Below are 55041 nucleotides of genomic sequence, written 5' to 3'. Positions count from 1 at the left end.
TACCGGCGTGATCCTGTCCACGGGCCGGGCGACCTCGATCACCAACAGCTCGGGCGACGCGAATACGTCGGCCTCGACCTCGGGGAACATGCATACGGGCGGTGACGCCGACCTGAACCAGATCGCCGGCGTGCAGACCTATGATGCCGCGATTTTTGAGGCGACGTTCATCCCTGACGGCTCGACCCTGACCATGCAGGTGACGTTCTCATCCGAGGAGTACCTTGAATATTGCGGTTCGGGCTTCAACGATGCGGTTGGGGTCTGGGTGAACGGTCAGCAGGCCACGCTGACAGTGGGCGACGGCGACATCACCATCAACAATATCAACGACGAGTCGAACTCGAACCTCTACATCAACAACGCCGCCAACGACGAGGTCGCCAACACCGAGATGGACGGTTTCACCGTCACCCTGTCGCTGCGCGCGCCGGTAAATGCGGGGCAGGTGAACACGATCCGCATCGGGATCGCCGATGGCGGGGACCATTCCTATGACAGTAACCTGTTGATTGCAGGAGATTCCGTGCAATGCGCGCTGGTGGCGGGCGACGATCACGTTTCGGTTCAGGCGGACGGGTCGCGGACGGTGGACCTGCTGGGCAACGACAGCTCCTCGGTCGGGCCTGAGCTAAGGATCACCGCGATCAATGGCCATCCGGTGGTGGCGGGCGACAGCATCACCCTGTCCACAGGCGAGGTGATCGTGCTGAACCCGGACGGTACGATCACGCTCTGGGCTGACGGGGACGAGGGCGAGAATACTTTCACTTATGAGGTGACGGACGGCGCCGGGAACACCGATGTCGGCTATGTCACGGTTGAGACGACGCCGTGCTTTACCGCCGGAACCCGGGTGCTGACCCCGCGCGGCCCTGTTGCGGTGGAACGGCTACGCCCCGGCGATCTGGTGGTCACGCGCGACAACGGTCTGCAAGCGCTGCGCTGGATCGGCACCTCGACCCGGCGGGCGTTCGGGCCGGACGCGCCGGTACGCTTCGCCGCCGGCGTGCTGGGGCCGCATGACAGCGTCGAGTTTTCGCCTAACCACCGGGTTTTGGTCCGCTCGCCCCGTGCTGTTCTGCTGTTCGGCGAGGGTGAGGTGCTGGTGAAAGCCCGTGATCTGGTGAATGGTGCGTCGATCACCGTGCGCGCCGACGGGCAGCCCGTGACCTATGTCCACCTGCTGTTCGACCGGCACGAGATCGTCTCGGCCAACGGGTTGGACAGCGAAAGCTACCATCCGGGACAGGCGACGCTGGACAGCTTTGACGCTGATACCCGTGATGAAATCCTGCGCCTGATGCCGGGGTTGGAGGATATCACCGACACCAGCTATGGCCCCTCCGCCCGCCTGTCGCTGCGCCCGTTCGAGGCGCGGGTGCTGCTGGCGCGGGCATGAAAAAACGCGCCCCGAAAGGCGCGTTTTCAATCGGTTAGACGGGGATCAATCCCGCAGCAGCTCGTTGATCGAGGTCTTGGAGCGGGTCTTGGCGTCCACGCGCTTCACGATCACGGCGCAGTACAGGTGCACGCCGTTTTTCGACGGCATCGAGCCGGACACGACCACCGAACCCGCGGGCACTTCGCCATACATGACTTCGCCGGACTCGCGGTCGACGATCTTGGTCGACTGGCCGATGTAAACGCCCATGCCCAGGACCGAGCCTTCGCGGACGATCACGCCTTCGACAACTTCCGAACGCGCGCCGATAAAGCAGTTGTCCTCGATGATGGTCGGGCCAGCCTGCATCGGCTCCAGCACGCCGCCGATGCCGACGCCACCGGACAGGTGCACGTTCTTACCGATCTGCGCGCAGCTGCCGACGGTCGCCCAGGTGTCCACCATGGTGCCGGTGTCCACGTGCGCGCCGAGGTTAACGAAGGACGGCATCAGCACCACGCCCGGCGCGATATAGGCGGACTTGCGCACGACGCAGTTGGGAACGGCGCGGAAACCGGCGGCTTTCCAGTCGCCTTCCTGCCAACCGGCGAACTTGCTGTCCACCTTGTCCCACCAGCCGCCGCCTTGCGGGCCGCCGGACTGGATTTCCATGTCCTTGATGCGGAAGCCCAGCAGCACCGCCTTCTTGGCCCACTGGTTCACGTGCCAGTTGCCGTCCGCCTGCTTTTCAGCAACGCGCAGCTTGCCCGAGTCCAGCGCGTTCAGCGTGTCCTCGATGGCGTCGCGGGTTTCGCCGGTGGTGGCGGGGGTGATGGTGTCGCGTGCTTCCCACGCGGCTTCGATCGCAGCTTCGAGCTGGGCGTTCGACATGGCTCTCTCCCTAGGTCAGGCATTCAGGTTCGACATTGCCTATAAGGCGCTGCGCGGCTGCGTGCAACGTGCCAGTGGGTATGCGCGGGTGTACTGGCTGCCGCAATCCTCTGGCAATGACACGCAAGGCGCGCTAGCTGTTAGGTGACAGGCGCAGCAGGGAAAAAACCAATGAAAGACGACCGCAACAGCCCATTCCGCGACGCCCACATCGATCGACGCACGGCGCGCCAGGTTCCGGACACGCCGCAGACACGTTCGGATTCGTACAAGCTGGCCTTTGATGATTTCGATTTCATGTGCCGGGACGAATTGCGTCCGGTGCGCCTGCAGCTGGAACTGCTGAAACCGCAGCTGATGCTGGATGAACACGGCATCAACAGCACCGTCGTGCTGTTCGGCGGCGCGCGTGTGCCCTCGCCCGAGGGTAAGGAAAGCGCAAAGACCAAGACGCTGGCTGAACTGTCGAAATATTACGAGGAGGCCCGCAAGCTGGCCTTCATGATCACCGAAGAGTCGTTGAAATCAGGCGGGGGCGAGAACGTCATCTGCACTGGCGGCGGGCCCGGTGTGATGGAGGCAGGCAATCGAGGCGCGGCCGAGGCAGGTGGGTTGACCGTGGGTTTGAACATCGTGCTGCCGCACGAGCAGGCTCCGAACCCGTACGTGACGCCCGAGCTGTGCTTCAACTTCCACTATTTCGCGATCCGCAAGATGCATTTCCTGATGCGAGCGAATGCGATCTGCGTGTTTCCGGGTGGCTTTGGCACCCTGGACGAGATGTTCGAGGCGCTGACCCTGATCCAGACCGGACGGATGAAACGCGTGCCGTTCTTGCTGTTCGGCTGCGAGTTCTGGTGCAACATCATCAACTGGGAGGCGCTGGCCGAGGCCGGCACGATCAGCCGAGAAGATCTGGCGCTGTTCCGCTATGTCGAAACCGCCGAAGAGGCGTTCGACGCGATGCACAACTGGGACGGCGCGGGCACCAAGCGGGCGCATATCCCGGGGCGGTAAGTCTTAGTGCAGCAGCTCGGCGGGGATGGCGCAGATTTCCTGCTGGCGCAGGGTCGCGATGACTTCGCCATGGTCGGTGTTCATGACGCGGTAGCCATAGCCCATCAGGCGGAATTTCCATTCCCGCACGGACACGGATTTCGCGCGCTCCTGACGGATCAGCTCCAGCACAGTGCTGGTGATGGCGGGGGTGATGGCTTCGATTTTCTGCATTGTCCTGTCTCCAGTGGAACTTGCTTCTGGAAACAGTCTGTTGCCGGATTGGGGCGCGAAATGCCCCAGATTGGGGCATTTGTGTGAAATCAGAAACAAATCCTGTGGTTTGTCAGGATTGTTGCGCGACGCCTGCTTCGGCCTCGATCTGGGCGCGGGACTTGCGTGCGCGCTCGGTCGCGGATTTCAGCTGACCACAGGCGGCCATGATGTCCTCTCCGCGCGGGGTGCGGATCGGGCTGGCGTAACCGGCCTTGTAGATGATGTCCGCGAACTTCTCGATCCGGTCCCAATCGCTGCGCTGATAGGGGCTGCCGGGCCATTCGTTGAACGGGATCAGGTTGATCTTGGCCGGGATGCCCTGGATCAGCTTGACCAGGCGGCGGGCGTCCGCGTCGGTGTCGTTCACGTCCTTCAGCATCACGTATTCAAAGGTGATGCGCTCGCTGTTCGACAGTTTCGGATAGGCGCGCAGGGCGTCCAGCAGTTCCTTGATGTTCCAGCGTTTGTTGATCGGCACCAGTTTGTCGCGCACCTCGTCTGTAGTGGCGTGGAAGCTGACGGCCAGCATGCAGCCGATCTCTTCGGCGCATTTGGCGATCTCGGGCACGACGCCGCTGGTGGACAAGGTAATGCGGCGACGCGACAGGGAAATCCCCTCGCCATCCATCGCGATCTTCATCGCGTCGCGCACGTTGTCGAAGTTATAGAGCGGCTCGCCCATGCCCATCAGCACGACGTTGGACAGCAGGCGCGGGCCGGCGTCGCCGGTGCCGACACCGGGTTGGGGCCATTCGTCCAGATCGTCGCGCGCCATCATGATCTGGCCCACGATCTCGGCCGAGGTCAGGTTGCGCACCAGTTTCTGCGTGCCGGTATGGCAGAACGAACAGGTCAGTGTGCAGCCCACCTGCGAGCTGACGCACAGAGTACCGCGATCGGTTTCCGGGATGTAAACAACCTCGACCTCGTGCCCGCCGGCGATGCGGACAAGGTACTTGCGGGTGCCGTCCATCGAGACTTGTTTGCTGACGACCTCGGGGATCTCGATCACGAAATTCTCGGCCAGCTGCTGGCGATAAGCCTTGGCCAGGTTGGTCATGGCGTCAAAGTCGCGCACGCCCCACTGGTAGACCCATTGCCAGACCTGGTTTACCCGCATCTTGACCTGCTTTTCGGGCGTCCCCATCGCCAGCAGCGCGTCGCGCAATTGATCCCGGGTCAGGCCGACGATGTTGGTCGGCCCCTCGGGCAGCTTCCGGGGAATAGTCATGACGTCCTGGGTGATCGGAGCGGAGGCCGACATCGCATGGTCCTTTTCGCGGGATGAAACGGGTCCATACAGGATTCTTGGGCAATTGCCAAAAGATATGTTGCCGATACGAAAAACGGCCCCCAAAGGGGCCGTCACATCTGCGCGAGCGGTCGCGTCAGTTGCAGCGTTTCTCGGCCTCGTCCAGTGCCGCGGTGAAACCCAGCAGGCTGAACTTGTCCTTGGTTTGCGTGCCGCGTGCGGACCGGGCGGTCAGGACGGCCTCGCTGCCGCGCTTCATGGCGGCGATGATCTTGGCGTCGTCCGAGGCCGATGCCGGCCACGCCCATTCGCCCTCGCTGAACAGGTCGAACGATGCGCCGCCCACCTCCAGCGTCACCGGAACGCCCTTGGCGAACGGATAGCCGCCGGTAAAGGTCAGTTGGCCTTTCACGCCAGCTGCGGGGCGGAAAAACGCCATCAGCAGGATGTCGCCACGGCGAACAGCCACGACGCGGCCGTCCTTGGTGTTGACCGTTTCCTTCGGAGCGGACACGGCCCAGCATTCCTTGGGGTCCTTGTCTTCGAAGACGCTCCAGTCGGTTTTCGCGGCGACCTGATTGTCGCTGGCACTCTGCGCCCAGACACCCGTCGCTGCCAGCGCCATCAGGGCTCCGGCCATGCCGCGCACAAAAGGTGATCCCATATTCCCAGCCTCCAAGCTGTAGCTTGCCTCAAATCCTGATCGACGTGCCGCTTCTGTTATGGACTTTCTTGACCGGCGCGTCATTTTCGTCTCGACAATGCAACAATAGCCCAATTTGCGCCACGGACGAAAGAGCCATTGGCGGAATTTCGCACAGCGCTGACACAGAGTTGAAGAGGCACCGATCATGACAAACCCCGTCCCACTGGCTGAAATCTGGCGTGGACCGTTCCTGGAAAGCGTCCATATGGGGCACGCGGTGATCGTGGATGGCAGCGGTCAGATCGTGCAGGCCTGGGGCGATCCCGCCGCGATCGTGCTGCCGCGCAGTTCCTCGAAAATGCTGCAAGCCCTGCCGCTGATCGAGTCCGGCGCCGCCGACGCTTTCGGCCTGAAGACCGAGCATCTGGCCTTGGCCTGCGCCTCGCATAACGGTGCCGCGATCCATACCGACCGGGTTCAGGCCTGGCTGTCACATCTGGGTATGGGCGATGACGATTTCCGCTGTGGCCCGCAGATGCCCGATGATCCGGTCGCGCATAAATCGCTGCTGTGCTCGGACAGCTCGCCCTGTCAGTACCATAACAACTGCTCGGGCAAGCATTCGGGCTTCCTGACGCTGAACAAACATATCGGCGGCGACCCGGAATATGTCCGCCCCGAGCATCCCGTGCAAAAAGCCGTGCTCGAAGCGTTCGAGGATCTGACCGGTGAAACCAGCCCTGGCTTCGGCATTGACGGCTGCTCGGCCCCCAACTTCGCGACCTCGCTCTACGGCATGGCCCGCGCAATGGCCTTCTTCGCCACGGCAAGCGAGGGGCAGGGCACCCGTGCCAGCGCCGCCGCCCGCCTGCGCGACGCCATGACCGCCTACCCCGAACTGGTCGCTGGCGAAGGCCGCGCCTGCACCGAGCTGATGCGCGCCATGGACGGCCGCGTCGCCTTGAAAACCGGGGCCGAGGCGTTCTTCATCGCCATCGTCCCGGAAAAGGGCTGGGGCATCGCGCTCAAGGTCGCAGACGGCACCACGCGTGGCTCGGAATGCGCAATCGCGGCAATCCTGGTCAAATACGGCCTGCTGGACCTCGACCATCCCGCGACCCGCAAACGCATGAACACCCCGATCCGCAACCGCCGCGGCGTGGAAACTGGCATCCTGCGCCCCGCTGCCGGTCTCCTCTGACCTGCTGCTTCTTTCTGATTCAAATACTCAAACGGCGCGCGGATACCACCCGCGCGCCGCTTCAGTTTCTCGCAGGCATTCCCGCTTACAGGTGATCCGCAAACGCGTTCAGTACGCGCTCATAAACCTCGCGCTTGAAGGGGACGATGTTGTCCACCAGATCCGACGGCGCCAGCCAGCGCCATTCCGAAAACTCGGGGTGCGAGGTCTGGATATTCACGTCCGCGTCCGCGCCGGTAAAACGCAGCAGGTACCATTTCTGCTCCTGCCCACGATAGCGGCCTTTCCAGATGCGCGGCACCAGATCGTGCGGCAGATCGTAGGGCAGCCAGCCGTCGGTTTCGGCGACCAGTTCAACCAGATGCGCGGGCACGCCGGTTTCTTCCTCAAGCTCGCGCAGGGCAGCGTCGCGGGGTTCCTCGCCCTTGTCGATCCCGCCTTGCGGCATCTGCCAAGCCGGGCCGGGGTTATCCAGCCGTTGGCCCACAAAGACATGCCCGTCGGCGTTCATCAGCATCACGCCGACATTGCGGCGATAGGGAAGTTTGGCGATTTCCTCGGGTGTCATCGGTCTGGTCCCTGTTGAGTTCGCCGGGACATTAGGATGCGGACCCGGCAAGGTCCACATCCCAATCTGCGCTTATTTGCGGCCCATCATGTAGAATTCGTCATTCGGCCGCATCGAGGTGAAATTCGCCATCCGGTTCGACAGCCCGAAGAAGGCAGTGACGCCGGCGATGTCCCAGATATCCTCGTCGCTGAAGCCGTGCTCGCGCAGGGTTTCGAAATCGGCGTCGTTGATCGATTTGGCGTTGTTCGAGACCTTCATCGCGAAATCCAGCATCGCCTTTTGGCGCGGGGTGATGTCGGATTTGCGGTAGTTGGCGGTGACTTGATCCGCGATGGTCGAGTGTTTGGCACGGATACGCAGGATCGCGCCATGCGCCACCACGCAATACTGGCAGCTGTTGTCAGCCGAGGTGACGACCACGATCATTTCGCGGTCGGCTTTGGTCAGGCCGCTGTCTTTTTCCATCAGCGCGTCGTGATAGGCGATGAAAGCGCGCAGTTCGTCCGGGCGGTGGGCCAGCGTCAGGAACACGTTGGGAATGAACCCGGCCTTTTCCTGAACACCCAGCATCATCTGCTTCAGATCATCGGGCAAATCGTTGACATCGGGCACCGGGAAACGGCTGATCGGGTGGTCGGACATGGGTTCCTCCTACGCTGTCGCGATAAATGTCTGACATTTAATATGGCGAGCCTTCATGACGGCAGCAAGCGGAAATGCCTGACATTTTTTGCCGCAGTATTCCGGGCAAATGAAAAGGGCCGCAGCGGATAATCCGGCTGCGACCCTTATGTTTCAGATCAGCAAACAGGCTTACTGACGACCAGCCACCGACAGGCCCTTCAGCAGGTCCAGCGCATAGGCCAGCTGGAAGTCTTCCTCGCGCAGTTTGGCGGCCTCTTCGGCCTTGGCGCGGTCTTCCTCGATCTGCTTGATCTCGTCTTCGGTCAGGCTGTCGTTGGACAGGGTGCCACGCAGATCCGCCTCGGAACGGGTGCGGCGAGCGTTGGTCTTGGTGTCCTCTTCCTCGGCCATCGGGCGGCGGGGTTGTTCCACCACGATATCCGGCGACACGCCCAGATTCTGGATCGAGCGCCCGGAGGGTGTGTAGTACCGCGCCGTGGTCAGGCGCATCGCGCCGTCGCCCCGCAGCGGCATCACCGTCTGGACCGAGCCCTTGCCGAAGCTCTTGGTGCCGACGACGATGGCGCGGTGGTGATCCTTCAGCGCGCCCGAGACGATTTCCGACGCCGAGGCCGAGCCGCCGTTGATCAGCACGACGATGGGCTTGCCCTCGATCAGGTCGCCGGGGGTGGCGTTGTAGCGGTCGCCGTCCTCGGGGTTGCGGCCGCGGGTCGAGACGATCTCGCCCGATTCCAGGAACGCGTCCGAGATGCGGATCGCTTGCGTCAGCAGGCCGCCGGGGTTGTTGCGCAGGTCCAGCACGACGCCGTTGATCTTGTCCAGGCCGCCCGCTTCCTCGATGGCCTTTTTCAGGCCTTCTTCGACGTTGGGATAGGTCTGGTCGTTGAAGGTGGTGATCCGCGCGACGACCGAGTCGCCCTCGCGGCGCACGCGTGCGGCGGTCAGCTTGATGGTGTCGCGGATGATCGAGACGTCGAACGGCTCGGTCTTGCCTTCGCGCACGACGGTCAGGATGATTTCGCTGCCGACCGGGCCGCGCATCATCTCGACCGCTTCGTCCAGCGACAGGCCCAGCAGGCTTTCGCCGTTCACATGGGTGATGAAATCGCCCGATTCGATGCCAGCGGCCTGCGCCGGCGTGCCGTCCATCGGCGAGACGACCTTGATAAAGCCCTCTTCCTGAGTGACCTCGATCCCCAGCCCGCCGAACTCACCGCGCGTCTGCATCCGCATATCGGCGGCGTCCTGCGGCGGCAGGTAGCTGGAGTGTGGGTCAAGCGAGGTCAGCATCCCGTTGATGGCCGCCTCGATCAGCTTCTTTTCGTCCACTTCTTCGACATACTGGGCGCGAATGCGCTCGAAGATATCGCCGAACAGGTCCAGCTGTTCATAGACATTGGTCTTCTGCGCGCTTTCCTGCGCCAGCAGCGGACCGGCGACCTGCGTGGTCACCAGGACACCTGCCAGCGTACCGCTCACCGCAGCCATGACGAACTTCTTCATGGATCACTCATCCTTCTGCATTTTGAACCACAGCGCCGGATCGACGGCCTGATTGTCCTGTCTGACCTCTATATAGAGCGTTTCCGACGCCTGAGTTCCAGCCCCATCGCCCGCTTGTGACAGAATTGTGCCCGGTCCGGCATCTTGCCCCCCCATCAGGCCGACCGGACTGCCCGCCGGCAGAACCTGACCTGCCTGCCCGTAAACCGCGTCCAAACCTGCCAGCACGAACAATAGACCGGCCTGCGGTTCCAGAATCATCACGTTGCCGTAATCCAGAAGCGGGCCAAGATAACGAACAGTTGCGGCCGTGGGCGAGGTCACAAGCGCGCGCGGCCGCGTGGCCAGAACGACGCCGGGACGGGCGATGCCCGCGGCATCCGTCTCGCCCGAGCGCAACAGAACCCGACCCTGTACCGGCATCGGCAGGGTGCCCATCCGGTCGCTGATGTCGGGCAGGCTGCCGGCGACCTCATCCTCGGTGATGTCGTAAAGGCCGCTGGCGAACCCTTCCAGCGTCTCGGTCGAGGAGATCAGGATCGCCGTTTTCACCGGGTCTTCGGTAAAGCGTTTGGGCAGGTCGGTGCGGTCGGCCAGGGCCTGGCTCAGCTCGGCCCGCGCCTTTTGCACCCCGTCCAGACCCGAGCGCAGGGTATTCGCGGCGCTTTCCTGCAGGGTGCGCAGGGTCTGCACCTCTTCCAGCTTGGTGCGCAGGGTTTGCGCCTTGGCGTTCAGCGCGGGGGTCACATCCGCGACCAACATCCCGGCGCGGGCGGTGCCGGTCGGGCCTTGCGGGTGGATCATTGCCACGGGCGCGGGCGCGGCGGCGATGCTTTGCAACACGCCCAGCAATTGCGCCACCTCGGCCTCGCGCGCTTGCAGATCCTGCGTCAGTCGCGCCTCGCGCAGCGAGACACGGCGCAGCCCGTCGCGCATCGCCTCCAGCCCGTCTTCGTAGGCTTTCAGGGTCTGGGTCAGGGCCTTCACCCGGTCTCGCGCGCTATCCGCCTTGGACAGGGAAATCGCCGCCTCCTCTAGCGCCTTGGCCGCCGCCCGGGCCGCCGTGGCCGGGTCGTCGGTTTCTGCCCAGACCGTCAGGGGCCACAAGCACAGCGCCAGAAGTGCGGCCAGTCGGATCATTCCAGCAGGCTCTTGCCGGTCATTTCTTCGGGTTGCGGCAGGTTCATCAGCTGCAGCAGAGTCGGCGCCAGATCGGCCAGTCGCCCGCCCGAGCGCAGCTTGGCCCCGGCAGGTCCGCCGAACAGGATCACCGGAACCGGGTTGGTCGTATGCGCGGTGTGCGGGCCGCCAGTCACGGGATCGACCATCGTTTCGCAGTTGCCGTGGTCAGCGGTGACGATCATCGCGCCGCCCACCTTTTCCAGTGCAGCCACAACGCGGGTCAGGCCCTGATCTACGGCTTCACACGCCTTCATCGCGGCCTTCAGATCGCCGGTATGGCCGACCATGTCGGGGTTGGCGTAGTTGGTCACGATCAGGTCATAGCCATGCTCGATTGCCTTGACGAAGGCATCAGTCACTTCGCCGGCGCTCATCTCGGGCTGCAGGTCATAGGTGGCAACCTTGGGCGAGGCAGCCATGTAGCGATCTTCGCCAGCCTCGGGGTCTTCCTTGCCGCCGTTGAGGAAGAAGGTCACGTGCGGGTATTTCTCGGTCTCGGCCAGGTGAAACTGCGTCTTGCCCTGCTTCGAGACCCATTCCCCCAGCGTGTTGCGGATGTCGCGCGGCGGGAAAACGGTTTTCATATAGGCGTTGTGGCCCTCGGAATACTCGACCATCCCCAGCAGCGCGGCCCATTCGGGACGCACGCCCACGTCGAAGGCATCGAACCCCGGCTCGGCCACGGCGCGCAGGATCTCGCGGGCGCGGTCGGCGCGGAAGTTCAGGCAGAAGAACCCGTCGCCATCCTTGGCACCCTTGTAGTCGCCGATCACGGTGGCGGCGATGAATTCGTCGGTTTCCTCGCGCTGATAGGAGGAATCGACGGCCTTGTGCGCGCTGACGGATTTGTTGCCCTTGCCGTGGATCATCGCCTCGTAGGCTTCGCTGACGCGTTCCCAACGGTTGTCGCGGTCCATCGCGTAATAGCGGCCGGTGACGGTGCCGATGGTGGCACCAGCGGGCAGCGCGTCTTCAAGGTCGCGGAAATAGGTGAAGGCCGATTTCGGGGCCACATCACGGCCATCGGTAACGGCGTGCAGCACGACGGGAACCCCTGCCTCGGCAATCGCGCGGATCGCGGCGATGATGTGGACCAAGTGCCCGTGCACCCCGCCGTCCGAGACCAGACCCATCAGGTGCGCCGTCCCGCCGTTTTGTTTCAGCGTGTCGATAAAGGCCAGCAGAGCGGGGTTCTTCTGGAAAGAGCCTTCCTCGATCGCCAAGTCGATCTGGCCCAGGTCCATCGCCACCACGCGGCCCGCGCCGATATTGGTGTGCCCCACCTCGGAGTTTCCCATCTGCCCGGTCGGCAGACCCACATCGCGGCCATGCGTGATCAGCGTGTTGTTGGGGCAGCTGGCCATCAGTTTGTCAAAGGTCGGCGTCTTAGCCAGAAGGGGCGCGTTGGCCTTGGTGTCGGCGCTCAGGCCCCAGCCATCCAGAATGCACAGAACAACGGGTTTGGGCGTGGTCATGTCTTACGGCTCCGGTCAATTTGGCTTGCTTCTAGCGGGTTCGCGCGGCGGGGTGAACCACTCAAACCGCCACAGTCGCAAAATCAGACCCGGTGATAGGGGCTGCCGGCCAAGATCGAGGCAGCGCGGTACAGCTGTTCCGTCAGCATCGCGCGGGCAAGCATGTGGGGCCAGACCATCTTGCCGAAGGACAGGCTGAAATCGGCCTGCGCGCGCAGGGCGGGGTCGATCCCGTCCGCGCCGCCGATGACAAAGGCCAGATCGCTTCGGCCGGCGTCGCGCCAGGTGGCCAGTTTGTCGGCAAACTCGGGCGAGGTCATCACGGTGCCGCGTTCGTCCATCGCACAGATGACGGCACCTTTGGGCAGGGCGCGTTCAAGCAGGGCGGCTTCGGCACTCATGCCGCCCCCCTTCTTATCCTCGACCTCATGGATTTGCGCGGGCCCCAGCCCCAAGGCGCGGCCCGTCCGATCGAACCGCGTCAGGTAGTCGTCGATCAGCGCACGCTCGGGCCCCGAGCGCAGCCGACCCACGCAGCAGATATGGATGCGCATCAGACCCCGGAGGCAATGGCGCCCGCGGGCAGCCACATCTTCTCGATCTGGTAGAACTCACGCACTTCGGGGCGGAACACGTGGACGATCACGTCGCCCGTGTCGATCAGCACCCAGTCGCCGGTTTCCTTGCCTTCGATGCGGCAATGGCGACCGTAGTCCTGCTTCAGGCGGTCCACCAGCTTTTCGGCGATCGCAGCCACCTGGCGCGACGAGCGGCCAGAGCAGACGACCATGTAGTCGCCAATCGAGGATTTGCCGCGCAGGTCGATCTGCACGATTTCCTCGGCTTTGTCGTCTTCGAGTGAGTTGATGATTGCCTCCAGCAGGATTTCGCTGGTTGCGTTCTTGGGGGTTGCGGCCATCACAGCCCCCGTTTCCGCGACATGAGCCGCGCTGAAGTTGAGTGACAGGACATTGTCCTCCTGGGGTTTCTTGCACCGACAGAGTCCCGGTGCCGGACATTTTCAGGCTAGCACCGCATATGGAAAATCTCAACGGATGGTTCAAGAGGCCGTTTTGTCCGTGTCCTCGTCGCTTCGGGTGCGTAATTCCGAGCCGGGCAGCACTTTGACCTCGCGCTGCGGGAAGGGGATCGAGATGCCGTTTTCCTTGAACGCGTCCCACAGCGCCAGGAACACGTCGCCCCGGATATTGGTCAGGCCGGCGGTCGGATCCTGAATCCAAAAGCGCAGGATATAGTCCACGCTGGAGTCGCCGAACCCCACGATATGGCAGACCGGTGGCTTGAAGCTGAGGACGCGCGACACGCTGTTGGCGGCGGCGATGGCGATGGCGCGGACCTTGTGGGGGTCATCCTCATACGCAGTGCCGAAAAAGATGTCGAGCCGCACGAAGTCGTTCGAGTGGGACCAGTTCACCACCTGTCCGGTGATCAGATCCTCGTTCGGGATCAGGTATTCCTTGCCGTCACGGGTGACGACGCTGACATAGCGCGCGCCCAGCGACTGGATCCAGCCGAAGGTTTCCCCCAGGCTGATGACGTCGCCCGGCTTGATCGACTTGTCCAGCAGGATGATGATGCCCGAGACTAGGTTGGACACGACCTTTTGCAGGCCGAAGCCCAGGCCCACACCGATGGCACCGGACAGCACCGCAAGGCCGGTCAGGTCCACCCCGACCGCGCGCAGGCCGATGAAGAACGCGGCGCCGTACAGCACCACCTGCAGGAACTTGATCGCCAGCACCTGCATCGAGGGGCTGATATCGGTATTCTTTTTGATCGTGGTCGAGGCCGAGCCGGACAGGAACCGCGCGCCCGCCATCAAGACGGCCAGCATTGCGACCGCTTGCAGCGTCAGCCACAGGGAAATCCTCGTTTCCCCGATATTGAAGGCAAAGCTGTCCAGCAAAGAGATGGCGTCGTCCGTCAGGCTCAGGATCGACAGCGTCACCCAGACCCAACCGGAATAGCGAACCAGCATGCGCAGCAGGTTGTTGTTGATCAGACGGGTCGCGATCGCGATGACCAGCCAGGCCACGGCCAGCTGCCCGATGATCCCCAGCAAGTAGGAGCGCGACGGCCACGTCCAGTCCCGCATGAACCAGATCACGGGCCAGATCAGCAGCACGAACATGATCAGGCGCATTCGACGGTGGATCAGCACCAGGAACCGCATCCGCCACATCGGCCAGCCATCGCGCGTACGCATCCACGCCTGGAACCTTGGCGCCAGCACCTTTGCGGCCAAGTGGGCAAGGATCAGTACACCCAGAGCGATCAGAACCTGATAGGCATTCCAGGGCCGCAGAAGGCCAAGAACGAATTTCTCGGCCTGCAGCAGCAGGTCCAGGATCAGATCCCAAGTCGTCTCGGTCGGCGTTTCGGCAGTTTTCTCCATATCGTCAGAGTGGCACGGTCCAGACTCTGTGGGCAAGGGTAGACTGGGTGATCGTGCCTCTTGATAGAATCCATGCGAAAGAGTATCTGCCCTTGCATGACACGGTTTTTCGACATGGATGATCGCGCGCGGCTGCCTTGGCGGTTTTTCGGCGCATCGCACACTGTACTGGCCCGCCTATAAGGCGCGCCCATCCCTGTCACACCCTGAATTTACCCACATATCCACGGGAGAGGACCATGACCGCCCCGAAGACACTCTATGACAAAATCTGGGATGCCCACGTCGCCCACGAGGCCGACGACGGCACCTGCCTTCTGTATATCGACCGCCACCTGGTGCACGAAGTGACCAGCCCGCAGGCGTTCGAAGGCCTGCGCATGGCCGGCCGCAAAGTGCATTCGCCCGAGAAAACCATCGCCGTTCCGGACCACAACGTGCCCACCACCGCGGGCCGTCAGGACCCCAGCCAGATGACCGAGGAATCGCGCATTCAGGTCGAGGCGCTGGACAAGAACGCCAAGGAATTCGGCGTGCACTACTACCCGGTGTCCGACGTCCGTCAGGGCATCGTGCACATCGTCGGCCCGGAACAGGGCTGGACCCTGCCCGGCATGACCGTCGTGTGCGGCGACAGCCACACCGCGACCCACGGCGCATTTGGCGCTCTGGCGCATGGCATCGGCACCTCTGAGGTCGAGCACGTTCTGGCCACCCAGACGCTGATCCAGAAGAAATCGAAGAACATGAAGGTCGAGATCACCGGCAAGCTGAAGCCGGGCGTGACCGCCAAGGACATCACCCTGGCCGTGATCGGTGCAACCGGCACTGCGGGCGGCACCGGCTATGTCATCGAATATTGCGGCGAAGCGATCCGCGATCTGTCGATGGAAGGCCGCATGACCGTTTGCAACATGGCCATCGAAGGCGGCGCCCGCGCCGGCCTGATCGCGCCCGACCAGAAGACCTTTGACTACGTCAAGGGCCGTCCGCACGCGCCCAAGGGCGAACAGTACGACGCCGCTGTCGCCTACTGGAAAACCCTGTTCACCGACGAAGGCGCGCATTTCGACAAGGTCGTCACCCTGAAAGGCGAAGAGATCGAACCCGTCGTCACCTGGGGCACCTCGCCCGAGGACGTGCTGCCGATTTCCGCCGTCGTCCCCGCGCCTGAATCGTTCAAGGGCGGCAAGGTCGAAGCGGCCAAGCGCTCGATCGAGTACATGGGCCTGAAAGCCGGTCAGAAACTGACCGACATCCAGATCGACACCGTGTTCATCGGCTCGTGCACCAACGGCCGGATCGAGGATCTGCGCGCCGCCGCCGAGATCCTGAAGGGCAAGAAGATCAAGGACGGGATGCGGGCGATGGTCGTGCCCGGCTCGGGTCTGGTCCGCGCTCAGGCCGAGGAAGAGGGCATCGCCCAGATCTTCATTGACGCCGGGTTCGAATGGCGTCTGGCAGGGTGCTCGATGTGCCTGGCGATGAACCCCGACCAGTTGTCCGAGGGCGAGCGTTGCGCATCGACCTCGAACCGCAACTTCGAGGGGCGTCAGGGCTATAAGGGCCGTACCCACCTGGTCAGCCCGGCCATGGCCGCCGCCGCAGCCCTGACCGGTCACCTGACCGACGTTCGCGAACTGATGTAAGGAGCCAGCAAAATGGAAAAGTTTGAAAAACTGCAAGGCGTCGCCGCGCCCATGCCGCTGGTGAACATCGACACCGATATGATCATCCCCAAGATCTTTCTGAAGACGATCAAACGTTCGGGTCTGGGTGTGAACCTGTTCGACGAGATGCGCTATGACCGCAACGGTAACGAGCTGCCTGATTTCGTGCTGAACAAGCCGCAGTACCGCAACGCCCAGATCCTGGTCGCTGGCGACAACTTCGGTTGTGGTTCGTCGCGCGAACACGCGCCCTGGGCCATCGCGGATTTCGGCATCAAGTGCGTGATCTCGACCTCGTTCGCCGACATTTTCTTCAACAACTGCTTCAAGAACGGCATCCTGCCGATCGTCCTGCCGCAAGAGCAGGTCGACGTCCTGATGGCCGACGCTGAAAAGGGCGAGAACGCCCGCGTCACCGTCGATCTGGAAGCGCAGGAAATCACCACCTCGGACGGTCAGGTGATCCCCTTCGAAGTGGATGCGTTCAAGAAGCATTGCCTGCTGAACGGTCTGGATGACATCGGCCTGACCATGGAAAAGGCCGACTCGATCGCCTCTTTCGAAAAGAAGATGGCCGCCGAGCGTCCCTGGGTCTGATCCAGCAAACAGAAACACAGAAGGCCGCCCCAACGGGCGGCCTTTTTGCTTTACTACCTCAAAGGGTGACTAAATTTTTCACTTTTCGAGTGTCGGTGGTGTCTGTTGCCCTAGTGGTGACGTTAAGAGTGTCACACAACATATTGCGATTTCGCCAATTTCTGGTCGCTCGGGTCGTCAGGCTTGATGCATTCTCGCACCACATTTGCCACGAATTTGCCCCAATCTTTCGTTTTTACTCGCCTATCGCTTGAGTGGACAAATGAAAGAAGGCAACATTTAGGCAATAATGAGGCATACCGCCACAAACGGCGGGATCAAGTTGGATACAGGGCGCGGCATCGTATCGCGCTCGGCCAGTTTGAAGGGATCGGGCAGTGATCGAACGTGTTGCAGGCGCGGCGTTTCGCGCGTTTTTGGTGGCTTTGCTGGTGGCGTTGCCATCCATGTTCCTGCCGGGAACGCTGTCGGATTCGACCGCGCTTGTGCTGATCCTGACCTTGGTTGCCGCGATCCTGACCTTTCTGGAATACAACAGCGATTTCCCCAGCGTGGTCGAGTTCCGCTATGCCCCGCCGTTCAACCGCCTGCGCTTCGCGGCCGTGTTCCTGCTGGTCGTGGTCCTGACGCTGATCGCTCGCGGCAAGGTTCATCCGACCGAGCTTAGCCAAGGCCTGACCTCGATCGGTCGCCTGCTGGGCAATACCATTGATTTCCCGTACTCCCCGGTTCGCCTGGTCGTTCTGATGATGCCCATCAACGCCCCGAAAGAGCTGATCGCCGATGTCCGCATCGCCGCTGGTCTGGCCTATTTCGCGTCGCTGGTGATGATGTTCCTGTTCCTGTTCGCCGTGCGCTTTCTGGGATGGCCTGCCCGTACCGGCGCGTTCAACGTCTGGATCAACCTGCCGATGTTCGATCCGACGATGGGCGATGTGCTGCCGCGGCTCTATCGGGACGCGCGCATTAACATTGCGTTAGGGTTTGTGCTGCCATTCTTGATCCCGGTCATCGTGAAGCTGATGTCGACCCTGGTCGATCCGATCACGCTGGCGCATTCGCAGACGCTGATTTGGACAATGACAGCATGGGCTTTGGTGCCGGCTTCGATGATCATGCGGGGGATCGCAATCGGTCGTGTCGCGGACATGATCGAAGAAAAACGCCGTCGCGCCTATGCCGAGGCCGAAGGCCAGGCATTGCAAACTATCTGATCGCCGTCCTCGCGCTGCTGGCGTTGCCAGCCTTCGCCGAGCCGCTGCGGGTCGCAACCTTCAACACAGAGCTGACAAGGGAAGGCCCCGGCCTGCTGCTGCGCGATGCGTTGCGCGGGGACGCACAGGTGCTTGCGGTTGCGCAGGTCATCGCAAAGTCCGCGCCGGATGTGATCCTTTTGCAAGGCGTTGACTACGACGTCGAGCAGTTGGCGGTCAAAGCCCTGCGCGACCGCATTTCGACAGCCGGTCATTTCCTGCCGCACATCGTTGCGTTCCCTCCGAACTCGGGCGTTCCGACGGGTCTGGATCTGGATGGCGACGGGTACACCGATGGCGCCGCAGACGCGCAGGGGTTCGGCCGATTTGCGGGGCAGGGGGGCATGGTGCTTCTGTCCCGTTTCCCGGTGATCGAGGCGCAGGATTACTCGGGGCTGTTGTGGGCCGATCAGGCATGGGCGGATCGACATGCGATCAGCCAGGCATGGGGGGCGGCTGCGTCGATCCTCAGGCTTGCCTCGGTCGGGGCGTGGCGGGTGCGAGTCGACGCGCCGTCCGGGCCGGTGAATCTGTTGGCCTTTCACGCCTGCCCGCCGGTTTTCGACGGCCCCGAGGATCGCAATGGTCTGCGCAACCGCGATCAGTTGCTGTTTTGGGCGCATTTGCTGGACAGCATCCCCGAGCCGGTCGTCGTGCTGGGGGACGCCAATAATGATCCGCAGGCCGGTGAGGGCCGCAAGGAGGGGATCAACGCGCTGCTGACCCATCCGCGCCTTGCCGATCCGTTGGCGGGGCACCCGACCGTGGATTGGAGCGCATTGGGGCTGGGGTTGATGCGTGTGGATTATGTGCTGCCAGACCGCTCTTTGGGCGAACAGAACGCCGGTTTGGCACCTCCTGCGCCCGAGGCCAGCCGACACCGGCTGGTCTGGGTCGATATTGAACCCTAGCGCGGCAGATGAGCCGTCGCACGGCTCAGCGCCTCTTGCAGCGGGGTGTGCTGGAAGTCGGGCAACAGCGCATCGAACCGCTCGGACGACAGTTGATGCGGCAGGTTCCACAGATAGCGCATCTCGAACAGATGCTTGGCCATCGGCATGAACGGCCGCGCCAGATGCAGCGGCAACCACGACATTTGCCGCGCCATGACGGGCCGCTCCATGACTGGTGCAAGCGCCTGCGCCATTTGCGTCCCGGTCAGGGTGTAGCCGGGAAAGGCGACGTCCTCGAAACGCGCCAGCGAGTCACGCTTTTGTGCCAGCGCCACAGCTGCACGGGCCAGATCCGGCAGGTAGGCCCAGGCATGTACGGCGTCCGTGCGTCCGGGATAGGTCAGGCGGCCTTTGGGCAGGGTCTTGGCCATCATCATGTCGAACCAATTGCCCGAGGGTTCAGTGTCCAGAAAGTCGCCAGCCCGCAGCACGATCGTTTTCACGCCCTCGTCACGCAAGGCATCTTCGGCCTTGCGGCGGATCATGCCCAGAGGGTTTGTCGCCAGATGCGGAGACTTCGCCCCCCAGGGCATGGGCGAGTCGGGGCCAAAGACGTAGACGTTGCCCGGAAAGATCACGGTGGCATCGTTCGCAAGCGCGACGCGCCGGATTTGCGCCTGCTGGCCCGGCACTTGAGCGGCCCAGTCCTGGTATTTGGGGTTCCATCCGGCAACGATGACGTCCGCGCCTTGGGCGGCATCCTCTAGCCGGTCGGTGCGGCGATCGAACCGACGCCTGGTCCAGCCTGCCGCCTGAAATGCGTCCGCCACGTTGCGGCCAAACCGGCCGGAGGCTCCGAGGATCAATGCTTTTTCAGCCATTTTGCACTCCTGTCTTGAGGGTCTGCAGGAAGGATAGGTGTCGTGAAAATGAATGAATATTGCGAAAATTCGGACATATGGTATTCAATATTGAATGGACAAGCCAATCTTGAACGACTGGGCCTTGGTGCAGGCATTTATCGCGGTGGCCGAGAGCGGATCGCTGTCCGCCGCTGCGCGGGTGCTTGGGCAAAGCCAGCCGACGCTGGGCCGTCAGATCCGCCAGTTAGAGGAGCAACTGGGCGCCGAGCTGTTCGTGCGTCACGCGCGGGGGCTGGCGCTGTCCGAAGCGGGGCAGTCGGTGCTGCCCCACGCCCGGCAAATGCGCGCCGCCATGCAAGAGATCACGCTGACGATGGCGGGACGGGACCAGCAGCTGTCGGGCACGGTCCGGATCACGGCCAGCCAGATCGTCTCGCAATACATCCTGCCGCCGATCATTGCAGAACTGCGCGAGGAGCATCCACAAATCCAGATCGAACTTGTCGCCAATGACAGCACTGAAAACCTGCTGTTCCGCGAGGCCGACATCGCCGTACGCATGTATCGGCCGCAGCAGTTGGATATCGTGACCCGCCACTTGGGGGACATCTCCATCGGAGTTTGTGCCGCCCGCAGCTATCTGGAGCGACACGGGCGGCCACGCTCAATCGCCGAGCTGGGACAACATGCGATGGTGGGTTACGACCGTTCGGAGCTGATCCTGCGGGGTATGCAGGAACTGGGGATCAAGGCTGCGCGTGACTGGTTCGCGACCCGTTGCGACGACCAGCCGGTGTATTGGGAGCTGATCCGCGCGGGCTGTGGAATCGGGTTTGGCCAGAAGATGCTGATCGAACGCGACCCAACCGTCGAAGCCTTGGATCTGGGCGTGCCGATCCCCGGTTTGCCGGTCTGGCTGGCTGCCCCTTCGGCGACACGCCGGACGCCGCGGGTTTCTGCGGTCTGGACGGCGCTTGAGAAGGGCCTTTCCCCCTTCGTTTCTTGACCCTACGGCCCGCAACAGATAGGCCGTGCGCAACGATTTCTCACGAAGGACCGCAATCATGACCAACCCCTCGCTTCTTATCCTGCCCGGTGACGGGATCGGCCCCGAAGTCATGGCCGAAGTGCGCAAGATCATCGCTTGGTATGGCGACAAGCGCGACGTGCATTTCGACGTCTCCGAGGGCTTGGTCGGTGGCTGCAGCTACGACGTGCACGGCACCCCCCTGACGGACGAGACGATGGAGCTGGCGCAGTCGGTTGACGCGGTTCTGCTGGGCGCCGTGGGTGGCCCGCAATACGACAACCTGGATTTCAGCGTGAAGCCCGAGCGCGGCCTGCTGCGCCTGCGCAAGGAAATGGACCTGTACGCCAACCTGCGCCCCGCGCAGTGCTTTGACGCGCTGGCCGATTTCTCGTCGCTGAAAAAAGACGTGGTCGCCGGTCTGGACATCATGATCGTGCGCGAGCTGACCTCGGGCATCTACTTCGGCGAGCCGCGCGGCATCTTCAAGGAAGGCAACGAGCGCGTCGGCATCAACACCCAGCGCTACACCGAGTCGGAAATCGAGCGCGTCGCGCGTTCGGCGTTCGAGCTGGCCCGCCGCCGCAACAACAAGGTCTGCTCGATGGAGAAGGCCAACGTGATGGAATCGGGCATCCTGTGGCGCGAAGTCGTCCAGCGCGTGCACGACACCGAATACCCCGACGTGCAGCTGTCGCACATGTATGCCGACGCTGGCGCGATGCAGCTGTGCCGCTGGCCCAAGCAGTTTGACGTGATCGTCACCGACAACCTGTTCGGCGACCTGCTGTCGGATGCCGCTGCAATGCTGACCGGTTCGCTGGGCATGCTGCCGTCGGCGTCCTTGGGCGCACCGATGGCCAATGGCCGTCCGAAAGCCATGTACGAGCCGGTGCACGGTTCGGCCCCCGACATCGCGGGTCAGGGCAAGGCCAACCCGATCGCCTGCATCCTGTCGTTCGCAATGGCGCTGCGCTACTCGTTCGACATGGGCGACGAGGCAACCCGCCTGGAAGCCGCCATTGAAAAAGTGCTGGCCGATGGTGCCCGCACCGGCGACCTGCTGGGCCCGGAAGGCGGAAGCCCGATCAGCACCGCGCAGATGGGTGACGCGATCGTGGCCGCGCTGGACGCCAGCCTGTAATCAAGCGGCGGGATCGGGCTGTGTGGCCCGGTCCCGTTTCACCGGGTCGGCGGCCCGGTCATACTCGCCGATCCGCTGCACATGATGCAGCACCCGTTGCAGCCATCGCATCGCATCCGTGTGCTGGAACACATCCCGCACCCCGTACAGACCCGCATGTTCGCCCAGCAGCATCCCGCGCCGGTGCTTTGCCGCGCGTTTTGCCAACAGCGTTTCAATCCGTAGCAACCGGTTGATGTCCAGCGATGCAAGGCCATCCAGTGCGGCGCGCTCCAGCGACTTTGCCAGCAGCAGCGAGGGGCGGCGCAATGCCTTGTCCTCGGATAGCACCGGCATGTTCGACGTCTGCTGTGCCCGCGCTGCCAGTCGCATCAGGTGATCCGTCTGGTGCAGCAAGGCCGAATACGCGACCGGGTCATGATCCCGTGCGGCCCCGATCTTGGCTAGGTATTCGCTCAGCTCGTCCAGCGCGGGGGGCAAGGTCTGGCCCAGCGTGGACAGGGCGCGATAGTCCGGCGTGGAAGACATCGCAGCGGCTATTGAGCGGAACAGCTGGCCAGCCAGCTGCCGGGTCGCGGCATGCGCGGCCATCAACGCGGTGTCACTGTCGCGCAGCAGCGTGGGATCAAGGCGTATCCGGGCCTCATCCTTGTCATCGGGCACCCAGCGGCGCACCAAATCGACCAATTGTTGTGTGAAGGGCAGAAACAGCACCGTGCCAACGACGTTGAAGCCCGTGTGGAACACCAGGAGCGCGGTCAGCGAATCCGCCGTCTCGGCGATCCATTCCAGCGCGCCATGCCCGAGCCACAGAATAGGCAGCGCCAGCGCCGCCGTGACAAGGTTGAAGGTAAGGTTCGCGACTGCCGCCTGCCGCATCACCCGCGACCCGCCAAGCGAGGCCAGAATGGCGGTGAACGTGGTCCCTACATTCATGCCCACGACCATCATCGCCGCCTGCATCACCGAAATGGCACCAGACCCCAGCAGGACCAGCGCCAGCGCCACCGCCGCGCTGGAGGACTGGATTACAACAGTGACCACCAGCCCCACCATGACCAGCAGCAAGCTGCCCCACACACCATCGCCAGGGATCATGTCGGGCGTCAGCAGGCCGGTGGTGTCGCCGACGCCTTTCTGCATCATCTCCAGCCCGATCAGCAGCAGGCTGAGGCCCGCCAGCAGCCGCCCGATCCGCTCGACTGTGCCGTGGCCCAGCAGCATCGCCAGCGCCGATGGCAGCAGCGTCGCCATCGCCACCGTTCCAAGGGCCAGTTTGAAGCCCAGCAGCGTCACCAGCCAGCCCGTGGCGGTCGTGCCGATATTGGCGCCCAGCAGAATCCCGATGGCTTGGTGCAGCGTTAGCAGGCCCGCTCCGACGAACCCCACGGTCATCACCGTCGTCGCGCTGGAGGACTGGATGACCGCCGTAACCCCGGCCCCGGTCAGTACACCACGCAGCGGCGACGTCGTCACCCGCGCCAGCAGTTGCCGTAATTGTCCCCCGGCCAGCGCGCGCAAGGCGGCTGTCATCGTCTCCATGCCCAACAGGAACATGCCAATGCCACCCAAGGCGGCCAGAAGGTCCGTAGAGTTTGCCATTTTTCCCTTGAGAATCATGGCCCTTTCAATCCGAGGAAACAAGCACCCTGAATCCCCGTGATTTCGGATTTATCCCCTTGCAAATCCGATCGCTGCCGTATAATCGACGGCCTCACAGTCGGAGTGTAGCTCAGCCTGGTAGAGCACTGTCTTCGGGAGGCAGGGGCCGGAGGTTCGAATCCTCTCACTCCGACCATGAAACAAGGCGCCTTCGGGCGCCTTTGTTTTTTCCGGATTCTCTTGATTGCAAAAGTCGGAGCGGCAGTCAGCAGCAGTTGACGGGCAGGCATCTGGTCTGCTCCGACGATGTCCCGTTTTGACAACAATATAAATGTAACAGGGAAGTTCCCACCCGCCCGGGTGGGGCACCACTTTCGCTAAACTTTGCTGTCTGGTGAAAGTGGTGAGCCGTGCAGGATTCGAACCTGCGACCCACTGATTAAAAGTCAGTTGCTCTACCAACTGAGCTAACGGCCCACTGTGGAGGCAGCTTCTAGAAATAGACGGTGACAGGGTCAACCCCGAAAAGCGGGGTTTTTGAAAGTTTTTCAAAAGACTTGGTTTCGCGGCTCTGGGCGGCCGCCGATTTCGGCGAGGCAAAGGCTGGAAAAGCGCAAGGATCGGGCGTATATCCGCGCGATGGAAAACACTGCGCACTCCCCTCTGCCATTTATGAAGATGCACGGCCTCGGTAACGATTTCGTCGTTGTCGACGCGCGCGCGCATCCGGTGCCGTTGCCGCCCGCGTTGGTCGTGGCAATTGCCGACCGGCACAAGGGCGTGGGTTATGACCAGCTGGCCGTGATCGAGCAGGGCGCGGGTGATGCGCATCTTGTGTTCTACAACGCGGATGGATCGACTTCGGCGGCCTGCGGGAACGCCACACGCTGCATCGCGCGCTACCTGATGGAGGAGACGGGCAAAGACCGTCTGCACCTAACCACGGATCGCGGCGACCTGTATGCAGTTGAGGCGGGGAACGGGCTGACCTCGGTCAATATGGGGCAGCCGCAGCTGGAATGGCACGAAATTCCGCTGTCGCATCAAATGGATACGCTTGAACTGCCGATCGAGGGTGCGCCCACGGCCACCGGCATGGGCAACCCGCATTGCACCTTTTTCGTGGAGGATGCCGAGGCGGTGGACCTGGAAAAACGCGGCGCCGAGATCGAGCATCACCCGCTGTACCCGCAGCGCACCAATGTGCAATTCGCCAGCCTGATCGGCCCGGATCACCTGCGGATGCGGGTGTGGGAGCGGGGCGTGGGGGTGACGCTGGCCTCGGGGTCGTCGTCCTGCGCGACCGCCGTTGCTGCTGCGCGTCGGGGGCTGACCGGGCGCAAGGTGCGGATCGATTTGGACGGCGGAACTTTGTGGGTGGAGTGGCGCGAGGACGGGGTCTGGATGACCGGCGGGACCGAGCACGTTTTTACCGCCACCCTGACCCCGGAATTTTTGGCACGCGTATGTCCTTGAAACCACCCGTTTTTTCCACTCTTGGCTGCCGTTTGAACGCCTATGAGACCGAGGCCATGAAGGAATTGGCCGAGGCCGCAGGGGTTAACGGTGCCGTGATTGTGAACACCTGCGCCGTCACATCCGAGGCCGTGCGCAAGGCCCGGCAGGAAATCCGCAAGCTGCGGCGCGACCATCCGGACGCCAAGATCATCGTCACCGGATGCGCCGCCCAGACCGAGCCTGAGACCTTTGCCAGTATGGACGAGGTCGACGTCGTGCTGGGCAATACTGAAAAGATGCAGCCCGAAACCTGGGCCGCGATGGGCCCCGACTTCATCGGAAAAACCGAGCGTATTCAGGTGGATGACATCATGTCGGTCACCGAGACCGCTGGCCATCTGATCGACGGATTCGGCCGCCACCGTGCCTATGTGCAGGTCCAGAACGGATGCGATCACCGCTGCACGTTCTGCATCATTCCTTATGGCCGGGGCAACTCGCGCTCGGTGCCTGCCGGGGTGGTGGTGGAGCAAATCAAACGGCTGGTCGAAAAAAATTTCAACGAGGTCGTGCTGACCGGCGTCGATCTGACCAGCTGGGGTGCCGACCTGCCGGGTGAGCCGAAGCTGGGCGACCTGGTGATGCGCATCCTGAAACTGGTGCCGGATCTGCCTCGCCTACGGATTTCCTCTATTGATTCCATAGAGGTAGACGAAAACCTGATGCAGGCGATTGCCACCGAGTCGCGCCTGATGCCGCACCTGCACCTGTCCTTGCAGCATGGCGACGACCTGATCCTGAAGCGGATGAAGCGCCGCCACCTGCGCGACGACGCGATTCGATTCTGCGAAGAGGCGCTGAAACTGCGCCCCGACATGACCTTTGGCGCGGATATCATCGCGGGTTTCCCGACCGAGACGGACGCGCATTTCGAAAACTCGCTGAAGCTGGTGGACGAGTGCAACCTGACCTGGCTGCACGTCTTCCCCTACAGCCCCCGCCCCGGCACGCCTGCCGCGCGGATGCCGCAGGTGAACGGGCGCAAGATCAAGGAGCGCGCCGCCCTGCTGCGCGCCGCCGGGGATCGCCGGGTTGATCTGCATCTGGGGGCGCAGATCGGCAAGACCCACAAGGTCTTGATCGAGGGGCCGCGCATGGGTCGGACCGAGCAGTTCACCGAGGTGCATTTCACCAGCGATCAGCCCGAGGGTGAGATCATCGAGGTGGTGATTTCCGGACGTGACGGGGACCATTTGCTGGCCTAACCTGCCCCAAACAGCAGGATACCGACATGCACCCGAACCCCGCCTATCGATACGTACACCAGGACAGGAATCTGGTCTACGCAGCCGAGCGTGGCTTTGGCACCTTGGCCGTTGCGGGCGAGGGCGGGATGCCCCTGCTGTCGCATATCCCGTTCCTGATCGAGGGCGACCGGGCGGTGTTTCATCTGGTCAGAAGTAACCCCATCGCTCGGTTGGCTGGAAATCCTTTACCCGGGAAATTGTCAGTTTTAGGCCCCGAATCGTACGTCTCTCCGGACTGGTATGGGGTCGAGGATCAGGTGCCAACGTGGAACTACGTGGCTGTGCATCTGTCCGGCCCGGTGCAGCTGTTGCCTCAGGAAGAACTGCACGGCGTGCTGGACCGGCTGTCCGACCGGTTCGAAGCGGCGCTGCTGCCGAAACCGATCTGGAAGATGTCCAAGGTCGCCGAAGAGCCGTTGCAGCGCCTGATGCGGCAAATCGTGCCGTGCGCGATGCAGATCACCGATGTTCAGGGGACGTGGAAGCTGAACCAGAACAAGGCCGATGCGGTGCGTCTGGCGGCCGCTGACGGGGTCGAGTCGCATGGGCTGGGATCAGAGGTCGCGGCGCTGGCGGCGTTGATGCGCGATCCGCCTGCGTCGGAGTGATGGACAGGCGCAAGCGGTGATCCTACTCTGCTGATCGGAGCTTTGGAGGGAACATCCATGAAACTGATCTATGCCTCGGCCTCGCCCTTTGTGCGCAAGGTCCGCGTGCTGACGCACGAAGCGGGAATCGCCGACCAGGTCGATCTTATCAGCGTTGCAACGTCGCCCCTGGCCACGGCGGCCGAGGTGCGCGCGGCGAATCCGGTGGGCAAGATCCCCGCGCTGATCCGCCCTGATGGGCCGGCGATCTACGACAGCCGGGTGATCTGCCGCTATCTGGACGACAAGATGGACGCCGGCCTGTACCCGGAAGACGAGCTGTGGGAGGTGCTGACGCTGGAGGCCACCGCCGACGGGATCATGGATGCCGCCGTGCTGATGGTCTACGAGGGGCGCCTGCGTCCGAACCACCTGATTTTCGACGATTGGGTCGAGGGGCAGTGGTCCAAGGTCACCGGCGCGCTGGACGCGCTGAACGAACGCTGGATGGGCATGCTGAACGGCCCGCTGAACATGGGGCAGATCGCCGTGGCCTGTGCGCTGGGCTATCTGGACTTCCGTCACGGCGCGCGCAACTGGCGCGATGGGCGCGGTGCGCTGGACGATTGGTATGCCGTGTTCTCGGAACGCGACAGCATGAAGGCGACGATGCCGCAATAATAGGCGCTGGTACTCAAACGAAAGGGCCCGCCGGTTGGCGGGCCCTTTTGCGATCCGGCAGGCGAATCAGAAGCCGTAGCTGACGCCGAAGTTGATGGCGTTGGTGATCAGGCGGGTGTGCAGATCGCCGCCGCCATCCAGGCTGACATCGTTGTCCGAGGCGGTGAACTGATACTCGGTGAACAGTTTCCAGTGGTCGTTCAGCGCGTAGCTGGCACCGGCGGTCAGGCGCATGGCCGGGCCGGTCATCTGGTAGCCGTAGGTACGGGTGCCACCGGTGGGGGTGACATCGACGTGCGGCAGCGCAACGCCAAGACCTGCCGACAGGTAGGGCGTGAAGGTCTTCCACTTGTTCGGCCAACGCTTGGAGTAGTTCACGGTAATGATGTTGTGACCGTCCGTGAACTCCAGACGGGTGAATTCGGGGGCCATATCGGCGCCTGCATAGGCTTTATCGTGGCTCAGCTCGAAGCCCCAGCCGGTGTTGCCCGCATTCCAGAAGGTCACGCGGCCACCGTAGTAGGGGGGCATGGTGAACGACTTGCCGTCCCAGCCGATGCGCTTGCGCACGGGCCCGGGGAAGGTGACGCCGGCAGGCAGGGTGCCCGTCAGAATCGAATGCGGCGAGGTCTGCCAGCCGCCGTAAAAGCTGATTTCGGTTTCGGCTTGCGCGGCAGCGGCGCTGGAGATGGCCAGAACAGCGGCCGCAATCAGGGAGCGAGTCATGGAAGTATTCCATTTGGTTAATGTAACAGGTTCAAAAAGCAGAATACGTCCGTCTGCGGGAACCCTCAAGCGCGACACTTACGCACCTGTTGCGATTCAGCAACCCTTGAGGGGCATTGTCTGCTGGACTGAACGGAAAACCCCGGCTAAATAGCGCCACGGAAAGGCTGCGCAACCCGTGGCCCCACATCGTATAGGCCGGTTTCGGCCGAAGAATGGAGAAAACCTCGTGTCCCACGCAGAAGATCACGAAGGCACCCGCAGGGATTTCCTGTACTACGCCACCGCCGGTGCAGGTGCCGTGGCGACCGGTGCCGCCGTCTGGCCGCTTGTCAATCAGATGAACCCCTCCGCAGATGTGCAGGCTCTGTCCTCGATCCGCGTTGACGTTTCCGGCGTCGAGGTCGGCACGCAGCTGACCGTGAAATGGCTGGGTAAGCCGGTCTTCATTCGTCGGCGGACCGAGGATGAGATCGCCGCTGGCCGCGCAGTTCAGGTTTCTGAACTGATCGACGGCAACGCCGAAAACAAGAACAAGCCCGGCGCTGATGCATCGGACGAAAACCGCACCCTGGACGAAGCTGGCGAATGGCTGGTGATGATCGGCGTGTGTACTCACCTGGGTTGCGTGCCGATCGGCAACGCTGCAGGCGACTTTGGCGGCTGGTTCTGCCCCTGCCACGGTTCGCACTACGATACGGCTGGCCGTATCCGCAAAGGCCCGGCACCGCGGAACCTCGACGTCCCTGTCGCTGCGTTCGAAGACGAAACCACGATCAAACTGGGATAAGGAAACGCATTCATGTCCGGCATTCCGCACGATCATTACGAGCCCAAAACGGGCGCTGAGAAGTGGCTGCATTCGCGCCTGCCCATCGTGGGCCTTCTCTATGACACCATCATGATCCCCACTCCGAAGAACCTGAACTGGATGTGGATCTGGGGCATCATCCTGACCTTCTGCCTGGCGCTGCAAATCGTCACCGGCATCGTTCTGGTGATGCACTACACCCCGCACGTTTCGCTGGCATTCGCCTCGGTCGAGCACATCATGCGCGACGTGAACGGCGGCCACATGCTGCGTTACCTGCACGCAAACGGCGCTTCGCTGTTCTTCGTTGCCGTCTACCTGCACATCTTCCGTGGTCTGTACTACGGGTCGTACAAAGCCCCGCGCGAGATCACCTGGATCATCGGTATGCTGATCTACCTGTGCATGATGGGCACCGCCTTCATGGGCTACGTTCTGCCCTGGGGTCAGATGTCCTTCTGGGGCGCGACCGTGATCACCGGCCTGTTCGGCGCAATTCCGTTCATCGGTGAGCCGATCCAGACCTGGCTGCTGGGCGGACCGGCCGTGGACAACGCCACGCTGAACCGCTTCTTCTCGCTGCACTACCTGCTGCCCTTCGTGATTGCTGCGCTGGTCGCCGTCCACATCTGGGCCTTCCACACCACCGGCAACAACAACCCGGCAGGTGTCGACGTGCGTCGCGGCTCGAAAGAAGAAGCCAAGAAAGACACCGTTCCGTTCTGGCCGTACTTCGTCATCAAGGACGTGTTCGCGCTGGCCGTCGTGCTGCTGGTGTTCTTCGCCGTGGTCGGCTTCATGCCGAACTACCTGGGTCACCCCGACAACTACATCGAGGCAAACCCGCTGGCGACCCCCGCACACATCGTTCCGGAATGGTACTTCCTGCCGTTCTACGCAATCCTGCGCGCCTTTACCGGTGACGTCTGGGTTGTGATGTTCGCCAGCTGGATCACCGGCGGCATCGTCGACGCCAAGTTCTTCGGCGTGCTGGCCATGTTCGGCGCAATCGCCGTGATGGCTCTGGCGCCCTGGCTGGATACCTCGCGCGTGCGTTCAGGCCGTTACCGTCCGATGTTCAAGTGGTGGTTCTGGCTGCTGGCCGTCGACTTCATGGTCCTGATGTGGGCCGGCGCAATGCCCGCCGAGCCGCCGTACTCGACCATCTCGCTGATCGGTGCCACCTACTGGTTCGCGTACTTCCTGGTCATCCTGCCGCTGCTGGGTGTGATCGAAAAGCCGACCGCCGCGCCGGCCACGATCGAGGAAGACTTCAACGACCACTATGGCAAGCCTGCCGAATAAGTAAGGAACGGGATTATGCTTAAGAAACTTGCGATTACCGCAGTTGCCGCCCTGACCCTTTCGGCCGGCAGCACTCTGGCCGCGGGCGCTTCGGGCCACATTCACGACGTGGACTTCTCGTTCGAGGGGCCCTTCGGTAAGTTCGACCAGATGCAGCTGCAACGCGGCCTGCAGGTCTACACCGAGGTCTGCGCGGCGTGCCACGGCATGAAGTTCGTGCCGATCCGCACCCTGTCGGACGAAGGCGGCCCGCAGCTGCCCGAAGACCAGGTTCGCGCCTACGCCGCCCAGTTCGACATCTACGATGCCGAGCTGGACGACACCCGCCCCCGGACCCCCGCGGACAAGTTCCCGGCCGGTGGCGACCCCAAGGCACCTGACCTGTCGCTGATGGCCAAAGCCCGCGCTGGCTTCCACGGACCCTATGGTTCGGGCATGAGCCAGCTGTTCAACGGCATCGGTGGCCCCGAATACATCGTCTCGATCCTGACCGGCTACACCGGCGAGGAGAAAGAGGAAGCGGGCACCACCTTCTACGCCAACACCGCCTTCCCGGGTGGCTGGATCGCCATGCCCCCGCCGCTGTCGGGCGAGGACGTGGAATTCGCCGATGGTCATTCGAACGAGCTGCACCACGAGGCCGAAGATCTCGCAGCCTTCCTGATGTGGGCCGCAGAGCCGAAAATGATGGCACGCCAGCACGCCGGTTTCGTCGCCGTGCTGATGCTGACCATCCTGTCGGTCCTGCTGTACCTGACCAACAAGCGCATCTGGGCGCCGGTCAAGAAAGCCGCCAAGAAGGCCTGAGCCTGACTGGATCTAAAAAAGAGAAAGCCCTGCCAGATCGGCGGGGCTTTTTTCATTGGCCGCGCAAGTGTGAACCGCGGATGCCTCCGGCGGGAGTATTTGGTTCAGAAAGAAGCCAAGGTGCCGTCCTTCTCCTTACCGCGCGCGGGCGGGAAAGGACGCCGCAAGCTGGCTTCTTTCTGACGAAAATACTCAAATCCCGAGGGTGAAGTCAGCGCATCAGGTCGGGGAGGTCGCCGTTCAGTCCGGCGGCTTCGCGGATGAAGGTGCGGCGCAGGCTGGGGAGGGCGTTGACCGCACCCATGCCGATGTTGCGGGCAAGACGCAGGAACGGGTTGTCGTTCGAGAAGAGTTTGTTTGTTAGGTCCGTGGTCACGGCGAGTGTGGCCGTGTCGAAGCGGCGCCATTCGCGGTAGCGGTCCAGCACCAATTCGGAGGCGTAATCCTCGCCGCGCCGTTGGGCGTGGGTGATGACGTGGGCCAGCGCGGCTACGTCGCGCAAGCCGGCGTTCAGGCCCTGGCCTGCGATAGGGTGCATCCCGTGGGCCGCATCGCCGACCAGCGCGAGGCGTTCGGCGGTGAAGCTGTTGGCCAGCGTCAGGTTCAGCGGGTAGGTGAAGCGTTTGCCGACCAGCCGGATGTTGCCCAGGAAGTCGCCGAAGCGGGGGCGCAGGACCTGGATGTAATCCTCGTCGGACAGGGCGTGGATATGGGCGGCGTTTTCGTGGGTTTCGGACCACACGATCGAGGACATGTTGCCCGGCAGCGGCAGGATGGCCAGCGGGCCCGGCGGCATGAAGAACTGGTGGGCAATGCCGTGGTGGGGCAGGTCGTGCTCGATGGCGCAGACCAGTGCGGTTTGGCCGTAATCCCAGCCGGTGCGCTTGATGCCAGCGCGCTCGGCGGTGCCGGAGCGGCGGCCGTCGGCGCCGACCAGCAGGCGGCCGCGCAGGGTGGTGCCAGAGGCGAGCGTTAGGGTGACGCCAGTCTGATCCACGGTTTGGGCGGTGACGGTTTCGCCCTCTAGCACGGTGATCAGGGGGTTTTCGGCCATCGCCTCGGACAGGGCGCGGCGCAGGAAGCGGTCTTCGAGCATGAAGCCCATCAGGCCTTCTTCGATCTCGGCGTGGTCGAAATGCAGGAAGAAGGGCGAGAGCGGCCCCTCGCCGGCGCGGCCATCGGTGACCTTGATCTCCAGCATGGGCTGGGATTGGCGGGCGACGCGAGGCCAGACGCCAATCGCGGCCAGCAGGCGTTTGGAGGCCAGCGCCAGCGCATAGCCGCGCCCGTCGAAATTGTCGTCGGTCTGGCGGCCGGGCGGCAGGGCGTCGATCACGGTGGAACGCAGGCCAGCCTGCGCCAGGGCCAAGGCCAAAGCGGGGCCGTTCTGGCCGCCGCCAACGATCAGGATATCGGACGTGGTGCTCATGTCGCAAATATGGTGAGGAATGCGGGATTGTCCATGCGCCGTGCTGCCGCTACCGTCTGGGAAAATGCTTAGGGGAGCAATGGGCATGAGTGAATGGCTTTGGCAAAGTGCGGCCGAGTTGGGGCGGGGGATCGGCAGCGGGGCGATTGACCCGGTGGCGCTGACGCGCACCTATCTGGAGGCGATCGACGCGCATCCGTTCCGCGACCGCATCTATGCGCGCGTGACGGCGGATCGCGCGATGGCCGAGGCTGGGGCCGCCGCCGAGCGCGCCAAGGCCGGGTTGCGCCTGTCGCCGCTGGACGGGGTGCCGATCAGCTGGAAAGACCTGTTCGACAGCGCCGGTGTGGCGACCGAGGCGGGCAGCGCGCTGCTGAAGGACCGGGTGCCAAGCTCGGACGCGTGGGTGCTGCGCAATGCGACGGCGCTGGGGCTGGTGTGCCTGGGCAAGACGCATATGAGCGAGCTGGCGTTTTCCGGGCTGGGGCTGAACCCGGTGACGGAAACCTCGCCCTGCGTGAATGATCATGAGGCGGTCTCGGGGGGGTCATCTTCGGGGGCGGCGACTTCGGTGGCGTTTGGGCTGGCGGCCTGCGGGATCGGCTCGGACACCGGGGGGTCGGTGCGAATTCCGTCGGCGTGGAACGATCTGGTGGGGCTGAAAACCACCGCCGGGCGCATCCCGCTGACCGGCGTGGTGCCACTGTGCCAGAAGTTCGACACGATCGGCCCGCTGTGCCGCACGACCGAGGATGCCGCGCTGATGCTGGCGGCGCTGGAAGGCGGCAAGCCCGCCGATCTGACCGGGGCCACGCTGAAGGGCAAACGCTTTGCGGTGCTGAACACCGTTGTGATGCAGGGTATCCGACTCGAGCCTCTGAAGGCCTATCAGACCGCACTGGACCGGCTGATCGACGCGGGCGCGGTGCTAGAGGAGCTGGACGCCCCCGAAGTGGCCCGCGCGATGGATCTGGCGGGGCCGCTGTTCGCGCCCGAAGCGTACGGCCAGTGGCGCGATGTGATCGAGGCCAACCCCGGCCTGATGTTCGCCCGCATTCTGGAACGCTTCCGTGGCGGCGCAAAGGTCAGCGGCCCGGACTACGTGCAAGCATGGCTGGAACTGGAGGAGTGCCGCGCCACTTGGAACGCGCGTGTGGCGCGGTTTGATGCGGTGCTGTGCCCCAGCTCTCCGATTCTGCCGCCCAAGACCGAGCGTTTGCTGACGGATGACGACTATTACGTCACCGAGAACCTGCTGGCGCTGCAGAACACCCGTGTGGGCAACCTGATGGGCGTCTGCGCGATGTCGATGCCAACGGGGGTGCCGTCTTGCGGGATCATCCTGATGGGCAAACCGATGCAAGAGGAACGTCTGCTGCGCGTCGCGGCGGCCGCTGAACCGGTGCTGCGCGGCGCCTGAGGGCGAATCAAATTCGCCACAGACGTAAGGCCTTACGCTGCTTTGTCTGGACGAAAGGCGTCTCGTTCGGTACTCTGATCCGAAACGGGGCGCCAATGATCCCGTCAGACTGAGGCAGTACAGAATGTTTCCCGAGCGGTTTGCCAACCTACCGGCTTATGCGTTTCCGCGTCTGCGCGCCCTGTTGGACGCGCACGAACCCGGCGGGCCGGTCATGCACATGACGATTGGCGAGCCGAAACACGCTTTCCCCGACTGGGTGCACGATCTGGTGGTCGAATCCGTGGCTGGCTTCGCGCAATACCCGCCGAACGAGGGCACCCCGGCCCTGCGCGCCGCGATTGCCGGGTTCCTGAAGCGCCGTTACGGCGTTGAGGTCGACCCCGAGACGCAGATCATGCCGCTGAACGGCACGCGCGAGGGGCTGTACAACGCCGCGATGGCGCTGATCCCCGAGCAAAAGAATGGCCAGCGCCCGATCGTGCTGATGCCGAACCCGTTCTATCAGGTCTACATGATCGGCGCGATTTCCGTGCAGGCTGAACCGATGTTCATCGCCGCCACGCGCGAAAACGGCTATCTGCCCGACTACACCGCGCTGCCCGCCGAAGTGCTGGACCGCGTCGCCGCCGCCTATATTTGCAGCCCGGCGAACCCGCAGGGCTCGGTCGCGGATCGCGCCTATTGGGCCGAGCTGATCCGGCTGGCTGAAAAGCACGATTTCCAGATTTTCGCGGATGAGTGCTATTCCGAGATTTACCGCGACACGCCGCCCCCCGGCGCGATGGAAGTTGCGCAAGAGCTGGGCGCGCATCCCGAACGGGTGGTGATTTTCCACTCGCTGTCGAAACGGTCGAACCTGCCGGGGCTGCGCTCGGGGTTTGTGGCTGGTGGGCCGGAAAGCCTGAAGCAGATCAAGCAGTTGCGCGCCTATGCGGGGGCACCGCTGCCGCTGCCGGTTCAGCATGTCTCGCAGAAGGTGTGGGAAGACGAAGAGCACGTCATCGAGAACCGCCGCCTGTATGGCGAAAAATACGCGGTGGCCGACGAGGTGTTCGCCAGCATCCAGGGCTACAAGGGCCCCGAGGCTGGGTTTTTCCTGTGGTTGCCGGTCGAGGACGGCGAAGAGGCCGCGCTGAAAGCATGGCGCGAGACCGGCGTGCGCGTGCTGCCGGGCGCGTATCTGAGCAAGGACGTGAACGGGGATAACCCCGGCAAAGGATATATCCGGGTCGCCATGGTGGCCCCAAAAGAAGAGCTGCGCGAAGGCCTGATCCGCCTGCGCGACTGCATCTACAGATAACGGAACGAGGGCAGGATGGCATTTCAGACAAGGGGACGGGACCCGCTGTTCGACAGTGACATGCAGGCCGCGATCGAGAAGCGCGGCAAGGAATTGATCGGCATTGCGCTGGTCGTGCTGGGCGCGGCTGCGGTGGCGATGATGGCCTCGTACAGCGCGAACGATCCCTCGTTCATGCTGGCCACGGATGCGCCAGTGCAGAACCTGCTGGGACGGATCGGGGCCTCGATCGCGGCGCCGCTGTTCATGATCCTGGGACTGGGATCGTGGGGTCTGGCGATTGCGCTGCTGGCCTGGGGATTCCGTTTTGGCCTGCACCAGGGCGAAGAGCGCGCGCTGTCCCGAGCGCTGATGACTCCGATCTGGATGGCTGTGATCTCGGTCTATGCCTCGACCTTGGCGCCGGGGCCGGACTGGGGGCAGGGCTTTGGTCTGGGCGGCCATTTCGGCGATACCGTGCTGGGCGTCCTGCTGGGCGTGCTGCCGGTCAGCATGGCCTTCGGCATCAAGATGATGTCGGTGGTGTTCGCCGTGATGATGGTGGGCCTGGGTGCGTTCGTGCTGGGGTTCTCTGTCACCGAACTGCGTCGGATTTTCCGGTTCCTCGTGCTGGGCGTGGTCATGATGTACGCGCTGCTGCTGGCCGTGCTGGGGCGGGGGGCCACCGGTGCCTTCAGCGCCGCGCAATCCATGCAGGCGCGTCAACGTGATCGCCGTGCAAGCCGAGCCGCCGCCACGCCGGACGAACCGCAAGAGGAATGGGTCGAGCCCTTTGACGAGGTGATGGAGACCTGGGAACAGCCCGAGCCGCAACCCGCGCCGAAACCGGGCCTGCTGGGCCGTGTGCCGGGCTTGATCCGCCGCCCCGAGCCGATGCCCGAACCCGAACTGGTCGAGCCTGAGCTGGCCGCCGACCCGCAATTCGCGCCGGGTGACGACCGCATCAAGGCCAAGATCGCGGATGTGATCCGCTCGCGTGCCGTGCATCCGGCCCCGGTGGCCCCGCAAAGCCCGGTGATTGCCGCGGTGAAGGATCGCCCGCGTGGGCCGTCCGCGCTGGTGCTGGACACCTCGCGCCGTCCGACCCTGCCGCCCGAGCCGCCGATGACCGGCCCGCGCCACACGCTGCCGACCGAGCCGACGATGACCCGCAAGGCTGCCGAACCCACGCCCGAGCCGCGCCCCTGGTCGCAGCCCGAGATGCAGGTGCAGCCCGAGTATGTGGAACAGAATTTCGAAGCCAGCTTCGAGGACTTCGACACCTACACGGACGAGCTGCCGGACGAGAACATCTTTGACATGGCCGACGACGTGCCGCTGGAAAGCTATGACCAGCCCACGCCTGCCGCGCGCCCGTCGATCCCGGTGCAGGCCCCGCGCAAGGTGGTGGTGCAGCCGCTGAACCGCAAGCCGATCCAGCCGTCCACCCGCGCACAGAGCGAGGCGCAGCCCTCGCTGGCGTTCGAGGAGCCGGGCCATGCCTATGAGCTGCCGCCGCTGAACCTGCTTGCGAACCCCGCGAATATCCAGCGTCACCATCTGTCCGATGAGGCGCTGGAGGAAAACGCGCGGATGTTGGAGAACGTTCTGGACGATTACGGCGTCAAGGGCGACATCGTTTCGGTCCGCCCCGGCCCCGTCGTCACCATGTACGAGCTGGAGCCCGCGCCGGGCCTGAAAGCCAGCCGCGTGATCGGTCTGGCGGACGACATCGCGCGCTCGATGTCGGCGCTGTCGGCGCGTGTGTCCACGGTTCCGGGGCGTAGCGTGATCGGGATCGAACTGCCGAACGAGCACCGCGAAAAGGTGGTGCTGCGGGAAATCCTGGCCGCGCGCTCCTACGGCGATGCGAACATGAAACTGCCGCTGGCCCTGGGCAAGGATATCGGCGGCGAGCCGATGGTGGCGAACCTGGCAAAGATGCCTCACCTGCTGATCGCGGGGACCACGGGGTCGGGTAAATCGGTGGCGATCAACACGATGATCCTGTCGCTGCTGTACCGCCTGACGCCCGAGGAATGCCGCCTGATCATGATCGACCCCAAGATGCTGGAACTGTCGGTTTACGACGGCATCCCGCACCTGCTGTCCCCCGTGGTGACCGACCCGAAAAAGGCCGTGGTCGCGCTGAAATGGACCGTGGGCGAGATGGAAGATCGCTATCGCAAGATGTCCAAGATGGGCGTGCGCAACATCGACGGCTATAACAGCCGGGTCGAGGATGCGCTGTCGCGTGGCGAAACCTTTAGCCGCACCGTGCAGACGGGCTTTGACGACGAAACCGGCGATCCGATTTTCGAGACCGAGGAAATCACCCCGGTCAAGATGCCCTATATCGTTGTGATCGTTGACGAAATGGCCGACCTGATGATGGTCGCCGGTAAGGAAATCGAAGCCTGCATCCAGCGTCTGGCGCAGATGGCGCGGGCCTCGGGCATCCATATCATCATGGCGACGCAGCGACCCTCGGTGGACGTGATCACCGGCACGATCAAGGCCAACTTCCCGACCCGGATCAGTTTCCAGGTGACCTCGAAGGTCGATAGCCGGACGATCCTGGGCGAGATGGGGGCCGAGCAGCTGCTGGGCATGGGCGATATGTTGTACATGGCCGGTGGTGCGAAAATCACCCGCTGCCACGGGCCGTTTGTGTCCGATGAAGAGGTCGAGGAAATCGTCCGTCACCTGAAATCCTTTGGCCCGCCCGATTATGTGGGCGGCGTGGTCGAAGGGCCGGATGACGACAAGGCCGACAATATCGACGCGGTGCTGGGCCTGAATACCGGCGGCAACACGGATATGGAGGACGCCCTCTATGACACCGCCGTGGCGATCGTGATCAAGGATCGCAAATGCTCGACCTCGTACATCCAGCGCAAACTGGCGATCGGCTACAACAAGGCCGCGCGGCTGGTCGAACAGATGGAAGAGCAGGGCATCGTCAGCTCCGCCAACCACGTCGGCAAACGCGAAATTCTGGTCCCCGAGCAGTAATCGGGGAACAGGTCCGCCCATCGCGGAGTTGTGACACGAAAGTCAGGTGCGCTGCACCTGCGCCGTGATTATGTTTGGGGCATGAAGATGAACCGCTATACCCTTGCGCCGGTTCTGGCGCTGCTGGCCGTCCCTGCCGGGGCGGCCGAGCTGAGTCTGGATCAGATCTCGGCCTATCTGAACAGCTTTGCCACCGCGCAGGGCGAGTTCACGCAGATCAACGACGATGGCTCGATCTCGACGGGCAAGATCTGGCTGAAACGGCCCGGTCGCGCGCGGTTCGAATACAACCCGCCCGAGGCCGCGCTGGTGCTGGCCGGGCAGGGTGCCGTGGCGATCTTTGATCCCAAAAGCAACACCGGGCCAGAGACCTATCCGTTGAACCAGACCCCGCTGAGCATCGTTCTGCGGCGCGATGTGGATCTGGCCAAGTCAGATATGGTGATGGGCAAGATTTATGATGGCACCGCGACCACCGTCACGGCCGCGGACCCGGAAAACGCCGAATACGGCAATATCCAGCTGGTGTTCACCGACAACCCGGTGCAGCTGCGCCAGTGGGTCATCAACGATCAGGCCGGGGGGGCAACCACCGTGGTGCTGGGCGAGATGGCGTTTGACGAACCGGTGCGGAACTCTTTGTTCGATATCCGCAGCCAGTCCGACAAGGTGACCAAGGGCCGTTAACGCAGGTGACGCGGGCAGGTGGCCAGCTGAGCCTGGTACATGTCTGCACGCCGCTGAACCTGACCCGAGATCCGCATCAGCCAGCTTTTGCGCCGGTACGTGCCGCGCGAGTAGCCGTAGTGCCCTTCGTGATAGGCTAGGTACTGGTGCTGGGCGTTGTGCAACGAGACGCCGTTCTTGTCGCGGGTCTTGTTCATGTACCAGCCCATGAAGTCGGTCGCGTCGCGGATGTCATCACGGCGCGCGCCCCAGCCGCCGGCGTCGTCCTTGTAATCGTCCCAAGTGGAATCGATCGCCTGCGCGTACCCGTAGGCCGAGCTTTGGCGGCCCATCGGGATCACGCCCAGCACAAAGCGGTAGGGGGTGCGGGCGTTGCCGACGAATTTGCTTTCCTGGTAAATCGTTGCCATCTGCACATGCACAGGAACGCCCCAGCGGCGCTCGGTCGCGCGGAAGGCGCGGGCATATTTGGGTCGTTGGCTCAGGATCGAACAGGCGTCGTCCAGATTGCGTGGGGGCGTGTAATTTCCGCCGCCGCAAGCCGCCAGCAGCACAAACAGAATTACAACGCGAAGAGTTCTGCTCATCTGCCTCTCGCTTTCTTTGTTTTTCGGTATTTTAGCGAAAAACGAGAGGCAGGGGAATGCCAATTCAAGCGCTCAGAGCAGGACAGCCAGCATGAGCGGAATCGCTGCAACAGACATCAGGGTGGACACCACGACCAGGCCAGCGACGGACTCGGCATCGGCGCCGTATTTCTCGGCCAGCAGGTAAGAGGTGACGGCGACCGGCGTCGACAATTGCAGCACCAGAACGGCAAAGGCGGTCTTGTCCAGCTCGAACCAGACGCCCACGCCCCAGGTCAGCCCAAAGCACAACACCAGCTTCAGAGCCGAGATCCACAGCGCGCGCCCGACATGGCCCGGCGTCATCCGCGCAACCGCCACGCCCAGCGTGATCAGCATGATCGGAATCGCCATCTGACCGATCAGTTGCAGCGCATTGGTCAGGAAAACCGGCGTGTGCCAGCCCTGCCACAGGAACAGCCCGCCCAGCAGGGTCGCGCCGACCAGCGGCTCCTTGACGACCTTGGTCAGCGATCCGCCGCCCGCCACCAGCCAGACGCCAAAGGTGAACGACCAGATCGCCATGACCGCGAAAACGACCACGGCATAGCCCAGCCCGACCTCGCCAAAGGCGAACATGGCAAGGGGCAGGCCCAGGTTGCCGGTGTTGCCGAAAATGATCGGCGCAAGGAAGGTGCGCACGTCCAGCCGGGTCAGCTTGACCAGTGCCCAGGCGACGATGGACAGCAGGCCGTAAGCGGCAGCGGCGGCCACAGACAACGTGGTCAGCGCCTGCGGGTCGATCTGGGTCTTCATCAGGGCGGTGAAGATCAGGCAGGGCACCGACAGGGTCATCGCCAAGCGGGTGACGAACTCGACCCGGTATTCGAACCCGGCCTTCACCCAGGCAAACCCGACCGCAGCCAGAATGAACACCGGTGCCGTGATTTCGAGCACTGTTAGAGCAAGGTTCACAGACTGTTTCCCTTTGTTTTCGTTGAATTCGTGGACAAATGACCGCGTTTGCGTCTATCCAAGGCGACGAGGGGCTGCAATGCAATGCTGAAGACGCGTGCTAAATATCATCTTGGACAGATCGTCCGTCACAAGAAACACCCGTTCCGCGGTGTGGTCTTCGACGTCGATCCGCGGTTCAACAACACCGAGGAATGGTATCACTCCATTCCCGAAGAAAGCCGTCCGTCCAAAGAGCAGCCGTTCTACCACCTGCTGGCCGAGAACGATCAAAGCTACTACGTGGCCTATGTGTCCGAGCAGAACCTGATCGCCGACTATTCGGGTCAGCCGGTCAGCCACCCGGATATTCCCGATCTGTTTGGCCCGTTTCAGGACGGTCACTATCCCCTGCAATTCCAGCTGAACTGAAAACGGCGCCCCGGGGGGCGCCGCTTGCGTTCAGTATCCCAGCGCGCAGCCGTCCTTGCGCGGGTCAGATGCGCCTTCGAGAACGCCATCCTCGCGGATCAGGATCGCCTGGGCGCCGCCGATCGGCTGTTCGGGGGTGACGACATTGTGGCCCATATCCGCCAGCTCCTGCCGGACAGAGTCGGCATAGCCACGCTCGACCCGCATCTCTCCGGCGTCGCAGAAAGCGCGGGGGGCGTCGATGGCGTCTTGCGGCTCCATCCCGAAATCCACCAGGTTCGAGACAAAGCGCGCATGACCGTTGGGCTGATACGCCCCGCCCATCACGCCAAACGGCATCACCACGCGCCCGTCCTGTTTCAGCATGCCGGGGATGATCGTGTGCATGGGGCGCTTGCCGCCCAGCATCTCGTTGGCATGCCCCTCGGTCAGCGAGAAGCCCGCCCCGCGGTTCTGCAGCAGGATGCCGAATTTCGGGCTGGCAATGCCCGAGCCGAAGCCGTGGAAGATCGAGTAGATCAGCGAAACCGCCATACGGTCCTTGTCGACGACGGTGATGTAGATCGTGTCCTTGTGCACTGACTCGGTCAGCGGCGCGGCCGAGGGCATGGCGCGCTTGGGGTCGATCAGCGCAGCCAGTTTCGCCGCCGTCTCGGGCGCCAGCATGTGCTGAAGGCGCGAGGTGTGGTCGGCGTCCGCGATAAAGCGGTTGCGGGCGTCGTAGGCCAGTTTGGCGACCTCGGTCTCGATATGCGCGCGCTGGCTGCCGAATGGGGCCATCCCGGAGATATCGAAATGTTTCAAGATGTTGAGCATCAGGATTGCGGTAGCGCCCTGGCCGTTTGGCGGATGCTCCAGCAGGTCCATATGCTTGTACTGGCCACCGACGGGGTCGGTAGGCGTGCAGCGCGTGGCGGCGAAATCCTGTTCAGTATGCACGCCGCCAAGGGCGGTCAGCGCGCCAACCATGTCCTGCGCGACTTCGCCTTCGTAGAATGCCTTGCGGCCATCGCGGGCGATCCGGCGCAGCACCTCGGCCTGTCCCGGTGCGCGGAAAATCTGGCCGACGCGAGCGGGTTGCCCGTCGATCATGTAGTGACGGCGGCCATCGGCGTTCAGGCTTTTGCCAGCGATGGGCCAGTCAAAGGCGACGCGCGGCGCGACGGGAACGCCTTCTTCGGCGTAGTGGATGGCCGGGGCCAGCAGCGCGTCCAGACCCAGCCGGCCGACGGTTTCGGACAGGTGGCAGAACGCGTCCACGGCACCGGGGATGGTCACGGCCTCGGGGCCATTCAGCGGTACGGCGGACAGGCCACGCGCGCGCAGGTCGGCAGCCTTGGCGGCGGCCGGGGCGCGGCCCGAGCCATTCAGCGCGTGGATCTGGTCGCTGCCGGGCAGGTTGTACAGGACAAAGCAATCACCGCCGATGCCGGTCATTTGCGGCTCGCAGATGCCAAGCAAGACCGCACCCGCGATGGCCGCATCCATAGCGTTACCACCCCGGGACAGAATGTCGACGGCGACCTTGGCGGCCAATGGGTGCGATGTCGCGCACATGCCATTCGACGCGTAAACAGCCGAGCGTCCCGGCTTGTGAAAATCTCTCATGGAAGTCTCCCCTCGTTCCCGCGACAGACTTTAGGTGTCTTGTCGGCCAAGTCCATGGGTTTGAGGAGGAAGTCCTCGGCGCCGCGTACTGGGTGGGGGCTGTAAACACGCGACGCCGAGGGAAGCTCTTGCAGCTACAGTGTCTTTTTGACGGGTGTTTCAGGCGTGAATATGGGGGGATTGGGGCAATTCTGCGGCGTGTTGATTTGCGTCAGGCTGCAACTAACAAGGGTATCGTCAGGCGCAGGCAATTTGTGTCTCCGACCCGCTGATAGGTCAGGTTTTCCGCAAGGGTCTGGATCAACAGCCAGCCGAATCCGCCTTCGGGAAGGTCGGGAAGGGCGCTGTCCGTGTCGGGGTATCCGCGCTTGGCGAAGACATGCACCGGCACCGGCTTTCCCTGATCCAGAATCGTCACTTCTAGGCGCGAGGGATGACGGGTGCACTGAAGCTCGACCTTGCCGTGGGCGATATCGCAATAGGCGTGTTCGACGATGTTGTTCAGCGCCTCTGCCAGAACGATCTCGGCCTTGCCGCTGTTGTCGGAATCCAAACCGGCATCGCGCAGGAACGCCAGCACCTGCGCCAGCGCATCCCGGACGGCCATTTCCGTGGCATCAAAGCGGATCGCCAGTTTCGTCGGAAGGGTCATGGCGCTCATACCGGTGTGGTTCGTCCCCGATTCAGGCGCTGTCAGCACGGCGGCCCGTTGCCTCGGCCACGCTGGGATGGATGGCAAAGACCATGTCCATCCGGGTCAGGCGAAACACCTTGGCGACGTTCGGCAGCAGGCCCGCCAAGTGGAGTTTGCGCGCAGTGCCCAGCTGTTTCATCGCCGCGACGATGGCCCCCAGCCCGCTGGAGTCGATGAAATCCACGGTGCTCAGGTCCAAAATGACCTGGCTGGGCCCGCTTTCGGTCAGTTGGCGCATACGGTCCTTGAAGGCGATCGCCACGGCGGCGTCGATCCGGCTTTCCTCGACCGAGACGACTTGAAAGCCCTCTCTCTCCGTACTGGACATCTGCATGAAATCTCCTTTCACTTCGGTCTTGCTTGGAGGAAGCTAGGTCCAAATCCTTACCAATCGGTTTTCAACATCGCAGCAGGAGGAGTTCTTATGAAATCTGTGGTCATTGCCGGGGCGGCGCGCACCCCCATGGGCGGGTTCCAAGGTGTTTTCGAGGGCGTGGACGCTGCAGCGCTGGGCGGGCACGCGATTCGGGGCGCCTTGTCGGACGCGGGGACGAAAACCGTGGACGAGGTCATCATGGGCTGCGTTCTGCCCGCTGGTCAGGGGCAGGCCCCGGCGCGGCAGGCGCTGTTCGCGGGCGGACTGGGGCAAGAAGTGCCCGCCACCACGATCAACAAGATGTGCGGCAGCGGGATGAAGGCGGCGATGATCGCCTTTGACCAGATCGCGCTGGGCCATGCCAACGCAATGATCGCGGGCGGGATGGAGAGCATGACCAACGCCCCCTACCTGCTGCCGAAAATGCGCGGTGGGGCGCGGATCGGGCATTCCAGCGTGCAGGACCACATGTTCCTGGACGGGCTGGAGGACGCCTATGACAAAGGTCGCCTGATGGGCACCTTTGCCGAGGATTGCGCCGAGGCGTTCCAGTTCACCCGCGAAGCGCAGGACCGCTATGCCATCGCCTCGCTGGACAATGCGCTGGAGGCGGAGCGTTCGGGCGCGTTCGAGGGCGAGATTTGTCCGGTCGTCCTGCACGCGCGCACGGGCGAAGAGATCATCACCCGTGACGAACAGCCGGCCAAGGCCAAGCCGCAGAAGATCCCGCTGCTGAAACCCGCGTTCCGCAAGGATGGGACGGTGACGGCGGCCAATTCCTCGTCGATTTCGGACGGGGCGGCGGCGCTGGTTCTGGCGTCGCAGGACGCGGCCGAAAGCCGGGGCATGAACATCCGTGCCCGCATTCTGGGCCATGCCAGCCACGCGCAGGCCCCCGCGCAATTCCCGACCGCGCCGGTCCCTGCCGCGCGCAAGCTGCTGGAACGGCTGGGGTGGAAAACCTCGGACGTGGACCTGTGGGAGGTGAACGAAGCCTTTGCGGTCGTCCCCATGGCCTTCATGAAGGAAATGGGCATTCCGCGCGACATCATGAACGTCAACGGCGGGGCCTGTGCGTTGGGGCACCCGATCGGGGCGTCCGGGGCGCGGATCATGGTGACGCTGTTGAACGCGCTGGAAAAACGCGGGCTGAAACGTGGTATCGCGGCGATCTGCATCGGCGGCGGCGAGGGCACCGCAATCGCGATCGAGCGGGTCTGACACGCACACCGGCCGAGGGATCAGGGATGATGAACGGCTCCTGCGCGTGCGGCGCCATTCGGTTTTCGACCAGTGCGGCGCCGTTTGGCGCCTCGTCGTGCCATTGCACCCAATGCCGTAAGATGTCGGGGCATAGCTGGGCCTCGGCCCAGGTTCCGGTCAGCGACCTGACGATCGACGGGCCGGTGCGCTGGTTGGAGCTGACGCCAAAGGCGCGGCGCGGGATCTGCCCGGACTGCGGGGCGTTCCTGTTCTGGCACGGCACCGGCGAGGACATGATCAGCTTTGCGCTGGGGGCGGTGGATGGCACCACCGGCCTGCGGCTGGAGCGACACATATTCACCGCCGACAAGGGCGATTACTACGACATCGCGGACGGACTGCCGCAAAGGCCCTGACCGTACTCGCACGGCCTTTCGCTGCGGGCCAGACCGGTCTACACCGCCTGCAGGAGAATCCCATGACCAATCAGACTGCAGACAGCCCGCGGGGCCTGGCCTTTGCGCTTGCCGCTTACTTCATGTGGGGGTTTTTGCCCCTGTATCTGAAAGCGATGGCCCATATCCCCCCGGCCGAGGTCGTCGCCCACCGCATCCTGTGGTCGGTGCCGGTGGCCGGGCTGTTGCTGGTCGCGCTGGGACGCACCCGTGATCTGAGCGCCGCGCTGCGTTCGCCCAAGATGCTGGCGATGGCCAGTCTGACGGCCGGGCTGATCACCATCAACTGGGGCACCTATGTCTGGGCCATCGGCGCGGGGCGGACTCTGGACGCGGCACTGGGGTACTACATCAATCCGTTGTTCTCGGTCCTGCTGGGGGCGGTGCTGCTGGGCGAACGCCTGAATGCCACGCAGATGGTATCGGTCGCCTTGGCCGGATGCGCGGTCGGGGTGCTGTGGTATGACGCGGGCAGCCTGCCGTGGCCGGCGCTGGTGCTGATGGTCAGCTGGGGCTTCTACGCCTATTTCAAGAAATCCCTGCCTATCGGCCCGAACCAGGGCTTCCTGCTAGAGGTGCTGATCCTGTCGGTGCCCTCGCTGGGGTATCTGATCTGGTTGTCGCCCGAGGGCGCATTCGGCGGGGACGTGCAGGATACGGTTCTGCTGGTCGGGGCGGGCATCGTCACGGCCGTGCCCCTGATCGTCTATGCCAACGGCGCGAAACTGCTGCGGTTGTCGACGATTGCGATCCTGCAATACATCGCGCCGACGATGATCTTCCTTACCGCCGTGTTCGTCTTTGATGAGCCGTTCGGTCAGGCCCGCATGATCGCGTTTCCGATGATCTGGGCGGCGCTGGTGGTCTACACCGTGCCGATGGTCCGCCAGATGCGGAACGGTCGCGCGCGAACCTGACCTGCGGGGCCTTAGGACAGGGCCTCGCGGAATTTCAGGAAACGGGCGTCGGTCTTTACCCGCTGGTTCATCGCCTCGCGCAGTGCCCCGACCGAGCTGTGCGGGCGCATCACCACCTCGAACGTCTCAATCAGCCCGTCCGCGCCCAGCGTGATCAGGTCGACGCCGACGGCGTCCATGTCGCCGATCTTGCACTGGAACTCCAGCGCCCAGTCGTTGCCCTCGCCCATGATCCGGCGATAGCGGAAGTCGGAAAACACCTGCCCGACATGGCCCAGAACGGCGGCCACCGCGTCGCGCCCCGTCCAGGTTTTCCAGTAGGTCGGCGGCAGGAATGCCACGTTCTCGGCCAGGATCGTGCCGATCTTTTCGTCCTCGCCCGAGGCGACGATTTCAGTCATGCGTTGGATTGTCGGATGCATTGTTTGGTCCTCCCTTCCGGCAGGCTGCACCGGCGCGCACGATGCGGCAAGCGTGACGCCGGGTTGCACCGCGCCGCGCCCCAGCGTAATCCGATCCCATGACGCTCAGCACCGAATACACGCCCCCGACCGACCCGCTGGAGATTCTGTATCAGGATCACCAACTGATCGCCGTGAACAAACCCTCGGGGCTGTTGTCGGTGCCGGGGCGGGGCGAGCATCTGGCCGATTGCCTGCTGAGCCGCGTCCAGGCGGTGTTCCCCGAGGCGCTGCTGGTGCACCGGCTGGATCGGGATACCTCGGGCGTGATGGTGTTCGCGCTGACACCCCATGCGCAGCGCAACCTGTCGATGCAGTTCGAAAAGCGCAGCACGAAAAAGACCTATGTCGCCCGCGTCTGGGGCCAGTTGGAGCCGAAAACCGGCACCGTCGATCTGCCGCTGATCGTGGATTGGCCGAACCGTCCGCGTCAGATGGTGGACCATGAGAACGGCAAGCCCGCCGTCACCGATTATCGGGTGCTGAAGTCCAACGCGACCGAGTCGCGGGTCCGGCTGATGCCGCGCACCGGGCGCTCGCACCAGTTGCGGGTGCATATGCTGGCGCTGGGGCATGTCATCCTGGGCGACCCGATCTATGCCGAGGGTCCGGCGGCGGATTTCCCGCGCCTGATGCTGCATTCCGAGGAGTTGCGGATCAACCATCCCGACAGCGGCAAGGGGCTGGCCTTCCGCGCCAAGGCGCCGTTCTAACGAATCCGCCGATCCGTCAGGTTCAGTCGTCCGGCGACGATCGGACGGACCACTTGCGCCAGCTCGGCATCGCCCGCCTGCATCTGTTCCAGCGCGTCCAGACGGTTGGTGGCGATCAGCTCCAACAGGTCGGTGCGGACAGTGCCATCAACGTTGCGGGGCAGGGCGGGGACCACTTGCAGCAGGTTGGGTTGCGGGCCGGAGGTGGGCATCTGGACGGGCGCATCTGCCTCGGCAAAGGCATAGAGGCCCACGCCCCCCGCCGACAGCGCATAGGCGGCAAACGCCACGTCGCGCGCCCCGTTGGCCAGCAATGCGTCGCGGATCGCGGGGCCGTCCAGCGCGATGCGGTTCTCGGTTCCCTCACCATCGGACCAGTGCATCAGACGCCGGGTGATAAAGTTATACAGCCGCTTGCCGGTGGCCATCCAGATGCGCGAGGGTAGCGATTTGCGGGCCAGCAGATTGCGTTCCGACGGGGTCAGCAAGGCATTGGCGAAGTTGCGCTTTTGCTTGAGCATGTGCCGCAGATCCTCGCGCGCGGCGGTGCGGAACAGCACGCCCTTGCGCCGATGGACCGAGGCCAGCTGGAAGTCGATCACCCCCGCCCGACCGTCCGGCAGCATCAGCCAGTTTTGCGGCTTGGCGATGTCGTTATGGCACACGCCCCGGCGGCGCATCTCGCGCAGCAGGCGTCGGGCGTCCTTGTACCACAGCGGGTCAGAGGGTTTGGCCAGGTGCAGCGGCGTGCCCTCGGCCCAGACGCGCAGGATGCCGCCCGCGTCGGCCTCCAGCAGCACGGGTGTGCCCTCGATGCCCTGCACGGCACGCAGGCCGCGCGCCTCTTTCCGGGCCAGGGCTTGCGACAGCGGGCGGGCCCACCACGGCACCCCATCCAGACGGCGCAGCACGACCTTGACCGTAGGGTCATCCGCCAGATGGCCCATCACGGTTTCGGAAAACACGTCGCGTTTCAGCACCGTGTCCGGCACGAAACGCTGGATCGAGCGGTACTCAGCCACGTGACCCCCCAAATAGCAAATCCGGGGCCGTGATAGCCCCGGATCGACCCGTGTTGCAACGGGATACAGGTTACTCGGCGGCCCAGCCGGCGACGGATTTGACTTCGAGGAAGTCCTCGATGCCCCAAACGCCACCTTCGCGACCGTTGCCCGACTGCTTCATGCCGCCGAACGGAGCGCCCGCGCCGCGGGACTTGCCGTTCATCTCGACCATGCCCGAGCGCAGCTGCTGCGCCAGGCGGTTGGCCTTGGTGCCGTCCTGCGTCTGCACGTAGTTGGTCAGGCCGTAGACCGTGTCATTGGCGATCTGCACCGCTTCTTCCTCGGTCTCGAACGGGATGATCGACAGCACCGGGCCGAAGATTTCTTCGCGTGCGATGGTCATCTCGTTGTTCACGTCGGCGAACACGGTGGGACGCACGAAGAAGCCCTTGTTCAGACCGTCCGGACGACCCAAGCCACCGGCGACCAGGCGGGCGCCTTCGTCGATGCCCTTCTGGATCAGGCCCTGGATCTTGTTCCACTGCGCTTCGTTCACCACGGGGCCGATGTGCTTGCCGTGCTCGCTGGCGGGGCCAACGGTGACGGATTTCGCAACTTCGGCTGCGGTTTCAACGGCTTGCTCGTAGATGTCGCGCTGAACCAGCATCCGGCTGGGTGCGTTGCACGACTGGCCGGTGTTGTTCATCATGTGCAGCACGCCACGCTTGACGGCCTTGTCGTCGGCATCCGCGAAGATGATGTTGGCGCCTTTGCCGCCCAGCTCCAGGTGGACACGCTTCAGCGTCAGGGCCGCGTTCTGCGAGATCGCGATGCCTGCGCGGGTCGAGCCGGTGAAGCTGACCATATCCACGTCCGGGTGGCCGGACAGGGTGCTGCCGACGCCCATGCCGTCGCCGTTCACCAGGTTGAACACACCCTTGGGGAAGCCAGCGTCATGCATCATCTCTGCGAACAGGATGGCGTCCAGCGGGCTTTCTTCGGACGGTTTCAGCACCATGGTGCAGCCAGCGATGGCCGCGGCGACCACCTTCAGCGTGACCTGGTTCATCGGCCAGTTCCACGGAGTGATCAGAGCGCACACGCCGATCGGTTCATAGATGATCCGGTCTTCGGGGGCGTGATCACCCAGCGGGCGGATGAACTTGAAGTTCTTGGCGGCGCGGATGAAGTTGGTGATGTGCCAGGTCCCGGCACCGACCTGCGAAGTGCTGGCCATGTCGATCGGCGCGCCCATCTCGATCGAGATCGCGGCACCCATCTCGGCGCTGCGGGCCTTGTAGATTTCCAGCAGCTTTTCGACCAGCGCGATGCGCTCTTCGGCCGGGGTTGCCATCCACGCGGGGAAGGCGGCCTTGGCGGCTGCCACTGCCTTGTCGGCATCTGCCTTGCCACCCAGCGAGATCACTGCGCAGGGTTCTTCGGTGGAGGGATCAATTACCGCGTAGTCGCGCGGCTCGACGGGGTCCACCCATTCCCCGTTGATATAGAACTGACGTTTCTCGATCATTGTCGACCTCCAAAAGCGTTTCCCGTCCTGCGGTGCGTTTCCGTTATGCGGAAATCCATGCCGCAGCGTTAGGGCGCAGTTTGTCAGGGCTTTGCACCCGCCGCAAGTCCGAGTCTGATCGGTTTCAAAAATTTGATCAAATTACGTTAGGTGGCGAAACTGCGACATTCTGTCCGCAGATTACTATGTCGCCCCGTCAAGGGGTTCCATTAGTTTATTTAGAACGTATCTAAGTTGCGGAATGTAAATCCGACCATTTGAACAGGAGATCAGAATGGGCCTGCGCATCAACGACATCGTGCCGAATTTCACTGCGGAAACCGATCAGGGGACGATCACGTTCCACGACTGGATCGGTGACAGCTGGGCGATTCTGTTCTCGCACCCCAAGGATTTCACTCCCGTCTGCACCACCGAATTCGGTGCCGTCGCGCAGCTGGCCGACGAATGGACCAAGCGCAACACCAAGGTGATCGGCCTGTCCGTCGATTCGGCTGCCGAGCACGTGAAGTGGAAATCGGACATCGAGGGCTTCTCGGGCGCCAAGGCTGGCTTCCCGATCATCGCGGATGAATCGCTGGAAGTGTCGAAGATGTTCGACATGCTGCCCGCCGAAGCCTACCTGCCCGATGGCCGTACGGCTGCGGATTCGGCCTCGGTGCGTTCGGTGTTCATCATCGCGCCGAACAAGAAGGTTCAGCTGATCATGACCTACCCGATGTCGGTGGGCCGTAACTTTGCCGAGGTGCTGCGCGCGCTGGACGGTCTGCAGGCCACCTATGGCGTGCCGATTGCCACCCCCGCCAACTGGACCGCAGGCCAGGACGTGATCGTCGCGCTGTCGCTGAACGACGACCAGGCGCGCGAAAAGTTCGGCGCGATCGACGTCAAGCTGCCCTACCTGCGCACCACCAAGTACCTGGCCTGATCCGATCCGGATCACGCCACACACCCCCGCGGTTTTCCGCGGGGGTTTTCTTTTGCCGATGGACAGTATTGCCGGGCGCGGCTACGCCCAGCCCGCAAGACCCCGCCACAGAATCGCCCTTCCATTCCAGAGGACTCCGACATGCCCAAGCTGCCGGTCAAACGCGCGCCTCTGGTGATTGGCTGGCGCGAACGGATCGCCCTGCCGGATCTGGGCATCCCGCTGGCGGTGGCCAAGATCGACACCGGCGCGCGCAGTTCGGCCCTGCATGCCAGCCGTATCCGCCAGTTCGAACGGGACGGTGCCCAATGGGTGCGGTTCCACGTCCCGCATGGATCAGGCCTGAAGGCGCGCGACATCGAGGCGCCGCTGGTCGAAACCCGCGCGGTCAAGAACACCTCGGGCATCCCCGAAGAACGCCTGGTCATCGAAACCACCCTGCATCTGGGCGCGCGCCGATGGCGCATCGAGATGACCCTGGCCGACCGCAGCAACATGAGCCTGCCGCTGATCCTGGGCCGAACGGCGATCCGCCGACACGGCATTCTGGTGGATGCGGGGCGTTCGTGGCTGGCGGGTCATCCGATTGACACATCCCGGGTGTGAATGTGGGCATAGCCGCCCGCGTCGCGTTCCCGGCTCCTGAAAGGTTTTCCGAATGAAACTGGTCATGATGACCCGCAGCCCCAATCTGTATTCGCACCAGCGCCTGAAAGAGGCGGCCGAGGCGCGCGGGCACACCCTGGACATGATCAACACGCTGCGCTGCACGATGAACATCGCCTCGCGCCGGCCCGAGATCTGGTATGAGGGGCGCAAGCTGCCGCAATACGACGCGGTGATCCCCCGCATTGGCGCTTCGATCACGTTCTACGGGCTGGCCGTGCTGCGCCAGTTCGAGATGATGGGCGTCTATCCCCTGAACGAATCCGTGGCGATCGGGCGCTCGCGGGACAAGCTGCGCTCGATGCAGCTGCTGGCGCGGGACGGGATCGGCCTGCCGGTGACCACCTTTGCCCATGACCCCAAGCAGGCCGAAGAGGTCGTGCGCATGGCCGGTGGCGCGCCTGTTGTCATCAAGCTGCTGGAAGGCACACAGGGCATCGGCGTGGTGCTGGCGGATACCGAACGCTCGGCCAAGTCGGTGATCGAGGCGTTCCGGGGCGCTGACGTGAACATCCTTGTGCAGGAATACATCAAAGAGGCCGGCGGCACCGACATCCGGGCGCTGGTTGTCGGCGGCAAGGTCGTGGCAGCGATGCAGCGGACGGGGGCCGAGGGCGAGTTCCGCTCCAACCTGCATCGCGGCGGCTCGGCCAAGCCGATCAAGATCAGCCCCGAGGAACGCTCGACCGCCATTCGGGCGGCCAAGTCGATGGGGTTGAACGTGTGCGGCGTGGACATGCTGCGCTCGAACCACGGGCCGGTGGTGATGGAGGTCAACTCCTCTCCGGGTCTGGAAGGGGTCGAGCAGGCAACTGGCATCGACATCGCGGGCAAGATCATCGAGTTCGTCGAGAAAAACGCCCGCGAAGGCGCGACCAAGACCAAGGGTAAGGGCTGATCGCTCGCTGCTTTACGAGACCGCGCCCTTGCGTTGCAGCGCCGCGATCTGCTCGGCCGAATAGCCAAGCTTGTCGCGCAGCACCTCGTCCGTGTCCTGACCCAGCGTTGATGGCGCCTCGGCGCACGCGCTGCCTTCGCCGTCGAACAGGATCGGGGTGCGGACCATGCGCAGCGATCCGATCTGCGGGTGGTCCACGGTCTCGATCAGATCATGGGCGGCGACATGCTCTTGCGAGAGCGCCTCTCCGATCGACAGGATAGGCGCGTTCGGCACGTCGAATTCGGTCAGGCGATCCAGCCAGTATTCGGTGCTGTCGCGCGTCATGCGTTCGTGGATGATCGGCTCCAACGCGTCGCGGTTGGCCAGACGGGCCTGGTACTGCCCAAAACGCGGGTCGTCGATCAGGTCCGCGCGGTCCAGACTGCGCGCGAAGTTATGCCAGAACCGTTCGGTCAGGCAGGCGACAATCACGTGCCCGTCCTGTGTCGGGAACGAGCCATAGGGCACGATGCTGGGGTGCTGAGTGCCGACGGGCTGCGGGCTGTCGCCGGTGACAAAGTAGATTTGCGACAGGTAGCCCTGCATGGCGATCAGGCTGTCCAGCATGGCGATTTCGACATGCCGCCCTTCGCCGGTGGCGTTGCGTTCGTGCAGGGCGGCCAGCACCCCGAATAGCGAAAAGATGCTGCCCGCCATGTCGCCCAGCGGCAGCCCCAGCTTGTTGGGGGCCTGGCCGGGTTCGCGGTTCACGCTCATCACACCGGACAGGGCCTGTGCGACGATGTCAAAGGCCGGTTTGTCGCCATGCGGGCTGTTGCGCCCGAACCCGGTGATCGAGCAATAGATCAACGCCGGGTTCAGCGCCTTCAGCACGTCATAGCCCAGCCCAAGCCGGTCCATCACGCCGGGGCGAAAATTCTCCAGCACGATGTCGCTTTGGGCCGCCAGCTCCTTGGCGATCTGCACGCCCTCGGGGGATTTCAGATCCAGCGCCACGCTTTTCTTGCTGCGGTTCAGGGCGATGTAATAATGGCTCATCCCATTGACGAAAGGCGGAAAATTCCGGGTCTCGTCGCCCTTTTCGATGGGCTCCAGCTTGATAACCTCGGCGCCCAGATCGGCCAGGATCATGCTGGCATAGGGACCCGACAGGATGCGTGAAAAGTCGAGGACCCTGATCCCAGACAAGGGACCGGAACGGGGTTGGGGGGCGGTGTGGCTCATGGTTTTTCCTTGGAAGCAACGATTTTCATGACGGCGGTCGCGGTGGCAATCAGCTTGCCCTCGCACAGCAGATCGGCATCGACGAACAGCATGGAGCGTGTGCCGTGCCGCAACACTGCCCGCGCCTGAAGGAAGTCCCCCGCCCGCGCCGCGCTGATGAACCGCGTGTCCATTTGCAGCGTTACGGTGGGCTGGCGCTCGGCCGCGTTCCACGCCTCGATCGCGATGGCCTGATCCAGCAGGCTGGTCAGCACCCCGCCGTGAATCGTGCCAATCGCGTTGCACATCGACGTGTCCGTGCGCAGCGCATAAAGGTTGGTGCCGTCCTGAGCTTTCGCGCGCAGAACCGGGCCGATCCCGTCCATAAAGGGGCCGGCTTTCAGCTCTTTCCAACTGGTTTCTTCGTTGCTGGGGGGCAAGGTCTAACTCCCTGTTTCGATTTGCATTGCAATGATCTGGTCGCGCACTTGCAGCAGGGATTTGGCCAGTGCGGTGACCTGTTTGTCGTCCATACGCTCGGAAATCCCGATGGCGACGAGCGAGCGGTTGACCTTGCCCGTCGGGTCAAACACCGGCGCGGCGACAACGGTAACGCCCGAGATATAGGTGCCCCGGTCGACGGCATAGCCACGCGCGCGGGTCTGTTCGATCTCCTCCAGCCAGGTCTCAAAGCTGGGGGGGTGATCCCAGACCAGCTTGTCAAAGGCTTTGCGCAGGCCGTTCGGGTCGGTGACGTTGAACGCGGCGAACAGGCGGCCCGTGGCGCTGATCAGGATCGGAAAGCGGCTGCCCAGATCCACCTGCAGGCGGAACGGCATCGAGGATTGCGACAGCGCGATCACCACCATTTGCGACGGCTCGGCCAGTTGCGTGGCGATCGAGGTGACGCCGTATGTCTCGGACAGGTTCGACAGCAACGGCTGCACCAGCACCGAGAAGGTGTTCTTCTGTAGCGCCGAACGGGCCAGTGGCAGGATGCCGATTCCGATCGAATACCGCTTGGTGTTCGAATCAAATTCGACCAGCCCCTCGTCCTGCAGAACGCGCAGGATGTGCAGACAGGTGCTGGGCACCAGTTTCAGCTCTCGTGCAATCGGATTGACGCCGACGGGTTCGTCCGCGCGGGCCAAAAACCTAAGGATTGCAACGGCTCGGGTGACGGCAGGCACCTGTCTTTTGTTGGTCGATTCAGTCGATTTTTCGGTCATGTCTTGCCTCTATGACGCTTGATTTCATTGTCTATATACAATAATAATAGCGTATTGACAATACAATATCTCGATCCCTACCTTTGTCAACGACAGGTGGCCCATGCAGCCGTGGCCACCGAGACGACGAAAAGGGAGAGGATCGGGGATGCAACGCCTGACGGATTTCACGTCCTACGCGGACGCTCAGACGCACTACTC

General features: G+C 63.4%; 56 protein-coding genes and 2 tRNA genes (2 of these 58 running past the window's edge). 30 read left to right on the top strand and 28 right to left on the bottom strand.

Going from position 1 to position 55041, the window contains the following annotated elements:
- Positions 1–1402, top strand: the 3' portion of a protein-coding gene (locus E7681_RS01965; RefSeq protein WP_246032385.1) for a choice-of-anchor L domain-containing protein. It extends 218 nt beyond the left edge of the window; 1402 of the gene's 1620 nt are visible here — the last part of the coding sequence; the start codon falls outside the window, past its left edge; it ends in the stop codon at positions 1400–1402.
- A 45-nt stretch (positions 1403–1447) separates the two neighbouring features.
- Here E7681_RS01965 and dapD read toward each other — a convergent pair whose 3' ends face one another.
- Positions 1448–2275: a 2,3,4,5-tetrahydropyridine-2,6-dicarboxylate N-succinyltransferase gene (dapD, locus tag E7681_RS01960; protein ID WP_136337573.1), complete on the bottom strand. Its 828-nt coding sequence runs from the start codon at positions 2273–2275 to the stop codon at positions 1448–1450.
- 171 nt (positions 2276–2446) lie between these two features.
- Between dapD and E7681_RS01955 the strand changes: the two genes are divergently transcribed.
- The gene (locus tag E7681_RS01955) at positions 2447–3292 is read left to right on the top strand and encodes an LOG family protein (RefSeq protein WP_136337572.1); all 846 of its coding nucleotides are present in this window, start codon (positions 2447–2449) and stop codon (positions 3290–3292) included.
- A 3-nt stretch (positions 3293–3295) separates the two neighbouring features.
- Here the strand turns inward: E7681_RS01955 and E7681_RS01950 are convergent, their stop codons facing one another.
- From E7681_RS01950 to E7681_RS01940, 3 genes are all read right to left on the bottom strand, one after another.
- A complete protein-coding gene (locus tag E7681_RS01950; protein WP_136337571.1) occupies positions 3296–3505 on the bottom strand; it encodes a hypothetical protein in 210 nt (69 codons plus the stop codon).
- Between the two features lie 112 nt (positions 3506–3617).
- Positions 3618–4811 carry a dual-specificity RNA methyltransferase RlmN gene (gene rlmN / locus E7681_RS01945; RefSeq protein WP_136337570.1) on the bottom strand — a complete coding sequence of 398 codons (1194 nt, stop codon included), beginning with the start codon at positions 4809–4811 and terminating at the stop codon, positions 3618–3620.
- A 124-nt stretch (positions 4812–4935) separates the two neighbouring features.
- Positions 4936–5463 carry an invasion associated locus B family protein gene (locus tag E7681_RS01940; protein WP_211089752.1) on the bottom strand — a complete coding sequence of 176 codons (528 nt, stop codon included), beginning with the start codon at positions 5461–5463 and terminating at the stop codon, positions 4936–4938.
- A 187-nt stretch (positions 5464–5650) separates the two neighbouring features.
- On the opposite strand from E7681_RS01940, the gene E7681_RS01935 reads away from it, so the two are divergent.
- Complete coding sequence (locus E7681_RS01935; RefSeq protein ID WP_136337569.1) at positions 5651–6646, top strand: asparaginase; 996 nt, start codon at positions 5651–5653, stop codon at positions 6644–6646.
- Positions 6647–6731: 85 nt separating this feature from the next.
- Here the strand turns inward: E7681_RS01935 and E7681_RS01930 are convergent, their stop codons facing one another.
- From E7681_RS01930 to E7681_RS01895, 8 genes are all read right to left on the bottom strand, one after another.
- Complete coding sequence (locus E7681_RS01930) at positions 6732–7214, bottom strand: RNA pyrophosphohydrolase (RefSeq protein ID WP_136337568.1); 483 nt, start codon at positions 7212–7214, stop codon at positions 6732–6734.
- Between the two features lie 72 nt (positions 7215–7286).
- Complete coding sequence (locus tag E7681_RS01925; protein ID WP_136337567.1) at positions 7287–7859, bottom strand: peroxidase-related enzyme; 573 nt, start codon at positions 7857–7859, stop codon at positions 7287–7289.
- A 171-nt stretch (positions 7860–8030) separates the two neighbouring features.
- Entirely contained in the window at positions 8031–9365 is a 1335-nt protein-coding gene (locus E7681_RS01920) for a S41 family peptidase (protein ID WP_136337566.1), read from the bottom strand.
- Between the two features lie 3 nt (positions 9366–9368).
- A complete protein-coding gene (locus tag E7681_RS01915) occupies positions 9369–10505 on the bottom strand; it encodes a murein hydrolase activator EnvC family protein (RefSeq protein ID WP_136337565.1) in 1137 nt (378 codons plus the stop codon).
- The gene (gene gpmI, locus E7681_RS01910; protein WP_136337564.1) at positions 10502–12022 is read right to left on the bottom strand and encodes a 2,3-bisphosphoglycerate-independent phosphoglycerate mutase; all 1521 of its coding nucleotides are present in this window, start codon (positions 12020–12022) and stop codon (positions 10502–10504) included. Before gpmI ends, E7681_RS01915 begins: the two co-directional genes overlap by 4 nt.
- Before the next feature lie 83 nt (positions 12023–12105).
- A complete protein-coding gene (gene rlmH, locus E7681_RS01905) occupies positions 12106–12576 on the bottom strand; it encodes a 23S rRNA (pseudouridine(1915)-N(3))-methyltransferase RlmH (protein ID WP_136337563.1) in 471 nt (156 codons plus the stop codon).
- Positions 12576–12941, bottom strand: coding sequence for a ribosome silencing factor (gene rsfS / locus E7681_RS01900; protein ID WP_136337562.1), 366 nt, complete (start codon positions 12939–12941; stop codon positions 12576–12578). The genes rlmH and rsfS overlap by 1 nt, the downstream gene beginning before the upstream one ends.
- Before the next feature lie 141 nt (positions 12942–13082).
- Complete coding sequence (locus E7681_RS01895) at positions 13083–14438, bottom strand: mechanosensitive ion channel family protein (RefSeq protein WP_136337561.1); 1356 nt, start codon at positions 14436–14438, stop codon at positions 13083–13085.
- Between the two features lie 239 nt (positions 14439–14677).
- Between E7681_RS01895 and leuC the strand changes: the two genes are divergently transcribed.
- The 4 genes from leuC to E7681_RS01870 all read left to right on the top strand — a co-directional run bounded on the left by leuC (position 14678) and on the right by E7681_RS01870 (position 18869).
- Complete coding sequence (gene leuC, locus E7681_RS01885; RefSeq protein ID WP_136337560.1) at positions 14678–16087, top strand: 3-isopropylmalate dehydratase large subunit; 1410 nt, start codon at positions 14678–14680, stop codon at positions 16085–16087.
- Between the two features lie 12 nt (positions 16088–16099).
- Entirely contained in the window at positions 16100–16705 is a 606-nt protein-coding gene (gene leuD, locus E7681_RS01880; protein WP_136337559.1) for a 3-isopropylmalate dehydratase small subunit, read from the top strand.
- Between the two features lie 377 nt (positions 16706–17082).
- Complete coding sequence (locus E7681_RS01875; RefSeq protein ID WP_136337558.1) at positions 17083–17919, top strand: hypothetical protein; 837 nt, start codon at positions 17083–17085, stop codon at positions 17917–17919.
- A gap of 23 nt (positions 17920–17942) precedes the next feature.
- Positions 17943–18869, top strand: coding sequence for an endonuclease/exonuclease/phosphatase family protein (locus tag E7681_RS01870; protein ID WP_168733123.1), 927 nt, complete (start codon positions 17943–17945; stop codon positions 18867–18869).
- On the opposite strand, the gene E7681_RS01865 is transcribed toward E7681_RS01870, so the two are convergent.
- Positions 18866–19732, bottom strand: a complete 867-nt coding sequence (locus tag E7681_RS01865; RefSeq protein ID WP_136337556.1) for a Rossmann-fold NAD(P)-binding domain-containing protein — start codon at positions 19730–19732, stop codon at positions 18866–18868. The two genes, E7681_RS01870 and E7681_RS01865, sit on opposite strands and share 4 nt — an antisense overlap.
- 94 nt (positions 19733–19826) lie before the next feature.
- On the opposite strand from E7681_RS01865, the gene E7681_RS01860 reads away from it, so the two are divergent.
- Together E7681_RS01860 and leuB are read left to right on the top strand one after the other, a co-directional pair.
- Entirely contained in the window at positions 19827–20720 is an 894-nt protein-coding gene (locus E7681_RS01860; RefSeq protein WP_136337555.1) for a LysR family transcriptional regulator, read from the top strand.
- 58 nt (positions 20721–20778) lie between these two features.
- Positions 20779–21885 (top strand): 3-isopropylmalate dehydrogenase, encoded by a 1107-nt coding sequence (gene leuB / locus E7681_RS01855; protein WP_136337554.1) that lies wholly within the window; start codon positions 20779–20781, stop codon positions 21883–21885.
- Here leuB and E7681_RS01850 read toward each other — a convergent pair whose 3' ends face one another.
- On the bottom strand, positions 21886–23487 hold the full coding sequence (locus E7681_RS01850; protein ID WP_136337553.1) for a Na/Pi cotransporter family protein: 1602 nt from the start codon (positions 23485–23487) through the stop codon (positions 21886–21888). It abuts the gene before it with no gap.
- Positions 23488–23606: 119 nt separating this feature from the next.
- On the opposite strand from E7681_RS01850, the gene E7681_RS01845 reads away from it, so the two are divergent.
- Positions 23607–23683 (top strand) — tRNA-Pro (locus E7681_RS01845).
- 205 nt (positions 23684–23888) lie between these two features.
- On the opposite strand, the gene E7681_RS01840 is transcribed toward E7681_RS01845, so the two are convergent.
- Positions 23889–23964: transfer RNA gene (locus E7681_RS01840), tRNA-Lys, on the bottom strand.
- A 162-nt stretch (positions 23965–24126) separates the two neighbouring features.
- Between E7681_RS01840 and dapF the strand changes: the two genes are divergently transcribed.
- The 4 genes from dapF to E7681_RS01820 are packed head-to-tail and all read left to right on the top strand — an operon-like array spanning position 24127 to position 27520.
- Complete coding sequence (gene dapF / locus E7681_RS01835; protein ID WP_136337552.1) at positions 24127–24963, top strand: diaminopimelate epimerase; 837 nt, start codon at positions 24127–24129, stop codon at positions 24961–24963.
- Complete coding sequence (mtaB, locus tag E7681_RS01830; RefSeq protein WP_136337551.1) at positions 24954–26210, top strand: tRNA (N(6)-L-threonylcarbamoyladenosine(37)-C(2))-methylthiotransferase MtaB; 1257 nt, start codon at positions 24954–24956, stop codon at positions 26208–26210. The genes dapF and mtaB overlap by 10 nt, the downstream gene beginning before the upstream one ends.
- 26 nt (positions 26211–26236) lie before the next feature.
- Positions 26237–26860, top strand: coding sequence for an FMN-binding negative transcriptional regulator (locus E7681_RS01825; protein ID WP_136337550.1), 624 nt, complete (start codon positions 26237–26239; stop codon positions 26858–26860).
- A 57-nt stretch (positions 26861–26917) separates the two neighbouring features.
- Positions 26918–27520 carry a glutathione S-transferase gene (locus E7681_RS01820; RefSeq protein ID WP_136337549.1) on the top strand — a complete coding sequence of 201 codons (603 nt, stop codon included), beginning with the start codon at positions 26918–26920 and terminating at the stop codon, positions 27518–27520.
- A gap of 66 nt (positions 27521–27586) precedes the next feature.
- Here E7681_RS01820 and E7681_RS01815 read toward each other — a convergent pair whose 3' ends face one another.
- A complete protein-coding gene (locus tag E7681_RS01815) occupies positions 27587–28246 on the bottom strand; it encodes an outer membrane protein (RefSeq protein ID WP_136337548.1) in 660 nt (219 codons plus the stop codon).
- 229 nt (positions 28247–28475) lie between these two features.
- Here E7681_RS01815 and petA point away from each other — a divergent pair, with 229 nt between their 5' ends.
- From petA to E7681_RS01800, 3 genes are read left to right on the top strand one after another with little or no spacing between them, the layout of a single operon-like run.
- Complete coding sequence (gene petA / locus E7681_RS01810) at positions 28476–29036, top strand: ubiquinol-cytochrome c reductase iron-sulfur subunit (protein ID WP_136337547.1); 561 nt, start codon at positions 28476–28478, stop codon at positions 29034–29036.
- A gap of 12 nt (positions 29037–29048) precedes the next feature.
- On the top strand, positions 29049–30362 hold the full coding sequence (gene petB, locus E7681_RS01805; protein WP_136337546.1) for a cytochrome b: 1314 nt from the start codon (positions 29049–29051) through the stop codon (positions 30360–30362).
- A 15-nt stretch (positions 30363–30377) separates the two neighbouring features.
- Positions 30378–31169: a cytochrome c1 gene (locus E7681_RS01800; RefSeq protein ID WP_136337545.1), complete on the top strand. Its 792-nt coding sequence runs from the start codon at positions 30378–30380 to the stop codon at positions 31167–31169.
- 211 nt (positions 31170–31380) lie between these two features.
- Here the strand turns inward: E7681_RS01800 and E7681_RS01795 are convergent, their stop codons facing one another.
- Positions 31381–32598 carry an FAD-dependent monooxygenase gene (locus tag E7681_RS01795; RefSeq protein WP_136337544.1) on the bottom strand — a complete coding sequence of 406 codons (1218 nt, stop codon included), beginning with the start codon at positions 32596–32598 and terminating at the stop codon, positions 31381–31383.
- A gap of 85 nt (positions 32599–32683) precedes the next feature.
- Here E7681_RS01795 and E7681_RS01790 point away from each other — a divergent pair, with 85 nt between their 5' ends.
- From E7681_RS01790 to E7681_RS01775, 4 genes are all read left to right on the top strand, one after another.
- Complete coding sequence (locus E7681_RS01790) at positions 32684–34018, top strand: amidase (RefSeq protein WP_136337543.1); 1335 nt, start codon at positions 32684–32686, stop codon at positions 34016–34018.
- Positions 34019–34142: 124 nt separating this feature from the next.
- Complete coding sequence (locus E7681_RS01785; RefSeq protein ID WP_136337542.1) at positions 34143–35321, top strand: aminotransferase class I/II-fold pyridoxal phosphate-dependent enzyme; 1179 nt, start codon at positions 34143–34145, stop codon at positions 35319–35321.
- 15 nt (positions 35322–35336) lie between these two features.
- Complete coding sequence (locus E7681_RS01780; protein ID WP_136337541.1) at positions 35337–38315, top strand: DNA translocase FtsK; 2979 nt, start codon at positions 35337–35339, stop codon at positions 38313–38315.
- Between the two features lie 87 nt (positions 38316–38402).
- Positions 38403–39002 (top strand): LolA family protein, encoded by a 600-nt coding sequence (locus tag E7681_RS01775; RefSeq protein WP_246032384.1) that lies wholly within the window; start codon positions 38403–38405, stop codon positions 39000–39002.
- Here E7681_RS01775 and E7681_RS01770 read toward each other — a convergent pair.
- The gene (locus E7681_RS01770; protein ID WP_136337539.1) at positions 38999–39589 is read right to left on the bottom strand and encodes a transglycosylase SLT domain-containing protein; all 591 of its coding nucleotides are present in this window, start codon (positions 39587–39589) and stop codon (positions 38999–39001) included. The genes E7681_RS01775 and E7681_RS01770 overlap by 4 nt on opposite strands.
- Before the next feature lie 72 nt (positions 39590–39661).
- Positions 39662–40543, bottom strand: coding sequence for an AEC family transporter (locus E7681_RS01765; RefSeq protein ID WP_136337538.1), 882 nt, complete (start codon positions 40541–40543; stop codon positions 39662–39664).
- 84 nt (positions 40544–40627) lie between these two features.
- Between E7681_RS01765 and hspQ the strand changes: the two genes are divergently transcribed.
- Positions 40628–40954 (top strand): heat shock protein HspQ, encoded by a 327-nt coding sequence (hspQ, locus tag E7681_RS01760; RefSeq protein ID WP_136337537.1) that lies wholly within the window; start codon positions 40628–40630, stop codon positions 40952–40954.
- Between the two features lie 30 nt (positions 40955–40984).
- Here hspQ and E7681_RS01755 read toward each other — a convergent pair whose 3' ends face one another.
- The 3 genes from E7681_RS01755 to E7681_RS01745 all read right to left on the bottom strand — a co-directional run bounded on the left by E7681_RS01755 (position 40985) and on the right by E7681_RS01745 (position 43590).
- Positions 40985–42562 carry a gamma-glutamyltransferase family protein gene (locus tag E7681_RS01755; protein WP_136337536.1) on the bottom strand — a complete coding sequence of 526 codons (1578 nt, stop codon included), beginning with the start codon at positions 42560–42562 and terminating at the stop codon, positions 40985–40987.
- 211 nt (positions 42563–42773) lie between these two features.
- Complete coding sequence (locus E7681_RS01750; RefSeq protein ID WP_168733133.1) at positions 42774–43214, bottom strand: ATP-binding protein; 441 nt, start codon at positions 43212–43214, stop codon at positions 42774–42776.
- A 31-nt stretch (positions 43215–43245) separates the two neighbouring features.
- Positions 43246–43590 carry an STAS domain-containing protein gene (locus tag E7681_RS01745; protein WP_136337534.1) on the bottom strand — a complete coding sequence of 115 codons (345 nt, stop codon included), beginning with the start codon at positions 43588–43590 and terminating at the stop codon, positions 43246–43248.
- A 90-nt stretch (positions 43591–43680) separates the two neighbouring features.
- Between E7681_RS01745 and E7681_RS01740 the strand changes: the two genes are divergently transcribed.
- The 3 genes from E7681_RS01740 (at position 43681) to rarD (ending at position 46207) form a co-directional block, all read left to right on the top strand.
- A complete protein-coding gene (locus E7681_RS01740; protein WP_136337533.1) occupies positions 43681–44853 on the top strand; it encodes a thiolase family protein in 1173 nt (390 codons plus the stop codon).
- 26 nt (positions 44854–44879) lie between these two features.
- Positions 44880–45251: a GFA family protein gene (locus tag E7681_RS01735; protein WP_136337532.1), complete on the top strand. Its 372-nt coding sequence runs from the start codon at positions 44880–44882 to the stop codon at positions 45249–45251.
- Between the two features lie 62 nt (positions 45252–45313).
- A complete protein-coding gene (rarD, locus tag E7681_RS01730) occupies positions 45314–46207 on the top strand; it encodes an EamA family transporter RarD (protein WP_136337531.1) in 894 nt (297 codons plus the stop codon).
- 11 nt (positions 46208–46218) lie between these two features.
- Here the strand turns inward: rarD and E7681_RS01725 are convergent, their stop codons facing one another.
- Positions 46219–46629 carry a nuclear transport factor 2 family protein gene (locus E7681_RS01725; RefSeq protein WP_136337530.1) on the bottom strand — a complete coding sequence of 137 codons (411 nt, stop codon included), beginning with the start codon at positions 46627–46629 and terminating at the stop codon, positions 46219–46221.
- A 98-nt stretch (positions 46630–46727) separates the two neighbouring features.
- Between E7681_RS01725 and E7681_RS01720 the strand changes: the two genes are divergently transcribed.
- The gene (locus tag E7681_RS01720) at positions 46728–47381 is read left to right on the top strand and encodes an RluA family pseudouridine synthase (RefSeq protein ID WP_136337529.1); all 654 of its coding nucleotides are present in this window, start codon (positions 46728–46730) and stop codon (positions 47379–47381) included.
- Here the strand turns inward: E7681_RS01720 and E7681_RS01715 are convergent.
- Positions 47378–48403 (bottom strand): phosphotransferase, encoded by a 1026-nt coding sequence (locus E7681_RS01715; RefSeq protein ID WP_211089751.1) that lies wholly within the window; start codon positions 48401–48403, stop codon positions 47378–47380. The genes E7681_RS01720 and E7681_RS01715 overlap by 4 nt on opposite strands.
- A gap of 70 nt (positions 48404–48473) precedes the next feature.
- Positions 48474–49913, bottom strand: coding sequence for an aldehyde dehydrogenase family protein (locus tag E7681_RS01710; RefSeq protein ID WP_136337527.1), 1440 nt, complete (start codon positions 49911–49913; stop codon positions 48474–48476).
- Positions 49914–50187: 274 nt separating this feature from the next.
- On the opposite strand from E7681_RS01710, the gene E7681_RS01705 reads away from it, so the two are divergent.
- The 3 genes from E7681_RS01705 to rimK all read left to right on the top strand — a co-directional run bounded on the left by E7681_RS01705 (position 50188) and on the right by rimK (position 52405).
- The gene (locus tag E7681_RS01705) at positions 50188–50841 is read left to right on the top strand and encodes a peroxiredoxin (RefSeq protein ID WP_136337526.1); all 654 of its coding nucleotides are present in this window, start codon (positions 50188–50190) and stop codon (positions 50839–50841) included.
- Between the two features lie 141 nt (positions 50842–50982).
- Positions 50983–51447: an ATP-dependent zinc protease family protein gene (locus E7681_RS01700; RefSeq protein ID WP_136337525.1), complete on the top strand. Its 465-nt coding sequence runs from the start codon at positions 50983–50985 to the stop codon at positions 51445–51447.
- 52 nt (positions 51448–51499) lie between these two features.
- Positions 51500–52405: a 30S ribosomal protein S6--L-glutamate ligase gene (gene rimK / locus E7681_RS01695; protein WP_136337524.1), complete on the top strand. Its 906-nt coding sequence runs from the start codon at positions 51500–51502 to the stop codon at positions 52403–52405.
- 12 nt (positions 52406–52417) lie between these two features.
- Here the strand turns inward: rimK and E7681_RS01690 are convergent, their stop codons facing one another.
- From E7681_RS01690 to E7681_RS01680, 3 genes are read right to left on the bottom strand one after another with little or no spacing between them, the layout of a single operon-like run.
- Positions 52418–53596 (bottom strand): CaiB/BaiF CoA transferase family protein, encoded by a 1179-nt coding sequence (locus E7681_RS01690; protein ID WP_246032383.1) that lies wholly within the window; start codon positions 53594–53596, stop codon positions 52418–52420.
- 32 nt (positions 53597–53628) lie between these two features.
- The gene (locus tag E7681_RS01685) at positions 53629–54051 is read right to left on the bottom strand and encodes a PaaI family thioesterase (RefSeq protein WP_246032382.1); all 423 of its coding nucleotides are present in this window, start codon (positions 54049–54051) and stop codon (positions 53629–53631) included.
- Positions 54052–54054: 3 nt separating this feature from the next.
- Positions 54055–54840, bottom strand: coding sequence for an IclR family transcriptional regulator (locus E7681_RS01680; protein WP_136337522.1), 786 nt, complete (start codon positions 54838–54840; stop codon positions 54055–54057).
- A 148-nt stretch (positions 54841–54988) separates the two neighbouring features.
- On the opposite strand from E7681_RS01680, the gene E7681_RS01675 reads away from it, so the two are divergent.
- Positions 54989–55041 carry the 5' end (the start) of an acetate--CoA ligase gene (locus E7681_RS01675; RefSeq protein WP_136337521.1) on the top strand. Its footprint extends 1507 nt past the window's final position, so 53 of the gene's 1560 nt are visible here — the first part of the coding sequence; it begins with the start codon at positions 54989–54991; the stop codon falls past the right edge of the window.

This window comes from Thalassobius vesicularis (genome assembly GCF_004799325.1).
Classification (GTDB): Bacteria; Pseudomonadota; Alphaproteobacteria; order Rhodobacterales; family Rhodobacteraceae; genus Thalassobius; species Thalassobius vesicularis.
This window is presented reverse-complemented; position numbering and strand designations above follow the sequence as displayed.

Coding starts and splice junctions, on each gene's coding strand:
- gpmI (WP_136337564.1), bottom strand. CDS start 12,022: ATGACCACGCCCAAACCCGTTGTTCTGTGCATTCTGGATGGCTGGGGC.
- rlmH (WP_136337563.1), bottom strand. CDS start 12,576: ATGCGCATCCATATCTGCTGCGTGGGTCGGCTGCGCTCGGGGCCCGAG.
- dapF (WP_136337552.1), top strand. CDS start 24,127: ATGGAAAACACTGCGCACTCCCCTCTGCCATTTATGAAGATGCACGGC.
- rlmN (WP_136337570.1), bottom strand. CDS start 4,811: ATGTCGGCCTCCGCTCCGATCACCCAGGACGTCATGACTATTCCCCGG.
- E7681_RS01850 (WP_136337553.1), bottom strand. CDS start 23,487: ATGGCAAACTCTACGGACCTTCTGGCCGCCTTGGGTGGCATTGGCATG.
- E7681_RS01790 (WP_136337543.1), top strand. CDS start 32,684: ATGAGTGAATGGCTTTGGCAAAGTGCGGCCGAGTTGGGGCGGGGGATC.
- leuB (WP_136337554.1), top strand. CDS start 20,779: ATGACCAACCCCTCGCTTCTTATCCTGCCCGGTGACGGGATCGGCCCC.
- E7681_RS01800 (WP_136337545.1), top strand. CDS start 30,378: ATGCTTAAGAAACTTGCGATTACCGCAGTTGCCGCCCTGACCCTTTCG.
- E7681_RS01785 (WP_136337542.1), top strand. CDS start 34,143: ATGTTTCCCGAGCGGTTTGCCAACCTACCGGCTTATGCGTTTCCGCGT.
- E7681_RS01915 (WP_136337565.1), bottom strand. CDS start 10,505: ATGATCCGACTGGCCGCACTTCTGGCGCTGTGCTTGTGGCCCCTGACG.
- E7681_RS01795 (WP_136337544.1), bottom strand. CDS start 32,598: ATGAGCACCACGTCCGATATCCTGATCGTTGGCGGCGGCCAGAACGGC.
- E7681_RS01740 (WP_136337533.1), top strand. CDS start 43,681: ATGAAATCTGTGGTCATTGCCGGGGCGGCGCGCACCCCCATGGGCGGG.
- E7681_RS01860 (WP_136337555.1), top strand. CDS start 19,827: ATGGACAAGCCAATCTTGAACGACTGGGCCTTGGTGCAGGCATTTATC.
- E7681_RS01780 (WP_136337541.1), top strand. CDS start 35,337: ATGGCATTTCAGACAAGGGGACGGGACCCGCTGTTCGACAGTGACATG.
- E7681_RS01935 (WP_136337569.1), top strand. CDS start 5,651: ATGACAAACCCCGTCCCACTGGCTGAAATCTGGCGTGGACCGTTCCTG.
- dapD (WP_136337573.1), bottom strand. CDS start 2,275: ATGTCGAACGCCCAGCTCGAAGCTGCGATCGAAGCCGCGTGGGAAGCA.
- E7681_RS01700 (WP_136337525.1), top strand. CDS start 50,983: ATGCCCAAGCTGCCGGTCAAACGCGCGCCTCTGGTGATTGGCTGGCGC.
- hspQ (WP_136337537.1), top strand. CDS start 40,628: ATGCTGAAGACGCGTGCTAAATATCATCTTGGACAGATCGTCCGTCAC.
- E7681_RS01705 (WP_136337526.1), top strand. CDS start 50,188: ATGGGCCTGCGCATCAACGACATCGTGCCGAATTTCACTGCGGAAACC.
- E7681_RS01750 (WP_168733133.1), bottom strand. CDS start 43,214: ATGACCCTTCCGACGAAACTGGCGATCCGCTTTGATGCCACGGAAATG.
- E7681_RS01770 (WP_136337539.1), bottom strand. CDS start 39,589: ATGAGCAGAACTCTTCGCGTTGTAATTCTGTTTGTGCTGCTGGCGGCT.
- rsfS (WP_136337562.1), bottom strand. CDS start 12,941: ATGGCCGCAACCCCCAAGAACGCAACCAGCGAAATCCTGCTGGAGGCA.
- E7681_RS01955 (WP_136337572.1), top strand. CDS start 2,447: ATGAAAGACGACCGCAACAGCCCATTCCGCGACGCCCACATCGATCGA.
- E7681_RS01865 (WP_136337556.1), bottom strand. CDS start 19,732: ATGGCTGAAAAAGCATTGATCCTCGGAGCCTCCGGCCGGTTTGGCCGC.
- E7681_RS01725 (WP_136337530.1), bottom strand. CDS start 46,629: ATGCATCCGACAATCCAACGCATGACTGAAATCGTCGCCTCGGGCGAG.
- E7681_RS01930 (WP_136337568.1), bottom strand. CDS start 7,214: ATGACACCCGAGGAAATCGCCAAACTTCCCTATCGCCGCAATGTCGGC.
- E7681_RS01745 (WP_136337534.1), bottom strand. CDS start 43,590: ATGCAGATGTCCAGTACGGAGAGAGAGGGCTTTCAAGTCGTCTCGGTC.
- E7681_RS01775 (WP_246032384.1), top strand. CDS start 38,403: ATGAACCGCTATACCCTTGCGCCGGTTCTGGCGCTGCTGGCCGTCCCT.
- E7681_RS01950 (WP_136337571.1), bottom strand. CDS start 3,505: ATGCAGAAAATCGAAGCCATCACCCCCGCCATCACCAGCACTGTGCTG.
- E7681_RS01755 (WP_136337536.1), bottom strand. CDS start 42,562: ATGAGAGATTTTCACAAGCCGGGACGCTCGGCTGTTTACGCGTCGAAT.
- E7681_RS01735 (WP_136337532.1), top strand. CDS start 44,880: ATGATGAACGGCTCCTGCGCGTGCGGCGCCATTCGGTTTTCGACCAGT.
- mtaB (WP_136337551.1), top strand. CDS start 24,954: ATGTCCTTGAAACCACCCGTTTTTTCCACTCTTGGCTGCCGTTTGAAC.
- leuC (WP_136337560.1), top strand. CDS start 14,678: ATGACCGCCCCGAAGACACTCTATGACAAAATCTGGGATGCCCACGTC.
- E7681_RS01920 (WP_136337566.1), bottom strand. CDS start 9,365: ATGAAGAAGTTCGTCATGGCTGCGGTGAGCGGTACGCTGGCAGGTGTC.
- rimK (WP_136337524.1), top strand. CDS start 51,500: ATGAAACTGGTCATGATGACCCGCAGCCCCAATCTGTATTCGCACCAG.
- petB (WP_136337546.1), top strand. CDS start 29,049: ATGTCCGGCATTCCGCACGATCATTACGAGCCCAAAACGGGCGCTGAG.
- rarD (WP_136337531.1), top strand. CDS start 45,314: ATGACCAATCAGACTGCAGACAGCCCGCGGGGCCTGGCCTTTGCGCTT.
- E7681_RS01825 (WP_136337550.1), top strand. CDS start 26,237: ATGCACCCGAACCCCGCCTATCGATACGTACACCAGGACAGGAATCTG.
- E7681_RS01720 (WP_136337529.1), top strand. CDS start 46,728: ATGACGCTCAGCACCGAATACACGCCCCCGACCGACCCGCTGGAGATT.
- leuD (WP_136337559.1), top strand. CDS start 16,100: ATGGAAAAGTTTGAAAAACTGCAAGGCGTCGCCGCGCCCATGCCGCTG.
- E7681_RS01710 (WP_136337527.1), bottom strand. CDS start 49,913: ATGATCGAGAAACGTCAGTTCTATATCAACGGGGAATGGGTGGACCCC.
- E7681_RS01925 (WP_136337567.1), bottom strand. CDS start 7,859: ATGTCCGACCACCCGATCAGCCGTTTCCCGGTGCCCGATGTCAACGAT.
- E7681_RS01940 (WP_211089752.1), bottom strand. CDS start 5,463: ATGGGATCACCTTTTGTGCGCGGCATGGCCGGAGCCCTGATGGCGCTG.
- E7681_RS01815 (WP_136337548.1), bottom strand. CDS start 28,246: ATGACTCGCTCCCTGATTGCGGCCGCTGTTCTGGCCATCTCCAGCGCC.
- E7681_RS01680 (WP_136337522.1), bottom strand. CDS start 54,840: ATGACCGAAAAATCGACTGAATCGACCAACAAAAGACAGGTGCCTGCC.
- E7681_RS01895 (WP_136337561.1), bottom strand. CDS start 14,438: ATGGAGAAAACTGCCGAAACGCCGACCGAGACGACTTGGGATCTGATC.
- E7681_RS01820 (WP_136337549.1), top strand. CDS start 26,918: ATGAAACTGATCTATGCCTCGGCCTCGCCCTTTGTGCGCAAGGTCCGC.